Origin of the sequence: Streptomyces sp. A012304, assembly GCF_026008495.1 — a bacterium.
Taxonomy (GTDB): Bacteria; Actinomycetota; Actinomycetes; order Streptomycetales; family Streptomycetaceae; genus Streptomyces.
The window spans coordinates 1-57,671 of record NZ_BQUN01000057.1; the positions used below are offsets into that span (position 1 = coordinate 1).

The 57,671-nt window shown below is 72.2% G+C and carries 45 protein-coding genes and 1 pseudogene (1 of these 46 running past the window's edge); 19 read left to right on the forward strand and 27 right to left on the reverse strand.

Annotation, left to right across the window (positions count from 1 at the left end; translation table 11 throughout):
• From ALMP_RS12355 to pssA, 10 genes and pseudogenes are all read left to right on the forward strand, one after another.
• Window positions 1-351, forward strand: a pseudogene (locus ALMP_RS12355) (hypothetical protein); the annotation flags it as partial.
• Between the two features lie 365 nt (window positions 352-716).
• Window positions 717-2,531 carry a 3-hydroxyacyl-CoA dehydrogenase family protein gene (locus ALMP_RS12360; RefSeq protein WP_264927032.1) on the forward strand — a complete coding sequence of 605 codons (1,815 nt, stop codon included), beginning with the start codon at window positions 717-719 and terminating at the stop codon, window positions 2,529-2,531.
• A gap of 136 nt (window positions 2,532-2,667) precedes the next feature.
• Window positions 2,668-3,483, forward strand: coding sequence for a TetR family transcriptional regulator (locus ALMP_RS12365; RefSeq protein ID WP_264927034.1), 816 nt, complete (start codon window positions 2,668-2,670; stop codon window positions 3,481-3,483).
• 429 nt (window positions 3,484-3,912) lie between these two features.
• Complete coding sequence (ccrA, locus tag ALMP_RS12370; protein ID WP_264927449.1) at window positions 3,913-5,250, forward strand: crotonyl-CoA carboxylase/reductase; 1,338 nt, start codon at window positions 3,913-3,915, stop codon at window positions 5,248-5,250.
• Between the two features lie 18 nt (window positions 5,251-5,268).
• Window positions 5,269-7,296 (forward strand): protein meaA, encoded by a 2,028-nt coding sequence (locus ALMP_RS12375; RefSeq protein WP_264927036.1) that lies wholly within the window; start codon window positions 5,269-5,271, stop codon window positions 7,294-7,296.
• Entirely contained in the window at window positions 7,293-8,258 is a 966-nt protein-coding gene (locus ALMP_RS12380; protein ID WP_264927037.1) for a CoA ester lyase, read from the forward strand. Before ALMP_RS12375 ends, ALMP_RS12380 begins: the two co-directional genes overlap by 4 nt.
• 15 nt (window positions 8,259-8,273) lie before the next feature.
• On the forward strand, window positions 8,274-8,786 hold the full coding sequence (locus tag ALMP_RS12385; protein WP_264927039.1) for a MaoC family dehydratase: 513 nt from the start codon (window positions 8,274-8,276) through the stop codon (window positions 8,784-8,786).
• Between the two features lie 2 nt (window positions 8,787-8,788).
• Entirely contained in the window at window positions 8,789-9,994 is a 1,206-nt protein-coding gene (locus ALMP_RS12390) for an acyl-CoA dehydrogenase family protein (RefSeq protein ID WP_264927041.1), read from the forward strand.
• Between the two features lie 170 nt (window positions 9,995-10,164).
• Window positions 10,165-10,821 carry a phosphatidylserine decarboxylase gene (locus ALMP_RS12395; protein WP_264927043.1) on the forward strand — a complete coding sequence of 219 codons (657 nt, stop codon included), beginning with the start codon at window positions 10,165-10,167 and terminating at the stop codon, window positions 10,819-10,821.
• 22 nt (window positions 10,822-10,843) lie between these two features.
• Window positions 10,844-11,662, forward strand: a complete 819-nt coding sequence (pssA, locus tag ALMP_RS12400) for a CDP-diacylglycerol--serine O-phosphatidyltransferase (protein WP_264927450.1) — start codon at window positions 10,844-10,846, stop codon at window positions 11,660-11,662.
• Between the two features lie 825 nt (window positions 11,663-12,487).
• Here the strand turns inward: pssA and ALMP_RS12405 are convergent.
• The gene (locus tag ALMP_RS12405) at window positions 12,488-13,606 is read right to left on the reverse strand and encodes a glycerate kinase (protein ID WP_264927451.1); all 1,119 of its coding nucleotides are present in this window, start codon (window positions 13,604-13,606) and stop codon (window positions 12,488-12,490) included.
• Window positions 13,607-13,777: 171 nt separating this feature from the next.
• Here ALMP_RS12405 and ALMP_RS12410 point away from each other — a divergent pair, with 171 nt between their 5' ends.
• From ALMP_RS12410 to ALMP_RS12425, 4 genes are all read left to right on the forward strand, one after another.
• Entirely contained in the window at window positions 13,778-14,854 is a 1,077-nt protein-coding gene (locus ALMP_RS12410) for an ADP-ribosylglycohydrolase family protein (RefSeq protein ID WP_264927044.1), read from the forward strand.
• Between the two features lie 67 nt (window positions 14,855-14,921).
• Window positions 14,922-15,419 (forward strand): NUDIX hydrolase, encoded by a 498-nt coding sequence (locus ALMP_RS12415; RefSeq protein WP_264927045.1) that lies wholly within the window; start codon window positions 14,922-14,924, stop codon window positions 15,417-15,419.
• 137 nt (window positions 15,420-15,556) lie between these two features.
• On the forward strand, window positions 15,557-16,291 hold the full coding sequence (locus ALMP_RS12420) for a Sir2 family NAD-dependent protein deacetylase (RefSeq protein ID WP_264927047.1): 735 nt from the start codon (window positions 15,557-15,559) through the stop codon (window positions 16,289-16,291).
• Between the two features lie 3 nt (window positions 16,292-16,294).
• Window positions 16,295-16,606 (forward strand): hypothetical protein, encoded by a 312-nt coding sequence (locus ALMP_RS12425; protein WP_264927049.1) that lies wholly within the window; start codon window positions 16,295-16,297, stop codon window positions 16,604-16,606.
• A gap of 8 nt (window positions 16,607-16,614) precedes the next feature.
• On the opposite strand, the gene ALMP_RS12430 is transcribed toward ALMP_RS12425, so the two are convergent.
• The 3 genes from ALMP_RS12430 to ALMP_RS12440 all read right to left on the reverse strand — a co-directional run bounded on the left by ALMP_RS12430 (window position 16,615) and on the right by ALMP_RS12440 (window position 20,632).
• Window positions 16,615-17,106: a methylated-DNA--[protein]-cysteine S-methyltransferase gene (locus tag ALMP_RS12430; protein ID WP_264927051.1), complete on the reverse strand. Its 492-nt coding sequence runs from the start codon at window positions 17,104-17,106 to the stop codon at window positions 16,615-16,617.
• 9 nt (window positions 17,107-17,115) lie between these two features.
• Window positions 17,116-18,591, reverse strand: a complete 1,476-nt coding sequence (locus tag ALMP_RS12435; protein ID WP_264927452.1) for an AlkA N-terminal domain-containing protein — start codon at window positions 18,589-18,591, stop codon at window positions 17,116-17,118.
• A gap of 97 nt (window positions 18,592-18,688) precedes the next feature.
• Window positions 18,689-20,632, reverse strand: a complete 1,944-nt coding sequence (locus tag ALMP_RS12440) for a heavy metal translocating P-type ATPase (RefSeq protein ID WP_264927052.1) — start codon at window positions 20,630-20,632, stop codon at window positions 18,689-18,691.
• 35 nt (window positions 20,633-20,667) lie between these two features.
• Here ALMP_RS12440 and ALMP_RS12445 point away from each other — a divergent pair, with 35 nt between their 5' ends.
• Window positions 20,668-21,030 (forward strand): metalloregulator ArsR/SmtB family transcription factor, encoded by a 363-nt coding sequence (locus ALMP_RS12445; RefSeq protein WP_264927053.1) that lies wholly within the window; start codon window positions 20,668-20,670, stop codon window positions 21,028-21,030.
• A gap of 29 nt (window positions 21,031-21,059) precedes the next feature.
• Here ALMP_RS12445 and ALMP_RS12450 read toward each other — a convergent pair whose 3' ends face one another.
• Together ALMP_RS12450 and lpdA are read right to left on the reverse strand one after the other, a co-directional pair.
• Window positions 21,060-21,521, reverse strand: a complete 462-nt coding sequence (locus ALMP_RS12450) for a hypothetical protein (RefSeq protein WP_264927055.1) — start codon at window positions 21,519-21,521, stop codon at window positions 21,060-21,062.
• A 104-nt stretch (window positions 21,522-21,625) separates the two neighbouring features.
• Window positions 21,626-23,038, reverse strand: a complete 1,413-nt coding sequence (gene lpdA / locus ALMP_RS12455; protein WP_264927056.1) for a dihydrolipoyl dehydrogenase — start codon at window positions 23,036-23,038, stop codon at window positions 21,626-21,628.
• 127 nt (window positions 23,039-23,165) lie between these two features.
• Between lpdA and ALMP_RS12460 the strand changes: the two genes are divergently transcribed.
• Window positions 23,166-23,495 carry a DUF6980 family protein gene (locus tag ALMP_RS12460; RefSeq protein WP_264927057.1) on the forward strand — a complete coding sequence of 110 codons (330 nt, stop codon included), beginning with the start codon at window positions 23,166-23,168 and terminating at the stop codon, window positions 23,493-23,495.
• A gap of 27 nt (window positions 23,496-23,522) precedes the next feature.
• Here ALMP_RS12460 and ALMP_RS12465 read toward each other — a convergent pair whose 3' ends face one another.
• The 3 genes from ALMP_RS12465 to ALMP_RS12475 form a co-directional block, all read right to left on the reverse strand.
• Window positions 23,523-27,428, reverse strand: coding sequence for a glycoside hydrolase family 2 TIM barrel-domain containing protein (locus tag ALMP_RS12465; RefSeq protein ID WP_264927059.1), 3,906 nt, complete (start codon window positions 27,426-27,428; stop codon window positions 23,523-23,525).
• 170 nt (window positions 27,429-27,598) lie between these two features.
• Window positions 27,599-31,648, reverse strand: a complete 4,050-nt coding sequence (locus tag ALMP_RS12470; protein ID WP_375803477.1) for a molybdopterin-dependent oxidoreductase — start codon at window positions 31,646-31,648, stop codon at window positions 27,599-27,601.
• Between the two features lie 253 nt (window positions 31,649-31,901).
• Window positions 31,902-32,039: a hypothetical protein gene (locus tag ALMP_RS12475; RefSeq protein WP_264927062.1), complete on the reverse strand. Its 138-nt coding sequence runs from the start codon at window positions 32,037-32,039 to the stop codon at window positions 31,902-31,904.
• A gap of 177 nt (window positions 32,040-32,216) precedes the next feature.
• Here ALMP_RS12475 and ALMP_RS12480 point away from each other — a divergent pair, with 177 nt between their 5' ends.
• Window positions 32,217-32,843 carry an NAD(P)-dependent oxidoreductase gene (locus ALMP_RS12480; RefSeq protein ID WP_264927064.1) on the forward strand — a complete coding sequence of 209 codons (627 nt, stop codon included), beginning with the start codon at window positions 32,217-32,219 and terminating at the stop codon, window positions 32,841-32,843.
• 121 nt (window positions 32,844-32,964) lie between these two features.
• Here ALMP_RS12480 and ALMP_RS12485 read toward each other — a convergent pair whose 3' ends face one another.
• The 12 genes from ALMP_RS12485 to ALMP_RS12540 all read right to left on the reverse strand — a co-directional run bounded on the left by ALMP_RS12485 (window position 32,965) and on the right by ALMP_RS12540 (window position 46,872).
• Complete coding sequence (locus ALMP_RS12485) at window positions 32,965-33,474, reverse strand: O-acetyl-ADP-ribose deacetylase (RefSeq protein ID WP_264927066.1); 510 nt, start codon at window positions 33,472-33,474, stop codon at window positions 32,965-32,967.
• 55 nt (window positions 33,475-33,529) lie between these two features.
• A complete protein-coding gene (locus tag ALMP_RS12490; RefSeq protein ID WP_264927067.1) occupies window positions 33,530-34,927 on the reverse strand; it encodes an alkaline phosphatase family protein in 1,398 nt (465 codons plus the stop codon).
• Window positions 34,924-36,081, reverse strand: a complete 1,158-nt coding sequence (gene eboE, locus ALMP_RS12495; RefSeq protein ID WP_264927068.1) for a metabolite traffic protein EboE — start codon at window positions 36,079-36,081, stop codon at window positions 34,924-34,926. The genes ALMP_RS12490 and eboE overlap by 4 nt, the downstream gene beginning before the upstream one ends.
• Window positions 36,082-36,089: 8 nt before the next feature.
• On the reverse strand, window positions 36,090-36,944 hold the full coding sequence (locus ALMP_RS12500; protein WP_264927070.1) for a TatD family hydrolase: 855 nt from the start codon (window positions 36,942-36,944) through the stop codon (window positions 36,090-36,092).
• Between the two features lie 2 nt (window positions 36,945-36,946).
• Window positions 36,947-37,669, reverse strand: a complete 723-nt coding sequence (locus tag ALMP_RS12505) for an EboA domain-containing protein (RefSeq protein ID WP_264927072.1) — start codon at window positions 37,667-37,669, stop codon at window positions 36,947-36,949.
• Window positions 37,670-37,720: 51 nt separating this feature from the next.
• On the reverse strand, window positions 37,721-38,566 hold the full coding sequence (locus ALMP_RS12510; RefSeq protein WP_264927074.1) for a sugar phosphate isomerase/epimerase: 846 nt from the start codon (window positions 38,564-38,566) through the stop codon (window positions 37,721-37,723).
• A gap of 40 nt (window positions 38,567-38,606) precedes the next feature.
• Window positions 38,607-39,593: an SCO3242 family prenyltransferase gene (locus ALMP_RS12515; protein WP_264927076.1), complete on the reverse strand. Its 987-nt coding sequence runs from the start codon at window positions 39,591-39,593 to the stop codon at window positions 38,607-38,609.
• Between the two features lie 172 nt (window positions 39,594-39,765).
• Window positions 39,766-41,181 (reverse strand): NAD(P)/FAD-dependent oxidoreductase, encoded by a 1,416-nt coding sequence (locus ALMP_RS12520; protein ID WP_264927078.1) that lies wholly within the window; start codon window positions 41,179-41,181, stop codon window positions 39,766-39,768.
• A gap of 372 nt (window positions 41,182-41,553) precedes the next feature.
• Window positions 41,554-42,402: an inositol monophosphatase family protein gene (locus tag ALMP_RS12525; protein ID WP_264927080.1), complete on the reverse strand. Its 849-nt coding sequence runs from the start codon at window positions 42,400-42,402 to the stop codon at window positions 41,554-41,556.
• A gap of 123 nt (window positions 42,403-42,525) precedes the next feature.
• On the reverse strand, window positions 42,526-44,361 hold the full coding sequence (locus ALMP_RS12530) for a gamma-glutamyltransferase family protein (protein ID WP_264927081.1): 1,836 nt from the start codon (window positions 44,359-44,361) through the stop codon (window positions 42,526-42,528).
• Window positions 44,362-44,442: 81 nt separating this feature from the next.
• Entirely contained in the window at window positions 44,443-45,540 is a 1,098-nt protein-coding gene (locus tag ALMP_RS12535) for a CapA family protein (protein ID WP_264927083.1), read from the reverse strand.
• 12 nt (window positions 45,541-45,552) lie between these two features.
• Window positions 45,553-46,872, reverse strand: a complete 1,320-nt coding sequence (locus ALMP_RS12540; protein ID WP_264927084.1) for a phosphoribosyltransferase family protein — start codon at window positions 46,870-46,872, stop codon at window positions 45,553-45,555.
• Between the two features lie 152 nt (window positions 46,873-47,024).
• On the opposite strand from ALMP_RS12540, the gene polX reads away from it, so the two are divergent.
• Both polX and ALMP_RS12550 read left to right on the forward strand, forming a co-directional pair.
• Complete coding sequence (gene polX / locus ALMP_RS12545; RefSeq protein ID WP_264927085.1) at window positions 47,025-48,752, forward strand: DNA polymerase/3'-5' exonuclease PolX; 1,728 nt, start codon at window positions 47,025-47,027, stop codon at window positions 48,750-48,752.
• A 130-nt stretch (window positions 48,753-48,882) separates the two neighbouring features.
• The gene (locus ALMP_RS12550; RefSeq protein WP_264927086.1) at window positions 48,883-49,548 is read left to right on the forward strand and encodes a hypothetical protein; all 666 of its coding nucleotides are present in this window, start codon (window positions 48,883-48,885) and stop codon (window positions 49,546-49,548) included.
• An 82-nt stretch (window positions 49,549-49,630) separates the two neighbouring features.
• Here ALMP_RS12550 and ALMP_RS12555 read toward each other — a convergent pair whose 3' ends face one another.
• The 6 genes from ALMP_RS12555 to ALMP_RS12580 all read right to left on the reverse strand — a co-directional run.
• Window positions 49,631-51,157 (reverse strand): NCS1 family nucleobase:cation symporter-1, encoded by a 1,527-nt coding sequence (locus ALMP_RS12555; protein WP_264927087.1) that lies wholly within the window; start codon window positions 51,155-51,157, stop codon window positions 49,631-49,633.
• Window positions 51,158-51,285: 128 nt separating this feature from the next.
• Complete coding sequence (locus ALMP_RS12560) at window positions 51,286-52,305, reverse strand: TIGR03842 family LLM class F420-dependent oxidoreductase (RefSeq protein ID WP_264927088.1); 1,020 nt, start codon at window positions 52,303-52,305, stop codon at window positions 51,286-51,288.
• An 11-nt stretch (window positions 52,306-52,316) separates the two neighbouring features.
• Window positions 52,317-53,720: a dihydropyrimidinase gene (gene hydA / locus ALMP_RS12565; protein WP_264927089.1), complete on the reverse strand. Its 1,404-nt coding sequence runs from the start codon at window positions 53,718-53,720 to the stop codon at window positions 52,317-52,319.
• Between the two features lie 102 nt (window positions 53,721-53,822).
• On the reverse strand, window positions 53,823-54,665 hold the full coding sequence (locus ALMP_RS12570) for a nitrilase-related carbon-nitrogen hydrolase (protein ID WP_264927090.1): 843 nt from the start codon (window positions 54,663-54,665) through the stop codon (window positions 53,823-53,825).
• A gap of 155 nt (window positions 54,666-54,820) precedes the next feature.
• Window positions 54,821-56,437: a PucR family transcriptional regulator gene (locus ALMP_RS12575; RefSeq protein WP_264927091.1), complete on the reverse strand. Its 1,617-nt coding sequence runs from the start codon at window positions 56,435-56,437 to the stop codon at window positions 54,821-54,823.
• A 28-nt stretch (window positions 56,438-56,465) separates the two neighbouring features.
• Window positions 56,466-57,671 carry the 3' portion of an aspartate aminotransferase family protein gene (locus ALMP_RS12580; RefSeq protein WP_264927092.1) on the reverse strand. The gene runs 81 nt beyond the window's last position, so 1,206 of the gene's 1,287 nt are visible here — the last part of the coding sequence; its start codon lies beyond the right edge, outside the window; it ends in the stop codon at window positions 56,466-56,468.

Below are 57,671 nucleotides of genomic sequence, written 5' to 3' on the forward strand. Positions count from 1 at the left end.
CCCCGGCGCCCCGCCCCCGCCCCGCCCCGCCCGAGAAGAGAGCGCACGACGATGGCGATCCACGGCACCCCACCGAAGAACACCGCCGAGCGGCAACCGGCCGCCGCCGTACGGGACGCCGCGGCCGCCCGTCGGCGGCGCCGCCGTCTCCTCGTCCTCCGGGCGACCGGCTACACACTGGTCGCCGGCTGCCTCGCCGCCATCGGCCTGGCCATCTGGCAGGTGTCCGACCAGCCGGTCCTGGCCGGTGTGTACGTCGGACTGGCCTCGGTCTGCGTGGCCGGCATCAGCGTCTGTGTCACCGTCTACCTCCACGTCCGCCGCAGGGACACACCGGACGACGACTCCTGACGCCGGGGGTACGTCACAGAACCGGGGGCTGGCGCGCTCGTTACTCACCGGTTAAGCTCATACGAGCGAGCCACCCGCTCGCGAATCCGCCCCGACGGCCTGGTGACGCAGCCATCGCGGCGGGGGAAAGTCGGTTCGGTACACCAGGTGCCGCAGTACGACCCGGCCTCGGGACAGGGCCGGTCGGTCATCACCGTTCCTCGGGCGTGTGCACGTCCGCAGCGACGGTCCCGGGCGTGTGCGCTCGCAGCCCGGCAACAACACCCGCGCTCCTTCCGCACCCGGTGCGCCCAGGCCTGAGTCGTAGGCTCCCCGGCGCACCCGGGTGCGTTCCCAGTCGTCACCCTCATTTCTGGAGTCCCGCGATGGCCACTCCCCTGTCCCCCTCCTCCCAGTCCCCGCTGTCCCCGCTGCGCACGATCGCCGTCGTCGGCCTCGGCACCATGGGCACCGGCATCACCGAGGTCCTCGCCAGGGCCGGCCGCGAGGTGATCGGCATCGACATCAGCGAGGCCCAGGCCGCACGGTCCGTCGCCGCCCTGGAGGCCTCCACCGCCCGCGCCGTCGAGCGCGGCCGGCTCACCGAGTCGGAGCGCGCCGACGCCCTGGCCCGCGTCCGCACCTCCACCGACCTGCGCGCGGCGGCCGACGCCGATCTCGTCATCGAGGTGGCGCCGGAGTCGTACGAGATCAAGCAGCAGATCATCCGGGAGCTGGACGGGATCGTGCGGGCGGAGACGGTCCTGGCGACCGGGACCAACGCCCTGTCCGTCACCCGGCTCGCCGCCGACTCCGCCCGCCCGGAGCGGGTGCTCGGGCTGCACTTCTTCAATCCGGCGCCGGCGATGAAACTGGTCGAGGTCGTCTCCTCGGTGCTGACCGCGCCGACCGCCGTCTCCGCGGTCACCGATCTCGCCCTCGACCTCGGCAAGGAGCCGGTCGCGGTCGGCGACCGCCCCGGGTTCGTCGCGGACGGGCTGCTGTTCGGCTACCTCAACCAGGCCGCCGCGATGTACGAGGCGAAGTACGCCTCCCGCGAGGACATCGACGCCGCGATGCGGCTGGGCTGCGGTCTGCCGATGGGCCCGCTCGCCCTGCTCGACCTGATCGGCATCGACACCGCCCGTACCGTCCTGGACGCCATGTACGCCGAGTCCCAGGACCGGCTGCACGCCCCGGCGCCGATCCTCAGGCAGCTCAGCGAGGCGGGACTGACCGGCCGCAAGGCGGGCCGCGGCTTCTACACCTACGAGGCGCCCGGCAGCGCGACGGTCGTCGCGGACGCGTCGACGCCTGTCGCCGGCAGCGGTGGGGCACCCGGGCGTCCGGTGCGCAGCGTGGGCGTCGCCGGCTCCGGGACGATGGCCTCCGGTATCGCCGAGGTCTTCGCCAAGGCCGGCTTCGACGTCGTCCTGGCCGCCCGCAGCGAGGAGAAGGCCCAGACCGCCAAGGCCCGTATCGGCAAGTCGCTGGCGCGCTCGGTCGACAAGGGCCGGCTCACCGCGGAGGCCGCCGCGCGGACCCTGGACCTGATCACCCCGGCCGGTTCCTACGACGCCTTCGCCGACGTCGACCTGGCGGTCGAGGCGGTCGCCGAGGACCTGGACGTCAAGCGGCAGCTGTTCGCGACGCTGGACAAGGTGTGCCGGCCGGGCGCGGTGCTGGCCACGACCACCTCGTCCCTGCCGGTCGTCGCGCTGGCCCGGGCGACCTCGCGCCCGCAGGACGTCATCGGCATGCACTTCTTCAACCCGGCGCCCGCGATGAAGCTGGTCGAGGTCGTCCGCACGGTGCTGACCGGCGAGGACGTGCACGCCACCGTCCACGAGGTCTGCGGGAAGATCAAGAAGCACGCGGTGGACTGCGGCGACCGCGCGGGCTTCATCGTGAACGCGCTGCTGTTCCCGTACCTCAACAACGCGATCAAGATGGTGCAGGACCACTACGCGTCCCTCGACGAGATCGACGCGGCGATGAAGCTGGGCGGCGGCTACCCGATGGGGCCCTTCGAGCTGCTGGACGTCGTCGGGCTCGATGTCTCCCTCGCCATCGAGCAGGTCCTGCACCGCGAGTTCCGCGACCCGGGCCTGGCTCCGGCGCCGCTGCTGGAGCATCTGGTGGCCGCGGGCTGCCTCGGCCGCAAGACCGGCCGCGGCTTCCGCGAACATGCCCGCCGCTGACGGCGTCGGCGACTGGTTCCGAGCCGGTGAGGACTGGGGCGGTCTGCTCGATCCGACCGCCCCTCCCCCGCCCGTCGCGGGCGGGGGAAACCCCGGTCATGCGCACCGAGCTGCGCACATGCAGTACGTTCGGGTCATGTCCCAGCCCGCCAAGTCCTCACGTACACCAGCCACGCCCGACGCCCCGGAAAGTGCCGCGGGCAGTCGCGCGGCGGCGCAGCGGCTCAAGATGCGCCGGGAACTGGCGGCCGCGGCGATGGAGCTGTTCGCGACCAAGGGGTACGAGGCGACCACCGTCGACGAGATCGCGGCCGCGGCCGGGGTCGCCCGCCGCACCTTCTTCCGCCACTTCCGGTCCAAGGAAGAGGCGATCTTCCCCGACCACGACGACACGCTGATCCGCGCCGAGGCGGTGCTGAACGCTGCCCCCGCGCACGAGCACCCGCTCGACACGGTGTGCCGCGGCATCAAGGAAGTCATGAAGATGTACGCGGCCCGGCCGGAGATCTCGGTCGCCCGCTACAAGCTGACGCGCGAGGTGCCCACCCTGCGCGAGGCGGAGATCGCGTCGGTGGCCCGCTACGAGCGCCTCTTCACCCGCTACCTCCTCGGTCACTTCGACGAGCACGCCCACGACGACGACGCCAATGACGACCCGCTGCTGGCCGAGGTCGCCGCGTCGGCCGTGGTCACCGCCCACAACCATGTCCTGCGGCGCTGGCTGCGGGCCGGCGGCCAGGGCGATGTCGAGGCACAGCTCGACCACGCCTTCGCGATCGTGCGGAAGACGTTCGGGACCGGCATCGGGGCCGGCCGCACCGGCTCCGCCACACCGAGGCCGGCCCCCGCCGCGGTCTCCGCGCAGGGCGAGGTCCTGGTGACGGTCGCCCGCACCGACGCCCCGCTGGACGAGGTGATGCGCACCATCGAGCAGGCCCTCAAGGAGCGCTGAGCCCGCCTTCCCGCTGTGACGACGGCCACCCGCCCGGGTGGCCGTTTTGGCATGTCAGGGCACCTTTTCGCGCGGAATCCCGACCGAATGACGACCTGGTTCGATCGATCATCGCTCATTTGTCAAGTAAAGATTTCATCTGAGAGCAAGTTCTGGCACTCAGTGCCTTGCGGGGTGACACGCGGTGTCATACGTTGAAGGTGTCCGGGCGGCCGGCGTGCAGAGACCTTCCGTACGCCGGCTGTCCCCGCACCCCCTTGGAGTGCGCGCCCGGACGCCTGCGTCACAGGCAACCTCCCGCGCCACAAAGCGCTGCCGAACAGCACCACCCGCCGAACCGACGGCCCACCTCACACCCTCAGCAGCACCGACGTAACCCTCAAGCGCCCTTCCCTCAGGGCGCTCACCGCCGGAGGCAACACCGTGACCGTGAAGGACATCCTGGACGCGATCCAGTCCGCGGACTCCACGTCCGCCGACTTCGCCGCTCTGCCGCTCCCCGACTCGTACCGCGCGATCACCGTGCACAAGGACGAGACGGAGATGTTCGCGGGCCTCGCGACCCGCGACAAGGACCCCCGCAAGTCGATCCACCTGGACGAGGTGCCGCTGCCGGAACTCGGTCCGGGTGAGGCCCTGGTGGCCGTCATGGCCTCCTCGGTCAACTACAACTCCGTGTGGACCTCGATCTTCGAGCCGCTGTCCACCTTCGGGTTCCTGGAGCGCTACGGCCGCACCAACGAACTGGCCAAGCGCCACGACCTGCCGTACCACATCATCGGCTCCGACCTCGCGGGCGTCGTGCTGCGCACCGGCCCGGGCGTCAACGCCTGGAAGCCGGGCGACGAGGTCGTCGCCCACTGCCTGTCCGTCGAGCTGGAGTCCTCCGACGGCCACAACGACACGATGCTCGACCCGGAGCAGCGCATCTGGGGCTTCGAGACCAACTTCGGCGGACTCGCCGAGATCGCGCTGGTCAAGTCCAACCAGCTGATGCCGAAGCCGGACCACCTCAGCTGGGAGGAGGCCGCCGCCCCGGGCCTGGTCAACTCCACCGCCTACCGGCAGCTGGTCTCCCGCAACGGCGCCGGCATGAAGCAGGGCGACAACGTCCTCATCTGGGGCGCGAGCGGCGGACTCGGCAGCTACGCCACCCAGTTCGCCCTCGCCGGCGGCGCCAACCCGATCTGTGTCGTCTCCAGCGAGCAGAAGGCGGAGATCTGCCGGTCCATGGGCGCGGAGGCGATCATCGACCGCACCGCCGAGGACTACAAGTTCTGGAAGGACGAGCACACCCAGGAACCCAAGGAGTGGAAGCGCTTCGGCAAGCGCATCCGCGAGCTGACCGGCGGCGAGGACGTCGACATCGTCTTCGAGCACCCGGGCCGCGAGACCTTCGGCGCCTCCGTCTACGTCACCCGCAAGGGCGGCACCATCGTCACCTGCGCCTCGACGTCCGGCTACAACCACGAGTACGACAACCGCTACCTGTGGATGTCGCTGAAGCGGATCATCGGCTCGCACTTCGCAAACTACCGCGAGGCCTGGGAGGCCAATCGGCTCATCGCGAAGGGCAAGATCCACCCGACGCTGTCGAAGGTCTACTCCCTGGAGGAGACCGGCCAGGCCGCCTACGACGTGCACCGCAACCTCCACCAGGGCAAGGTCGGCGTCCTGTGCATGGCGCCCGAGGAGGGGCTCGGCGTGCGCGACCAGGAGAAGCGCGCCAAGCACATCGACGCCATCAACCGCTTCCGCAACATCTGAGGACACCCGAGGTCATAGATGACTGAGCGTCAGAAGGACCGGCCGTGGCTGATGCGCACGTACGCCGGTCACTCCACGGCCGAGGCGTCCAACGAGCTGTACCGGCGCAACCTCGCCAAGGGCCAGACGGGTCTGTCGGTGGCGTTCGACCTGCCGACACAGACCGGCTACGACTCCGACCACATCCTCGCCCGCGGTGAGGTCGGCCGGGTCGGCGTGCCGATCGCGCACGTCGGCGACATGCGCAGGCTGTTCCAGGACATCCCCCTGGAGCAGATGAACACCTCGATGACCATCAACGCCACCGCCATGTGGCTGCTGGCGCTCTACCAGGTCGTCGCGGAGGAGCAGGGCGCGGACATCACCAAGCTCCAGGGCACGACCCAGAACGACATCGTGAAGGAGTACCTGTCGCGCGGGACGCATGTCTTCCCGCCCGGGCCCTCCCTCCGTCTGACGACGGACATGATCGCGTACACGGTCTCCCACATCCCGAAGTGGAACCCGATCAACATCTGCAGCTACCACCTGCAGGAGGCGGGCGCCACGCCGGTCCAGGAGATCGCGTACGCGATGTCCACCGCGATCGCCGTGCTCGACGCGGTGCGTGACTCCGGCCAGGTGCCGCAGGAGCGCATGGGCGACGTCGTCGGCCGGATCTCCTTCTTCGTGAACGCGGGCGTACGCTTCATCGAGGAGATGTGCAAGATGCGCGCCTTCGGCCGCATCTGGGACCGCGTCACCCGTGAGCGGTACGGCATCCAGGACCCCAAGCACCGCCGCTTCCGCTACGGCGTCCAGGTCAACTCCCTCGGCCTGACCGAGGCGCAGCCGGAGAACAACGTCCAGCGGATCGTCCTGGAGATGCTGGCCGTGACCCTGTCGAAGGACGCACGCGCGCGTGCCGTCCAGCTCCCCGCCTGGAACGAGGCGCTCGGCCTGCCCCGCCCGTGGGACCAGCAGTGGTCGCTGCGCATCCAGCAGGTCCTCGCCCACGAGAGCGACCTGCTGGAGTACGACGACATCTTCGAGGGCTCGAAGGTGATCGAGGCGAAGGTGGGCGAGCTGGTCGAGGAGTCGCTCGCGGAGATCGAGCGGATCCAGGAGATGGGCGGCGCGATGGCCGCCGTCGAGTCCGGCTACCTCAAGGCCCAGCTCGTCGCCTCGCACGCGGAGCGCCGGGCCCGGATCGAGTCGGGCCAGGAGAAGATCATCGGCGTCAACATCTTCGAGACGACCGAGCCGAACCCGCTGACGGCCGATCTGGACACGGCGATCCAGACCGTGGACCCGGCCGTCGAGGCCCGCGTCATCGCCTCGCTCCAGAACTGGCGGGACACCCGCTACCAGCCGCCCTTCAACCACCCGCGCCCCTGCAAGGCGCTGGAGCGGCTGAAGGAGGCCGCCAAGGGCACCGACAACCTCATGGAGGCCACTCTGGACTGCGCCCGGGCCGGCGTGACGACCGGTGAGTGGGCGGGCGCGCTGCGGGAGGTGTTCGGCGAGTTCCGGGCGCCCACGGGGGTCTCCTCCGCCCCGGTCGCCGTGGCCGCCGAGGCGGGCTCGGCCCTGTCCGAGGTGCGCCGCAGGGTCGACCTGACGGCGGCGGACCTGGGGGTGGGCAAGCTGCGGTTCCTGGTCGGCAAGCCGGGCCTGGACGGGCACTCCAACGGCGCCGAGCAGATCGCCGTCCGCGCGCGGGACGCCGGCTTCGAGGTGGTCTACCAGGGCATCCGGCTGACGCCCGAGCAGATCGTGGACGCGGCCCTCGCCGAGGACGTGCACGCGGTCGGCCTGTCGATCCTCTCCGGCTCGCACGCGCGGCTCGTGCCGGACGTCCTCGAACGGCTGCGTGTGGCCGGTGCCACAGATATACCGGTGATCGCCGGTGGCATCATCCCCAACGGTGACGCCGAGCAACTCAGGGCAGCCGGAGTGGCGGCGGTCTTCACCCCGAAGGACTTCGACATCACCGGAATCATCGGCCGCATCGTCGACGAGATCCGGAAAGCGAACAAGCTCGACCCCCTGGAGGTCCCCGCATGACCAGCCCCGTCAACCGCCTCCGTCCGCGGCGTTCCTGCCTGGCCGTGCCGGGCTCGAACCCCCGCTTCCTGGAGAAGGCGCAGGGCCTCCCCGCGGACCAGGTCTTCCTGGACCTGGAGGACGCGTGCGCGCCGCTCGCCAAGCCCGAGGCACGGCACACCATCGTCAAGTTCCTCAACGAGGGCGACTGGACGGGCAAGACGCGGGTCGTGCGTGTCAACGACTGGACGACCGAGTGGACGTACCGCGATGTCGTCACGGTCGTCGAGGGGGCGGGCCAGAACCTGGACTGCATCATGCTGCCGAAGGTGCAGGACGCCCAGCAGGTCGTCGCCCTGGACCTGCTGCTGACGCAGATCGAGAAGACGATGGGCTTCGAGGTCGGCCGGATCGGCATCGAGGCGCAGATCGAGAACGCGCAGGGCCTGAACAACGTCAACGAGATCGCGCAGGCCTCCCCGCGCATCGAGACGATCATCTTCGGCCCGGCCGACTTCATGGCGTCGATCAACATGAAGTCGCTGGTCGTGGGCGAGCAGCCGCCCGGCTACCCGGCGGACGCCTACCACTACATCCTGATGAAGATCCTGATGGCCGCCCGCGCCAACAACCTCCAGGCGATCGACGGCCCCTACCTGCAGATCCGCAACGTCGACGGCTACCGCGAGGTCGCGCGCCGCGCCGCAGCGCTCGGCTTCGACGGCAAGTGGGTGCTGCACCCGGGCCAGGTCGAGGCGTCCAACGAGATCTTCTCGCCGTCGCAGGAGGACTACGACCACGCCGAGCTGATCCTGGACGCGTACGACTACTACACGTCCGAGGCGGGCGGCAAGAAGGGCTCGGCGATGCTCGGTGACGAAATGATCGACGAGGCCAGCCGCAAGATGGCGCTGGTCATCTCCGGCAAGGGCCGCGCGGCCGGCATGCGGCGCACCAGCAAGTTCGAGACCCCCGACAACTAAGGAGCGCTGAGCGCGATGCAGTTCGGACGCACCTACGAGGAGTTCGAGGTCGGGGCGACGTACAAGCACTGGCCGGGCAAGACGGTCACCGAGTACGACGACCACCTGTTCTGTCTCCTCACCATGAACCACCACCCGCTCCACATGGACGCCCACTACGCCGAGAACACGACGGACTTCGGCAGGAACGTGGTGGTCGGGAACTACGTCTACTCGCTGCTGCTCGGCATGTCGGTCCCCGACATCTCCGGCAAGGCGATCGCCAACCTGGAGATCGAGTCGCTCAGGCACGTGGCGCCGACCTTCCACGGCGACACGATCTACGGCGAGACGACCGTGCTCGACAAGTGGCCGTCGAGGTCGAAGAACGACCGCGGGATCGTGCACGTCGAGACCAAGGGCTACAAGCAGGACGGCACGCTCGTGTGCGTGTTCCGCCGCAAGGTGATGGTGCCGACCGAGACGTACATCAAGGAGCGCGGCGGCGAGCAGCCCGGCCGCCCCGAGCTCAAGGAGCAGGAGAAGTAGCCATGGCGCGACTCGCCCAGACCGCCGGTCTGACCGACGTCCAGCAGGAGATCCTCTCCACCGTCCGCGACTTCGTGGACAAGGAGATCATCCCGGTCGCGACCGAGCTGGAGCACCGCGACGAGTACCCGCAAGCCATCGTCGACGGCCTGAAGGAGCTGGGCCTGTTCGGCCTGATGATCCCCGAGGAGTACGGGGGTCTGGGCGAGTCGCTGCTGACGTACGCGCTGTGCGTCGAGGAGATCGCCCGGGGCTGGATGTCCGTCTCCGGCATCATCAACACCCACTTCATCGTGGCGTACATGCTCAAGCAGCACGGCACCCAGGAGCAGAAGGACCACTTCCTGCCGAGGATGGCGGCCGGCGACATCCGGGGCGCGTTCTCGATGTCGGAGCCGGGCCTGGGCTCCGATGTGTCGGCGATCACGTCGAAGGCGGTGAAGGACGGCGACGAGTACGTCCTGAACGGTCAGAAGATGTGGCTGACGAACGGCGGTACGTCGTCCCTGGTGGCCGTCCTGGTCAGAAGTGACGAAGGACACCCCGAGGGGACCGCGCCGCACAAGTCGATGACGACCTTCCTGATCGAGAAGGAGCCGGGCTTCGGCGAGGTCCGCCCGGGCCTGACCATCCCCGGCAAGATCGACAAGATGGGCTACAAGGGCGTCGACACGACCGAGCTCATCATGGACGGCCTGCGGGTTCCCGCCGATCGGGTGCTCGGCGGGGTCACCGGGCGGGGCTTTTACCAGATGATGGACGGCGTGGAGGTCGGCCGGGTCAACGTCGCGGCGCGTGGCTGCGGTGTCGCGCAGCGTGCGTTCGAACTGGGTGTCCAGTACGCGCAGCAGCGTCACACGTTCGGGAAGCCGATCGCCCAGCACCAGGCGATCCAGTTCAAGCTCGCGGAGATGGCTACCAAGGTCGAGGCGGCGCATGCCATGATGGTGAACGCGGCTCGCAAAAAGGACTCCGGGGAACGAAACGACCTTGAGGCTGGGATGGCGAAGTACCTCGCCTCCGAGTACTGCAAGGAGGTCGTGGAGGACTCCTTCAGGATCCACGGCGGCTACGGCTTCTCCAAGGAGTACGAGATCGAGCGCCTCTACCGGGAGGCCCCGATGCTGCTGATCGGTGAAGGTACCGCCGAAATCCAGAAAATGATCATCGGGCGCAGGCTACTGGAGGAGTACCGGTTCCAGGGTTAGATGTCCGGGTTCGGGGTGTTTTCTTCGAGAAGAAGATCACACCCCGTCATCTCGGTTCAGCAGCCGACTCGGCTTCCTGACTTACCCAGTTGTGGCCCCGAACCGCTACCATCGCGGAAAGCCGCCGTCCCCCCGTCGAAGCGCGGCATCATCCGCTACGAAGGTCATCCATGCCCCACAGCCAAACCTCTGCACACCGCGACAGCCTGGTAGGCGCACGCCTCGCGCGCGGAGCATCGCCGTGGCTTCTGCCGACCGTCGCCACCGCAGCCGTCAGCCTGCTCCGGGCCCGCCGCTCGGGCGCCGCCAAGGCCGTCGCCGTACCTGCCACCGCTCTGGCGGCGGGGATGCTGTGGTTCTTCCGCGACCCCGAGCGTGAGATCGCGTCGGGCCGGGTCATCTCCCCCGCCGACGGTGTGGTGCAGAGCATCATGCCGTGGAAGGACGGACGGACCCGGGTCGCGATCTTCATGAGCCCGCTCAACGTCCACGTCAACCGCGCGCCGCTGGCCGGCACGGTGACGTCCGTCGAGCACATCCCGGGCGGGTTCGTGCCGGCGTTCAACAAGGAGAGCGAGAACAACGAGCGCGTCGTCTGGCACTTCGACACCGAGCTCGGCGACATCGAGATGATCCAGATCGCCGGCGCCGTCGCCCGCCGTATCGTCCCGTACATCCCCCAGGGCACCAAGGTCGAGCAGGGCGAGCGGATCGGTCTCATCCGCTTCGGCTCGCGCGTCGACATCTACCTGCCCGAGGGTGTGGAGGTCGCGGTCGAGGTCGGGCAGAAGACCGTGGCTGGGGTGACTCGCATTGACCGTGATTGACCCTGAGACACAGACGGGCTGGGTGCCCGAGGCCGACGAGGCGGACGAAGAGGAGGAGATGCCCCTCTCCCTCCGGCTGTCGATAGCGGACACCCTCACCCTCGGCAACGCCACGTGCGGCTTCATGGCGGTGTACTTCACCACCACCGGCATCCTGATCCCGCACCTCACCGGCAGCCAGGAGTCCGGCATGGCCCGCCACAGCGCGGCCACGGCGGTCATCCTGATGCTGTGCGCGGCGGTCTTCGACCTCTTCGACGGCCTCGTGGCGAGGAAGCTGCGCTCCTCCCCGATGGGCGCGGAGCTGGACAACCTCTCGGACCTGATCAGCTTCGGCCTGGCGCCGGCGTACTTCGTCCTGGTCTACGGAATGGTCGCCGACGACGCCCACCAGCGGGTGGCGGCGGTCGGCGCGATCGTCGTCCTGCTGGCGGTGGTGCTCAGGCTCGCGAGATTCTCCTGCGTGACCATGAAGGACGGCATGTTCCAGGGCATGCCCTCCCCGTTCGGCGCGCTCACGGTGGTCTCGATCGTGCTGCTGGAGCTGCCCTTCGTGGCCACGCTCCTCGCCATCCTCGGCACCGCCTGGCTGATGGTGAGCAGGGTCGAGTACCCGAAGCCGCGGGGCCGCCTCGCCGGCGCGATGCTCGCCTGGATCGTGCTGTCGATGGGCCTGCTGGCCGGCTGGGCGTTCGACGCCCCCAGCGGCCAGCTGCTGCTCCAGACGGGCTGCGCGCTGCAGCTGGTCATGGGCGCGGTCATCCCGCTGTTCGCCACGGCCCGCCGGGTGAACAACTTCCGCGACAACCGGCGGGAGGCGCGAGCGGCCCAGCTGCCGTAGCGCTCCGCCGCGAAGGGCCCCGGACCGGGTTGGTCCGGGGCCCTTGGCATGTCAGGCCCCCTGTGCCGGGGCGGGCGCCCCTGGGGGCCACGCCCCCCAGCCCCCCGCCACGCCCGGCGGCCTGCGCCTGGGCCGGCATCCCCGGGAGCCGCGCCCCCAAACCCGGCCGTGCCCGGCGGCGCCTGGGCCTGGGCAGGCATCCCTGAGGACAGACTCCGCATTGCCGCCTGCGCCAGGGCTGGTATCCCCGGGGACCCGCACTCCTAGCCCCCCACGCCCAGCGGCCTGCACCAGAGCAGGGCACCCTGAGGACCGCACCCCAGACCCCGCATTGCCGGGCGGCCTGCGCCAGGGTGGGGCTCCCCGGGGACCGCGCCGCCCAGACCCCCGCCACGCCCGGCGGCCTGCGTCTGGGCTGGCATCCCGGGAACCGAGCCCCCAAACCCCGCCATGCCCGGCGGCGCCTGGGCAGGGGCAGGCATCCCTGAGGGCCGCACCCCAGACCCCGGCGCGCCCGGCGGCCTGCGCCAGGGCGGGGGGGGATCCCCGGGGACCGCGCCCCCAGACCCCGCATTGCCGACGGCCTACGCCAGGGCGGGCCTCCATGAGGACCGCGCCCCAGACCCGCCATGCCCGGCGGCCTGCGCCAGGGCGGGGATCCCCGGGGACCGCGCCCCCAGGCCCCGCCACGCCCGGTGGCCTGCGCCTGGGTCGGGGTCACCGGGAGCCGCGCTCCCGGAGGCCCGCTTCGGTGCTGAGTGGGGCTGGTTCTCGGGCGCCGGCGGGGTGTGACGCGCCGATCGGTGTCGCGAGGCGGGTCCGGGATCAGGTCAGGAAGTCCCGGCCGATGCGTTCGGCCACCCGCTCCAGGATGGGGCCGGCCTCCGCGATGCACCGCGTGACGTCCGGCTCGACGTCCGTCAGCGGGTACGCCCGCCGGATGCCGGCCCGGCCGAGCGCCTCCGGCGGCAGGGCGAGCCGGCCGCACACCGCGACGACCTCCTTGCCGGCCGCCCGCGCGGCCGCCGCGACGCCCGCGGGCGCCTTGCCGTGCAGGGTCTGCTCGTCGAGCGAACCTTCACCGGTGATGACCAGGGAGGCCCGCTCCAGGGCCGGCGCGAAGCCCAGCACGTCGAGCATGACCGCGATGCCGGCGCGGAACCGGGCGCCGAGGAGCAGGGCGCCGTAGCCGATGCCGCCCGCCGCGCCCGCGCCCGGCGAGGCGGCGTACTCCGCGGCCTTCGGGCCGACCGCCGCCTCCAGGACCTTGGCGTAGTGCGCGAGGGCCGCGTCCAGCGTCTCGACGTCGTCCGGGGAGGCGCCCTTCTGCGGCCCGTACACCGCCGGGGCGCCCTTCGGGCCGGTCAGCGGGTTGTCGACGTCACTCGCGAGGACCAGCTCGACGTCGGCCAGCCGGGGGTCGAGGCCGGAGAGGTCCGCGCGGGCCAGCGCGGCGAGACCGCCGCCGCCCGGGGCGACCGGCTCGCCGTCCTCGTCCAGGAGACGCGCGCCCAGCGCGGACAGCATGCCCGCGCCGCCGTCCGTGGTGGCGCTGCCGCCGACCCCGAACACGATCGTGCGCACCCCCGCGTCCAGCGCGGCGCGCAGCAGCTCTCCGGAGCCGTACGTGGAGGCCGTGAGGGGCGCGAAGACACCGCCCGGGAGCCGTTGCAGTCCGCTCGCCTCGGCCATCTCCACGACCGCGGTGTCGCCGCGCAGCGCGAACGCCGCGGTGACCTCCTGGCCGAGGGGCCCGGCGACCCGTACCTCACGGCGTTCGAAACCGGCCGCGACCGCCGCGTCGACCGTGCCGTCGCCGCCGTCGGCGACCGGGAGCGCCTCGATCTCGACGTCCGGTACGACCCGGCGCAGTCCCGCCGTCACCCGCTGGGCGACCTGCACGGCCGTCAGCGACCCCTTGAACTTGTCCGCGGCCACGAGCACCCTGCGGGTGTCCTGCGCTGCAGCGTCCGCCACCTTGCCATCCCCTTGCTCTCCGGGCCCGCGCACATCGGGGCCAGTCGCGCCGCAGCGACCTTAACCGCAGGACGCCCCCGCCGTCATGCGCCGTCCGCACCCCGGGCGTGGGCCGCCGGAATCGGGTACACCGGAACCATGACCCCTGTGGGCAGCGAGCAGGAACTCGCCGACCGCGTCCTCGGGGGCTGGCTGGGCCGGATCTCCGGAAACATGCTGGGCAAGCCGGTCGAGCAGGGCGACCTGTGGACGCGCGAGCACATCGACCGCTATCTGCGGCGGGCCGCCGCCCTGCCGCTCACCGACTATCTGCCCGAACCGGCCGCCGGGGGCGACTGCCCGCCGCTGCGTCCGGAGTGGCGCCAGTGCGTGCGCGGCCGCGTCCACGGCAGCTGCCGCGACGACGACATCGACTACGCCATCCTCGGCCTGGACCTGCTGGAGACGCACGGCTTCGGCTTCAGCACCGAGCAGGTCGGTGAGCTGTGGCTGCTGCGCCTGCCCTATCTCCAGACCTTCACGGCGGAACGGGTGGCCTACCGCAATCTCGCCGACGGCCTCAAGCCGCCGCTGACGGCGACGTACGACAACCCCTACCAGGAGTGGATCGGCGCCCTGATCCGCGCCGACATCTACGGCTGGACCTGCCCCGGCGCCCCGCGCCGTGCCGCCTCCCTGGCCCGCCGGGACGCGGTGCTGTCCCACACCGGCAACGGCGTGTACGGCGCCATGTGGGCGGCGGCGCTGATCTCGGCGGCGTTCACCGCGCCGACGGTGCGGCAGGCGCTCGACGAGGCGCTGGCCGTCGTCCCGGCGAGCAGCCGCCTCGCCCGCACCGTGCGCCGCGTCGCGTCCCTGCACGACACCGGCATGAGCTGGGAGGACACCGTCGCCACGGTCGCGGAGGAGACGGCGGGCATGGGCTGGATCCACACCGTCCCCAACGCCGCCGTCCTCACCGCGGGGCTGCTGTACGGCGACGGCGACTTCACCCGGACCATCGCCCTCACCGTCCGCGGCGGCCTGGACACCGACTCCAACGGCGCTACGGCCGGCTCGGTCACCGGTGTCCTGACCGGTGCGCGGGCCCTGCCCGCACAGTGGACGGACCCGCTGGAGGACACGGTGCGCAGCGCGGTGTTCGGCTTCGACGGGGTGCGGATCAGCGAGCTGGCGGAGCGGACGGTGCGGCTGGTGGGGGCGGGCGTGGCGTGACCGGGCCCGGCGCCGCGCTTCCGTGCGCGTCCGGCGGTGCGGGGTGTCGGCTGGTTACCCTTCCCGCGTGACCACTGCTGAGACTGACTACGCCGGCTACATCGCCTCCCTGCCCCGTGTCCTGGCCGGCGCCGCCGCGCTGTTCCGGGACGCGGACGGGCGGGTGCTGCTCGTCGAGCCCAACTACCGCGAGGGGTGGGCGCTCCCGGGCGGCACCATCGAGTCCGACGACGGCGAGACCCCGCGCCAGGGCGCGCGGCGGGAGACACTGGAGGAGATCGGCCTCGACCGCGAGCCGGGCCGGCTGCTCGTGGTCGACTGGGTGCACGGCACGAACCGGCCGCCGCTGGTGGCGTACGTGTACGACGGCGGGGTCCTCGGCGAGGAGGACCTGAAGGCGATCCGGCTCCAGGAGGAGGAGCTGCTGTCCTGGCGGCTGGTGCCGCGCGAGGAGCTCACCGAGTATCTCCTCGGCGAGCTGGGCCTGCGGATCCTGGCCGCGTTGGACGCGCTGGCGGAGGGTTCGGGAACGGTGGAGCTGGAGAACGGCGTCCGGGTGTCCTGACCGGGCTTCCGGGGCCTCGGCCCTGGGCGTCGCGCGGCTCGGCGTCCACGGCGCGCAGCCGGCGCGACGGTAGCACCGGGCGGTCCCGTTCGATATGTGTTCGCGCGGGCCGGATCCGCCGTCCTACCCTCGGTGACATGACCAAGCCCCTCGTCGCCGTCCTGAGCGGGGCCGGTGTCTCCACGGACTCCGGCATCCCCGACTACCGCGGGCCGAACGGGCTGTGGCGGCGCGATCCGGAGGCCGAGAAGCTCGTCACGTACGAGTACTACATGGGCGATCCGGAGATCCGGCGGCGGTCCTGGCAGATGCGGCGGGCAGGCGGCACGCTCCAGGCCGAGCCGAACGCCGCACACCGGGCGCTCGTCGCGCTGGAGCGGTCCGGGGTGCCGGTGCGGGTGATCACGCAGAACGTGGACGGGCTGCACCAGCTCGCCGGGATGCCCGCCCGCAAGGTGCTCGAACTGCACGGCACGGCGCGCCGCGTCGTCTGCACGAAGTGCCATGCGCGCGGTCCTATGGAGGACGTCCTCGCCCGGGTCGAGGCCGGCGAGGACGACCCGCCGTGCCTGGAGTGCGGCGGGATCCTGAAGTCGGCGACGGTGATGTTCGGCGAGCGGCTCGACCCGGTGGTGCTGGGCGAGGCCGTCGCCATCACCAAGGCCTGCCAGGTCTTCGTCGCGGTCGGGACGAGCCTTCAGGTGCAGCCGGCGGCGGGACTGGCGGGTGTCGCCGCCGAGCACGGCGCCCGGCTGGTCGTCGTCAACGCCGAGCCGACGCCGTACGACGAGATCGCCGACGAGGTCGTGCGGGAGCCGATCGGCACCGCGCTGCCCGCGCTGCTGCGCCGGCTGGGCGACGAGGGCGACTAGCGCATGCTTCTTGATCCTGTGCCGGACGAGGACCTCGGCTGTCTGCGCCGAGTCCTCGCCGTGCCGCTGGCCCTGCTCACGCTGGTCGCCGCGTTCTTCTGCTGGACCGCCGTGACGATCCGCCCGGGCGGGTCGTGGGACGACGGCGCGTACGCCGCCATCGTCCTGGCGTGTCTCCTCACCGTCACGGCGTCCGGTACGGCGACGGGGTTGTGGCTGCTGCCGTCGGTGCGCCGGGTGATGGGGTGGACATGGATCGCTCCCGCCTGGCTGCTGGGGGCGGTCGCGGGCGTCCGGTGGGCGTGGGTCGGCTAGGTCCTGGGTCAGAACAGGGCTGCCTCGCTCTTTCCGCTCTCGAAGTCCAGCAGGCGCTGCTTGCGGGCCAGGCCGCCGCCGTAGCCGGTGAGGCTGCCGCTCGCGCCGATCACCCGGTGGCAGGGGACGATGATGCCGATCGGGTTCTTGCCGTTGGCGAGGCCCACGGCTCGGGAGGCGGTGGGGTTGCCGAGGGCGGCGGCGAGTTCGCCATAGGTGCGGGTCTCGCCGTAGGGGATCTGCTGGAGTCCGGCCCAGACGGTGCGCTGGAACGGCGTTCCGTGCAGGCGCAGTTCGAGGCTGAACTCCTTCAACTCGCCCGCGAAGTAGGCCTCGAGTTGTTCCTCCACGTCCGCGAAGAGGGTGTCGTCGCGGGGGCCGAAGCTCTCCTCGGGTGGGCGGTGGCGCTGCTCGGTCATGTAGAGGCCGCACAGGACGCCGTCGTCGGCGACGAGGGTGAGGGGGCCGTAGGGGCTGTCGATGACGGTGTGTTGCTTCACGGTTTTTCCTTACACGGGCAGGAAGTTGATCGGGTGGCTGTCGGTCGCCCACAGGTACTGGACCGCGTACGCGCGCCAGGGGCGCCAGGCCGCCGCCCGGGCGGTGAGCGCCGCCGGGGTGGAGGGCAGGCCCAGCTCCTGGGCGGCGCGCCGGATTCCGAGGTCGGTGGGGAGGAAGGCGTCGGGGTCGCCGAGGGCGCGCATCGCGATGACGTCGACCGTCCAGGGGCCGAAGCCGGGCAGGGCGAGCAGCCGGGCGCGGGCCTCGGCCCAGTCGCTCTCCACGCCCAGGTGCAGCGTGCCGTCCGCGAGCTGGGCGACGAGGGTGGTGAAGGTGGTGCGGCGGGTGCGGGGCATGGCCAGGGACTCGGGGTCGAGCGCGGCGAGTCGGCCCGGTGTCGGGAAGAGGTGGGTGAGGCCGCCCTCCGGGTCCTCCACCGGGTCGCCGTGCGCGGTGACCAGACGGGCGGCGTGGGTGCGGGCGGCCGCCGTGGAGACCTGCTGGCCGAGGACCGCGCGGACGGCGAACTCGGCCTCGTCCACGGTGCGCGGTACGCGGCGGCCCGGGGCCTTGTCGACCAGCGGCGCGAGCAGCGGATCGGTGCGCAGCTGGTCGTCGATGGCGACGGGGTCGGCGTCCAGGTCGAGCATGCGCCGGCAGCGGCTGATGGCGACGGTGAGATCGCGCAGGTCACTGAGGGTGAGGCGGCAGCCGATGTGGTCCGGGTTCGGGGTGAGTGCCACGATGCCGTGCCCGTACGGCAGCCGCAGGGTGCGCCGGAAGGCGCCGTCGCGCCACTCCTCCACCCCCGGCACGCCGGTCGCCGCGAGGTGCCCGAACAGGTTGTCGGGGTTGAGGGGGGCGCGGAACGGCAGGCGCAGCTGGAGCGTGCCCGGTGTCGCGGGCCGGTCGGCGTTCTTCTTGGGGGCGCGGGCGCGCAGTTCGCTCGGTGCGAGGGCGAAGACCTCGCGCACGGTGTCGTTGAAGGTGCGGATCGAGGCGAAGCCGGCGGCGAACGCCACGTCCGCCATGGGCAGTTCGGTGGTCTCGATCAGCAGCCGCGCGGTCTGTGCGCGCTGGGCGCGGGCCAGGGCGAGCGGGCCCGCGCCCAGTTCGGCGAGGAGTTGGCGTTCGACCTGGCGGGTGCTGTAGCCGAGGCGTGTGGCCAGGCCCGGCACGCCGTCCCGGTCGACGACCCCGTCGGCGATCAGCCGCATGGCGCGGGCGACCAGGTCGGCGCGCTGGTTCCACTCGGGGGAGCCGGGGCTGGTGTCCGGCCGGCAGCGCTTGCAGGCGCGGAAGCCGGCCTGCTGGCAGGCGGCGGCGCTCGGCTGGAACGTCATGTTCTCCGGCTTGGGCGCCACGACCGGACAGCTGGGCCGGCAGTAGATGCCGGTGGTCAGGACCGCCGTGAAGAACCATCCGTCGAATCGCGCGTCCTTGGACTGCACGGCGCGCACACAGCGCTCCCGGTCGGTGTACATCCCGTTCTGCATGCGTCCAGCATCGACCACCCGAGGGGGCGGCGCTGGCGAGAATCCGACATCAACCTCGCCTGTACAGCACCGCCCGCGCGTCGGGTCATGCCTGCCAGGCGCGTTCGCGCAGCAGGCGCAGACCGTTCAGCCCGACCAGCACCGTCGATCCCTCGTGTCCGGCCACGCCGAGCGGCAGGGGGAGGTGGCCGATCAGGTCCCACAGGACGAGGACGGTGATGAACGTACCGGCGATCACCAGGTTCTGCACCACCAGCCGCCGGGCCCTGCGGGAGAGCCGTACGACCGCCGGGACGGTGGTGAGGTCGTCGCGGACGACGACGGCGTCCGCCGTCTCCAGGGCCAGGTCCGAACCCGCCCGGCCCATCGCCAGTCCGGAGTGGGCCGCCGCGAGCGCGGGCGCGTCGTTCACCCCGTCGCCGACGAACAGCACCTTGCGGCCGGTGAGGTGCAGCTCGCGGACGGCGTTCACCTTGTCCTCCGGCAGCAGCTCCGCGCGTACGTCGGTGATGCCGGTCGCCTCGGCGACCCGGGCGGCGGCCCGCGCGTTGTCACCGGTCAGGAGGACGGGGGTGGTGCCGGTGAGGCCGGCCAGTGCGGCGGTGGCGGCCGGGGCGGCCGGGCGGAGGCGGTCGGTGAGGGTGAGGGTGCCCAGGGCTGTGCCGTCGGCCCGGACCTCGATCACCGTTCCCGCTTCCGAGGGGGCCGGGGCGCTGTCGGGGTCCGCGCGGCCGACGCTCACCGTACGGCCCTCGACGACGGCCGTGACGCCCTGTCCGGGGACGGCCGTGAAGTCCTCGGCGGGCGGGATCCGCAGGCCCCGCGCCCGCGCCGCCGCGACGACCGCCCGGGCCAGTGGATGCTCGCTGGGGTGTTCGGCGGCCGCGGCCAGGGTGAGGAGGGCGTCCTCGTCGAGGCCGGAGCCGGGCCGCGGGGTCACCTCCGTGACCTCGGGGGCGCCCTCGGTGAGGGTGCCGGTCTTGTCGAGGGCGGCGGTGTCGATCTCGCCGAGGCGTTCCATGGCCACGGCCGACTTGACCAGGACGCCGTGGCGGCCGGCGGTGGCGATGGCGGACAGCAGGGGCGGCATGGTGGCGAGGACCACCGCGCACGGCGAGGCGACGATCATGAAGGTCATGGCGCGCAGCAGGGCGTCGGTGAGGTTCGCGCCGAAGGCGAGCGGGAGCGAGAAGACGGCGAGGGTGGCGACCACCACGGCGACGGCGTAGCGCTGTTCGATCTTCTCGATGAACAGCTGGGTCGGCGCCTTGGTGCGGGAGGCCTCCTCGACGAGGGTGACGATACGGGCGATGACCGAGTCGGCGGGGTCGCGTGCGACGCGGACGCGGAGGGCGCCGGTGCCGTTGAGGGTGCCGGCGAAGACCTCGTCGCCGGGGCGCTTGACGACGGGCAGGGGTTCGCCCGTGATGGTCGCCTGGTCGGCCTCGCTGACGCCGTCCTCGACCCGGCCGTCGGCGCCGATGCGCTCGCCGGGGCGGACCAGCAGCAGGTCCCCGACAGCGAGTTCGGCGGCGGGGACGGTCTCCTCGCCGTCGGCGGTGAGGCGGGTCGCGGTGTCGGGGGCGAGGTCGAGCAGGCCGCGCACGGAGTCGGCGGTGCGGGCGGTGGCCAGGGCCTCCAGGGCGCCGGAGGTGGCGAAGATGACGATGAGGAGGGCGCCGTCGAGGACCTGGCCGATCGCGGCGGCGCCGAGCGCCGCGACGATCATCAGCAGGTCGACGTCGAGGGTCTTCTCCCGCAGCGCCCGCAGGCCTTCCAGCGCGGGTTCCCAGCCGCCGGTGACATAGGCGACCGCGTACAGGGGTCCGTAGACCCACGACGGTCCACCGCCGAGGTCCACGCCCAGGCCGAGCAGGAAGGCGAGGGTGGCGGCGAGGGCCCAGCGGGCCTCGGGGAGGGCGAGGACGCGCGTGCGGCGGCGGGGTGCCGTCGAGGCGGGGGCGACGGCCGACGGGGAGGCGAGAGTCGTGGACACCCGACCACCATACAGGAACACATGAAGACTCATTCATCTGTTCATATGCGGTGGGTAAGATACCCCGCATGGGTCATGGAGCCGTCACCACCACAGCCGCCGAGCGCGTGCGCCTGGACGCGGACAACGTCGCCAAGGTGGCCACCACCCTCCAGGCCCTGTCCACCCCCTCCCGGCTGCTGATCCTCGCGCGGCTGCGCGAAGGCCCCCTGCCGGCCACGGAGTTGGCCGCCGAGGTGGGCATGGAGCAGTCGGCGTGCTCGCACCAGCTGCGGCTGCTGCGCAACCTGGGACTGGTGGTCGGCGAGCGGCGCGGCCGGTCGGTGGTCTACGCGCTGCACGACCACCACGTCGCCGAACTCCTCGACCAGGCCGTGTACCACGTGGAGCACCTGCGGCTGGGCATCAGCGACGCGGCCGACGCGGAGTAGCACCTCCGGCGAGCGGGTGGCCGGCGGGCTCAGGCCGGTCGTCGCGGCTCCCGTGTCAGGGCCCGGATCGCGCAGACGTCGAGTGCCGCCACCACGGCCGAGCGCGGCGGTGCGTAGGGCAGGAACAGGAACTGGGCGAGCAGGCCGAGCGAGGCGAGGAGGAGGCCGGCGGGGCGGGCCCGGGCCGCGCCCCGGAGCAGGGCCGCTCCGGTCGCGGCGGTGAGGACGCCCAGGACGAGGTGGAGCAGGCCCCAACCGGTGAGGGTCAGCCCGTAGACGTAGGAGCCGACGCGGGCGTGGACGCCGTCCCCGGCGAGCGCCGCGACGCCCTGGAGGACGGCGAGCAGGCCGCCGCAGATCAGCAGCACGCCCCCGAGGACGTCGCGGGTGCCGGGCCGGGTGGTGCGGCGCGGGCCGCCGGGCGGCACGGACCAGGCGGTGCCGATCTCGCCGGGCGGTGGGCCGGAGGAGGGGCCGGAGCGGGAGGTCATGCGCGGGTGTCCTTTCCGGTTGTCAGGACATCCCGGCCCCGCGGCGACGGCGAGCGCGGCGGGCCGTTCGGGTGAACGGCCCGCCGCAGGTCCGCCCGCGCGTCTCACATGTTGATCATGTGGCCGGCCAGGCCGTGCACGGCCTCCTTGACGGCCTCGCCCAGCGTCGGGTGGGCGTGGACGTTGCGGGCGACCTCGTGGACGGTGAGGTCCCACTGCTGGGCCAGGGTCAGTTCGGGCAGCAGTTCGGTGACGTCCGGGCCGATCAGGTGGCCGCCGATCAGCTCGCCGTACTTCGCGTCGCTGATGAGCTTCACGAAGCCGGTGGTGTCGCCCAGGCCGTGCGACTTGCCGTTGGCGGTGAAGGGGAACTTCGCGACCTTCACGTCGTGGCCGAGGTCGCGGGCCTGGGCCTCGGTGTAGCCGAAGCTGGCGATCTGGGGCTGGCAGTAGGTGGCGCGCGGGATCATCGCGTAGTCCAGCTCCATGGTCTCCGCGTCCGCGATCGTCTCGGCGGCGATCACGCCCATCGCCTCGGCGGCGTGCGCGAGCATCAGCTTCGCCGTCACGTCGCCGATGGCGTAGATGTGCGGGACGGAGGTGCGGCAGCGGCCGTCGACGTCGATGGCGCCGCGCTCGGTGACCCGCACGCCCGTGTTCTCCAGGCCGTAGCCGGTGACGTTCGGGGCGAAGCCGATGGCCTGGAGGACCTTGTCGGCCTCCAGCACCCGCTGCGCGCCGTCCTTGCCGGTGACGGTGACGCGGACCTGCGGGCCCGACTCGTCGATCGCGTCGACGCGGGTGGAGGTGAGCACGTCGATGCCCAGCTTGCGGTACTGGCGGGCGAGCTCGGCGGAGACCTCGGCGTCCTCCAGCGGGGCGACCCGGTCGAGGAACTCGACGATGGTGACCTTCACGCCGTAGTTGTGCAGCACGTAGGCGAACTCGATGCCGATGGCGCCGGCGCCCGCGATGATCATCGACTGCGGAAGGTCCTCGGCGAGGATCTGCTCCTCGTACGTCACCACGCGGGAGGTGCGCTTGGTGCCGGGCAGCAGCTTGGGGGTGGCGCCGGTGGCGATGACGCAGTGGTCGAAGCCGATGGTGCGGGTGTTGCCGTCGTAGTCGGCGACCTGAAGGGTGTGGGCGTCGAGGAAGGTGCCGCGGCCGTCGAACTCGGTGATCTTGTTCTTCTTCATCAGGTAGTGGACGCCCTTGACCCGGCCGTCGGCGACCTTGCGGCTGCGGCGGTAGGCCTCGCCGTAGTCGAAGGAGACCTGTCCGTCGACCTTGATGCCGAAGGTCTTCGCCTCGTGGGTGAAGATGTGGGCGAGCTCCGCGTTGCGCAGCAGCGCCTTGGTCGGGATGCAGCCCACGTTGAGGCAGACGCCGCCCCAGTACTTCTCCTCGACGACGGCGACGCGTTTGCCCAGCTGGGCGGCGCGTACCGCGGCGACATAGCCGCCGGGGCCGGCGCCGAGGACCACGACGTCGAAGCGTTCGTCCTGCTCGACCATGGGGTTTTCCTTTTCCGTGGAGTGCCTGAACGTGCGTGAACGCGGATGCTGCGGAGTACGGGTCGTGCTGGAGGTACCAGCAAATAATGCGCCTCCGATTCTTCCGTGCGCCGGGCAGAATGAGCGAATGATCGAACACTGTTGCGCGGAGATGACCCGCCAACTGGAGCTGCGGTGCCCCGCGCACACCGATGCCTTCGCCTGCCCGGACGCGGTCGTCGGTTTCGACGCCCGGTTCCAGGAGTACGGCCTGATCGTCCACGACGGCGGCATGTCGTCCGTCGGCATCGTCTTCTGTCCCTGGTGCGGCACGCGGCTGCCCGAGTCGCGGCGGGACGGGTGGTTCGACGCGCTGGAGGCGCGGGGCGTCGACCCGTGGGAGGACGAGATCCCGGCGGAGTTCCAGGACGGCGGCTGGCTGCGGCACGAGCCGGGGGACACGGTCGGCCCTCGCTGACCGTGTCCCCCGGAGTGACAGGGTCCGTCACTCCCCTGCCGTCGGCCGGCGCGAGGCGGCCATCGCCCGCCTCACATCGGTCAGCGGGCGCAGCCGGTAGGTGTAGGCGTAGTCCCGGTCGGCGAACAGCTTGTACTCGTCGTGGGTGTGCGCGCCCCAGCTGTTGTCGCCGCCCACCCCCATCTGACGGTGGTTCAGCCGCAGGACGACCTCCTTGCGCGGGGTGAGCTGGTAGTCGTGGCGGACGCCGGCCGAGAGGTCCTCGGGCGTGAAGTGGGAGGCGTTGACCTCCAGCAGCGGTTCACCGGTGGCGAGCAGGCCGACGCCGTCGCGGTCGGTGAGGGCGACCCAGCGCACGTCGGTCTTGTTGCCGTTCTCCTGCGGGCGCAGATAGGGGGTCCACTGCCCGGTGACAGTGCCGGAGTACAGGCCCACGTCGGTGGCGTTGTTGCGGTCCCAGTGGTTCTCCTCGGGGCCGCGGCCGTAGTAGTGGATGTGTTCCAGACGGGCGGGCAGGAACAGGATGCTCCCGACCTCCGGGATGTACGGCAGGCTCGCGGAGCCCGGGTGCAGGGTGTGGTCGACCTTGATCTCGGCGTTCCCGAACACCGTGTAGGTGGTGGTGTACGTCGACCGCGCGGTCGTCGGGAGGGTGCCGGTGACCTTGATCTCGACGGCCCGGTCGCGCAGGGCGCGCACACCGACGCCGGTGACGGTGCGGTGGGCGCCGGCGTCGCGCCAGGTCTGGTTGCGGGTGTGGTGGCCGTTTCCCCGGTCGTTGTCGGTGGGCGCGCGCCAGAAGTTCGGGGCCGGCCCGGAGGAGATCAGCTGGACGCCGCCGGCCCGGTAGGAGGTGATGACGCCGGTCCGCTTGTCGACGGTGACCGAGAAGCCCCTGCCGGTGACGGTGACCGCCGTGTCGCCGTCCTCGTGGCGGAGCGCGGGGACGGCGGCCAGCGGTGTCGGCGTGACGGCGGGGCCGCCCGCGTCGACGGCGAGTTGCTGCTTGGCCACCTCGAAGCCGGCCTTCGCCCACTTCGTGGACTCCCGCGTGGTGAAGGACAGCCGCAGGAAGTACTCCGCGCCCGGCGCCGGGTCGTCAGGCAGTTCGAAGGGCACGGTGACGTCCTTGCTCGACAGCGGCGCCACGTCCAGCTGGGCGCGGCTCAGCTTCCCGCGCCGCACCACCTTCCCGTCGCCGACGAGCTCCCACCGGCCGTCGAACTCACGGAGGTTGGTGAAGAGGTACTCGTTGGTGAGGGTGACCGCCGCTCCGGGCGTCAGTGCGTCACCCGAGGCCGGTGCCACGCCCACGGCCTGGTAGATCTGCTTGACCTCGGCGGACTTGCCGGTGGGGCCGCGGTCGGCGGTCACGATGCCGTCCCCGCAGAAGGCCCCGTCGTTGGGGTTGTCGCCCCAGTCGCCGCCGTAGGCGTGGAACGTCTTCGCGCGGGGCCGCTTCTCGGTGACGTCGACGGTCGCGGCGTCGAACCAGAACCGTACGCCGTCGTCGCCGGGGCCCCGGCTGTCGGAGGCCAGCTCTGCGGCGCTCAGCGCGCGGGCGTACACGCGGGCCCGGCGGATGGTGCCGCTGAACTCCCGGGTGGGGTTGTCGACGTCGGTGGCCAGGGCCAGGGACGCGGTGTTGTCGGTGGGGCGCCGGGTGGTGGTGCGGGTGGCCCGCACCGAGCCGTCGACGTGGAGGGTCAGGGTGCCCGTGCCGGCGTCGAAGACGCCCGCGACGTGGTGCTCACGGCCGGTCCAGTCGTCGGGGAGGGCCCAGCTCGCGGTGATCCACTGGCCGCCGCCGTGGATGAAGAACTCCAGCGTCCGGTCCGTCTGCTTCAGGGCGTACTGCGTGTCGCCCTTGGCGAGGATCGGCTGGTGGTATCCGGTGACGTGCGGGGTGATCCAGGCTTCCAGAGTGAGGGACCCGGTGAGGTCCAGGCGCGGGTCGCGGGCGAAGACGGTGCCGCCGCGGACGCCCTTCTCCCGGGAGAAGGAGCCGGCGGGTGCCATGATCTCGCCGCGCAGTGCCGCGGGCCCGGCCTCGGTGAACAGGGTGCGCGCCGGAGTGGGCCAGGCGAGGGCCTGGTCGGCGAAGTCCCAGATCCAGCCGCCCTGGAGCACGGGATAGCGGCGGACGATGTCCCAGTACTTCTTGAAGTTGCCGTTGGAGTTCCCCATGCCGTGGGAGTACTCGATCATCACGTAGGGCCGGGTGTCGGCCGTGTCCTTCGCCCGTGCCTCGACGCGGGAGGGGCTGTCGTACATCTCGGAGCGGATGTCGCTGATGCCCGGGCGGTCGTCGCCCTCGTACTGGATGACGCGGGTGGCGTCGTAGGAGCGGATCCAGTCGTACATGGCGTTGAAGGTGCTGCCGCCGCCCGCCTCGTTGCCGAGCGACCAGATGACGACGGAGGCGTGGTTCTTGTCGCGGTGGACCATGTTCTGGGCGCGGGCCACGGACGCCGTGGTCCACTCGGCGTGGTTGCCGGGGTACTCGCCGCGGATGCCGTGGGTCTCGAGGTTGGTCTCGTCCACGATGTACAGGCCGTACTCGTCGGCGAGTTCCAGCCACGTGGGGTTGTTGGGGTAGTGCGAGGTGCGGACGGTGTTGATGTTCAGCCGCTTGATGACGCGGATGTCCTCGACCATGTCCGCGCGGGTGAGGGCCGACCCGTGGACCGGGTGCATCTCGTGCCGGTTGGTGCCCCGGAAGGAGACCGGCTTGCCGTTGATGCGCATCAGGCCGTCCTTGAGCGCGAACTCGCGCAGCCCCACGCGGTGCGAGAGGGTCTCGACGATCCTGCCGGCGGGGTCGCGCAGCCGGAGCACGGCGGTGTAGAGGTCGGGGTGCTCGGCCGACCACAGGCGCGGCGCGGGCACGGCTCTCGCCGCCCGGACGGTCCTCTCCTCGCCGGAGCCGAGCTCGACGGCCTGCTGGAGCGGCCTGGACCACACCGGGTGTCCGCTGGGGTCGTACAGCTGGGTCTCGACGGAGTAGCGGCCGGCGCCCTTGCCGCCGTAGTCGCGGACGCTGGCGGTGACGGAGAGTCCGGCCGCCTTGTAGTCGTCGCCGAGCGGGGTGTCCAGCCGGAAGTCGCGCAGGTGCACGGCCGGGGTGGAGTACAGGTAGACCGAGCGGAAGATGCCGCTCAGCCGGATCATGTCCTGGTCCTCCAGCCAGTCGCCGTCGGAGTAGCGGTAGACCTCCACCGCGATCTGGTTGGTGCCCGGCTTGAGGTACGGGGTGATGTCGTACTCGGCAGGGTCGTAGGAGTCCTCGTGGTAGCCGACCAGCTCCCCGTTGATCCACACGTAGTGGGCCGACTTGACCCCTTCGAAGTGGAGGAAGGTCCGCCGTCCGGCCCACGCACGCGGGACGGTGAAGGTACGGCGGTACTGGCCGACGGGGTTGTAGCGGGTGGGGGCGGCCGGCGGCTGCGTCTCCTCGCCCAGGCCGTTGGGGCCCCACCACGGGTAGGTGATGTTGACGTAGATCGGGCGGTCGTAGCCGTGCAGCTGCCAGGCGGAGGGGACGGGGATGGTGTCCCAGTCGCTGTCGTCGAGGTCGGTGCGGTGGAAGTCGACGTCCCGGTCGTCGGGGCGGTCGGCGTGGGCGAACTTCCACCTGCCGTCGAGGCTGAGCCGGTACGGCGAGCGGGTGCGGTCGGCGGCCAGGGCCTGGGCGAGGTCGGCGTACGGCATGAGGGTGGTGTGGGGCGGCTCGGTGCCGAGCCGGAAGACACCGATGTGGCCGTTCCACTCCGGGGTGCCGTCCGCCGCGGCCGCCCGGTGGGCGGTGAGGGGGCCGGAGAGGGCGAGGGCGCCGAGGACGGCGGCCGACCCTTCGAGGAGACGACGGCGGCTGACGACCATCCGCGGGGGATGGTCCGGCCGGTCCATGGACGACACGTGCGGCTGCGACATGACCATGACCTTCCTCGGGGCGAACCGTGCGGCTGCACGGACGGAGGGTGCGTCAGATCTTGTCCGTTACTGTTGGGAAATCGAACATAGGTGGACCGAGGATGGCCGAATTCCGTCCGACTTCGGCGCAAGGTGACTTGACGGTGACCGCCGCGGCAGGTGACGGCCCGTCAGTAGACGTCCCGCACATACCGCTTGTCGGCGGCGAGCTGCTTGACGTACGCCGCCTCCTCCTCGCCCAGACCGCCGTGGACGACGGCGATGTCGCGCAGTGCCCGGTCGACGTCCTTGGCCATGCGGGAGGCGTCGCCGCAGACGTAGAAGTGGGCGCCGTCCCGGAGCCAGGACCACAGGTGGGAGCCGTGCTCGCGCATCCGGTCCTGGACGTAGACCTTGGCCCGCTGGTCGCGGGAGAAAGCGGTGTCCAGGCGGTCGAGGGTGCCGTCGGCCAGGAGGGCGGTCAGCTCCTGCTCGTAGTAGAAGTCGGTCGCCCGGCGCTGCTCGCCGAAGAACAGCCAGTTGCGCCCCCGGTGGCCGCGGGCCCGCCGCTCCTCCAGGAATCCGACGAACGGCGCCACGCCGGTGCCGGGGCCGACCATCACCATCGGGGTCGCCGGGTCGGCGGGCGGCCGGAAGTGCGGGGAGCGCTGCACATGGACGGGTACCTCGGTGCCCGGCCCGGCGTCCGCGAGGAACGGCGAGCACACGCCCTGCCGCGGCCGGCCGGCGAGGTTCTCGTACCGCACGACGGAGACGGTGAGCGACACCAGGTGGGGGTCGGTCAGCGGGCTGGAGGAGATGGAGTACAGGCGCGGCTGGAGCCGTCCCAGCGTGTCGGCCCACTCCTGGGCGTCGGCCCGGACGCCGAACTCGGCGGCCACGTCGACGGCCTGCCGGCCCCAGGACCACCTCGCCAGCTCGCCCTTGTTGTCGGGGCGCAGCAGCTTGCGCAGTTCGCGCGGGTCGCGGGTGCGGTCGGCGGTGAAGCGCAGCAGGGCCGGGCTGACCCGGGTGATGTCGAGATGGCGCAGCAGGGCCTCCTCGAAGGGGACCTCGCCGACGCCGTTCACCCGGACGGCGGCCTGGGCGTCGAGTCCGGTGACCGCCAGCCACTCGGTCACCAGGTCCGGGGCGTTGAGGGGGCGCACGCCCAGGGCGTCGCCGGCCTCGTAGAGCAGGGGCGTCTCGCTGTCACGGGTGTCGAAGGTGAAGCGGCGCACCTCCTTGCCCGAGCCCGGCAGGCTGAGCAGGCGGTTGCCGACGAGGCGGGCGGTGACGGGGGCGGGGCGCCGGGAGCGGGGCGCGGCGGCGGGCGGGGCGGCGGGTGCGGCCGGTGCGACGGTCGCCGCCATGGGCGGCCCACCGTGCTCGGGCGCGCCGTTCGGCTCCGCCCCCCGCGCCTCCTTGAGCGCGATGAGCACCTGGTCGAGCCAGGCCTCCGCCTGCGGTGCGTAGTCGGGTTCGCAGTCCGTGCGGGGCGCGAGCCGTACGGCGCCCAGCTCGTCCATCCGGTCGTCGAGCCGCCGTCCGTGACCGCAGAAGTCGTCGTACGAGGAGTCACCGAAGGCCAGGACGGCGTAGCGACGGCCTTCCAGGCGGCCGGCGTCGGGGGCGGTGAGGCTGTCCCAGAAGCCGGAGCCGTTGTCGGGTGCGTCGCCGTCGCCGAAGGTGCTGGTGATCAGCAGCAGGTCGGCGTCGGAGGGCAGGGCGGCGGGGTCGGCCTCGTCCATGGCGACCAGGGATGCGGTGTGGCCGCCGGCGGTGAGCCGCTCGGCGGTGGTGGCGGCGAACTCCTCGGCGTTGCCGGTCTGCGAGGCCCACAGGATCACCACCCGCCGGCCCCGTTCCCGCTGGACGGCGGTGGCGGCGCGGGAGTACATGCCGGCGAGGGTGCCGTTGACCCAGAGGGCGTGTTCGGGGCTGAAGGGGGCGTCCGGCGGCAGCACGGGGACGCCGGGGGCGCCGGCCGGGATGCCCGCGAGGAACCCGACCAGGTACTGGCGTTCGCGTTCGGTCAGGACGGGCGGCGGGGCGGGTTCCAGGCCGAAGACGGAGGCGGCGGAGGGGTGGACGGCGGTGGGGACGATCGGCTGGTTCCGTGGCAGCGGGGGGTCCACGGCCGGTGTGTGCACGCTGACCGGCGTGGTCACCTTCGTCAGTGACACCGCGCACACCTTCAGTTCGGGCTGGAAGGACAGCGGGTCGACGGCGTCGCTGGTGACGGCGTTGACGCTGAGGTACTCGCCGAAGAGGTCGTTCCAGTGGAACGGCGCGAAGCAGGAGCCGGGCAGCACCCGGTCGGTGACCACGGCCGGCAGCACGGCGCGCCCGCGCCGGGAGGCGACCTCCACCGAGTCGCCGTCGGCGATGCCGAGCCCGGCCGCGTCCTCGGGGTGCAGCTCGACGAAGGGGCGCGGGTCGAGCTTGTTGAGCTTGGCCACCTTGGCGGTCTTGGTCAGGGTGTGCCACTGGTGCTGGAGACGGCCGGTGTTCAGGACGTACGGATAGTCGTCGTCCGGCATCTCGGCGGGCGGGACGTGCGGGCGGGGGTGGAAGACGGCACGGCCGGAGGGGGTGGCGAAGGTGAGCGAGCCGTCGTCGCCGACGTACCGGATCGGGTTGCGGGCGGGGCCGTCGGGCGTGGCGGCGGGCCACTGGACGGGGGTGGCGCGCAGCCGCTCGTACGTCACTCCGCGCAGGTCGTAGCCGGTCTGCGGGTTGTGGGCGCGGGTGATCTCCGCGAAGATCTCCTCCGCGCTGTCGTAGGAGAAGCCCTCCTCGTAGCCCATCGCGCGGGCGACGGCGGCGATCAGGCGCCAGTCGGCCGTCGCCTCGCCGGGCGGGTCGGCGGCGGGCCGGGCGAGGGTCAGGTTGCGTTCGCTGTTGATGAGGACGCCCTCGCTCTCCGTCCACAGCGCGGCGGGCAGGACGACGTCGGCGTAGGCGTTGGTCTCGGTGTCGGCGAAGACGTCCTGGGTGACGACGAACTCGGCGGCCTCCAGGCCCTCGATGACGGTCCTGCGGTTGGCGACGGAGGCGACCGGGTTGGTGCAGATGATCCAGCAGGCCTTGATCTCGCCGTCGGCCATCTTGCGGAACATCTCCACGGTGCCCTTGCCGACGCCGTCGGCGCGGATCGTGCCGGGCTCAAGACCCCACAGGTCCTCGACGAAGGCGCGGTCGGCGTCGACGAGCACGGACCGCTGGCCGGGCAGTCCCGGCCCCATGTAGCCCATCTCACGGCCGCCCATGGCGTTGGGCTGGCCGGTGAGGGAGAAGGGGCCGCTGCCGGGGCGGCAGATCTTGCCGGTGGCGAGGTGCAGGTTGATCAGCGCGTTGGTGTTCCAGGTGCCGTGGGTGGACTGGTTGAGGCCCATGGTCCAGCAGCTGGTCCACTCCCCCGCCTCGCCGATCAGCCGGGCGGCCTCGCGCAGGTCGTCCTCCGGTATGCCGGTGATCCCGGCGACGGTGGCCGGCGGGTAGTCGGCGAGGAAGGCGGGCATCGCCTCCCAGCCCTCGGTGTACGCGGCGACGAAGTCGGGGTCGGTGTGCCCGTTCTCGTGCAGCAGGTGCAGCAGACCGTTGAGGAGGGCGAGGTCGGTGCCCGGCCTGACCTGGAGGAACAGGTCGGCCTTCGCGGCCGTGGCGGTGCGGCGGGGGTCGACGACGATCAGCTTGGCGCCCGCCTTCACCCGGTCCATCATCCGCAGGAAGAGGATGGGGTGGCAGTCGGCCATGTTGGAGCCGATGACGAGGAAGACGTCCGCCTTGTCGAGGTCGTCGTAGGAGCCGGGCGGCCCGTCGGCGCCGAGGGAGAGCTTGTAGCCGGTGCCGGCGCTGGCCATGCACAGCCGGGAGTTCGACTCGATCTGGTTGGTGCGCAGATAGCCCTTGGTGAGCTTGTTGGCCAGGTACTGGGCCTCCAGGCTCATCTGGCCGGAGACGTACAGGGCGACCGCGTCGGGCCCGTGCTCGTCGACGATCGCCCGCAGCCGTCGGGCGGTCTCGGCGACCGCCGCGTCCACGGGGGTGGGCCGCGGCTCCTCCCCGCGGTTCGGGCGGACCAGGGCGGTGGTCAGCCGGCCGGGCGCGGCGAGCATGTCGGCGGTGGTGGCGCCCTTGGTGCAGAGCCGGCCGAGGTTCGCGGGGTGTTCCTTGTCCCCGGACGCCTTCAGGACCGTACGGCGTCCGTCTGGGCCGCGGCCGATGTCGAGGACCATGCCGCAGCCGACACCGCAGTACGAGCAGACCGTCCGCACCTTGGTGGTGTCGACGGTCCGCGAGTCCGGTGCGGCCACAGGCGCCCCCTATCCGATCATCGGCCCGGTTTCGACCTTCCGTGACCATACGGAACGTTGATTACACGGAGGTCTCCTCGGCCGATCATGGGCGGTTAAGCGCGGCGCACAGGTGGGGGGGTGGGCGGTGTGAGCGCCGCCCCGGGAAGCGGGCCGGCCCGGTGTGCGACGCACGTCAGCGGGTGTCCGTCCCGCCGCCGGTCACGGCGATGACCTCGCCGGTGGTGACTGTCTCGGAGCTGGGCCGGCGCGGCTGCCCGGCGGTGGCCGGGGAGGCGACGAGCCGGCAGCGGCGTGAGCGTCGCTCCCGCACCCTTCCACAACCCGCTCGTGCCTGATCCGCGTGACCATCGCTTGTTAAGCGGACAGCAGTCCGGTACATTCCTCAAGGCGGACAACTGTCCGCTTATAGCCCGCGCCCCGCCCTGGACGCTCGGCGGCAACCGGGGCGTTCCCCACACCCCTCCCTCACGCAGAAGGTGCCCTCGCCATGAATCTGCTCATCCTCGGTGCGACCGGCCCCACCGGTCGCCACGTCGTCGACCTGGCCCTTCGGTCCGGCGACAGGGTCACAGCGCTGGCGCGCAGGCCGGAGGCGCTGGAGGACCTGGCGAACCAGGTCACCGTGGTCGCCGGAGACGCCACCTCGCACCACGATGTCGCCAAGGCCATGACCGGGCAGGACGTCGTCATCTCCGCCCTGGGCAGGAGCACATCCGTGCGCGCCGACGACCTGTTCACCCGCGCCGCCACGGCCGTGATCGGCGCGGCCGAGGAAGTGGGAGTGTCCCGCCTGGTCTGGCTGTCGTCGTTCGGCGTGGGTGACACCTTCCGTTCGGCGAGCGCCGTGCAGAAGGTCATGTACAGCACGTTCCTGCGGAACATCTACGCGAACAAGGCGGTCTCCGAGAAAGCGATCCGCTCCAGCGGCCTGGACTGGACGCTGGTCTACCCGACCATGCTGACCAAGGGCCCCGCCAAGGGCGGCTACCGCGTCGGCGAGCGTCTCCCGATGAAGGGCAACCCGACGATCAGCCGCGCGGACGTCGCCGACTTCATGTACAAGGCGGCCCACAGCCCCGAGTGGATCCACCGCGACGCCGTCATCACGGACTGACACACCCCCCCCGTTTCACCACCGGCGACGCCGACCATGGCCGCGCTCTCGCGCCACAACCGGTCCGCGCAGACGCCCGCACGCGGGCGCGCGACAACGGCGGACCCGAACCGTGACCTTGTCAGCGGAGCTGCGCGGCGAACGCGTCGTACGCCCGCTCGTCGAAGAGGACGAACCTGACCTCCTCGACCTTCGTCTCCGTGGCTCGCACCGTCTGCACCGCGACGCGGGCGGCGTCGTCCATCGGCCAGCCGTAGACGCCGGCGGAGACGGCGGGGAACGCGACCGTGCGGGCGCCCAACTCGTCGGCGAGGCGCAGGGACTCGCGGTAGCAGGAGGCGAGGAGGGCGGAGCGGTCCTCGGTCGTGCTGTGCACGGGGCCGACGGTGTGGATCACCCAGCGGGCGTCGAGATCGCCCGCGGTCGTGGCGACCGCCTGGCCGGTGGCCAGGCCCTTGCCGTAGTGGGAGGCGCGGAGCCTGCGGCAGTCCTCGAGGATCGCGGGGCCGCCCCGGCGGTGGATGGCGCCGTCGACGCCTCCGCCGCCGAGGAGGGAGGAGTTCGCCGCGTTGACGATGGCGTCGACGGTCTGCCGGGTGATGTCGCCCTGGACGAGGGTGATGGTGGTCATGCGGCTCTCTATACCAGTGGACACACGCTCGGCGGGCGGTGAGCGCGAGCCGCGGTCAGGCCGGCTGCTCCCCCAGGCCGGCCAGGTCGAGCAGCAGGGACTTGACCTCGGTCGCCGCGTACGCGTCCCGGGTCCCCTCCGGTGCGGAGCACAGCAGTACGGGGGTGTGGTCGGGGTCGTCCGGGAGCCGGCCGTGGCTGCCGCGGACGCCGGCCGGGTCCAGCGGGACGGTGCGGATGCGGTAGCGGAAGCCGAGCTTCTTGCGCAGGACCGAGCCGGCGGCGCGCAGTTTCACGGCCGGGACGGTCGCGTCCCAGAGGAGTTCGGCGGGGTCGTAGCCGGGCTTGCGGTGGATCTCCACCTGGCGGGCGAAGTCGGGGGCGCGGTCGTCGTCGAGCCAGTAGTAGTACGTGAACCAGGCGTCGGGGTCGGCGAGCGCGACGAGTTCGCCGGAGCGCTCGTGGTCCAGGCCGTGGGCCTTCTTGCCGGCGTCGTCCAGCACCTGGTCCACGCCGTCGAGCTCGCGCAGGATCCGGGTGACGGTCTCGGTGTCGGCGGGGTCGCGGACGTAGACGTGGGCGATCTGGTGGTCGGCGACGGCGAAGGCGCGGGAGGTCCAGGGATCGAGGTACTCCATGCCGTCCTGGGTGTGGACGTGGAGGAGTCCGGCGCGGCGCAGCGCGCGGTTGATGTCGACGGGGCGGGAGGCGGGGGCGATGCCGTACTCGCTGAGGGCGACGACGGTGGCTCCGGCCCGCAGGAAGTGGTCGATCAGCGGGCCGAGAGCGGCGTCCAGTTGGCGGGCCGCGCGGATCGTCTCGGGCGAGTCGGGGCCGGTGCGCTGGGGTTCGTAGTCGAGGTGCGGGACGTAGACCAGGGTCAGGTCCGGCTGGTGGTCGTCGAAGATCTGGCGGGCGGCAGCCAGGATCCAGCGGGTGGAGGGCAGGCCGGCGCTCGGGCCCCAGTAGGTGAACAGGGGGAACGGGCCGAGCCGGTCGGTGAGTTCGGTGTGCAGGCTGGGCGGCCAGGTGTAGCAGTCGGGTTCCTTGCGGCCGTCGGAGTAGTAGACGGGGCGCGGGGTGACGGTCCAGTCGACGTCGGCGCCCATCGCGTACCACCAGCAGACGTTGGCGACCGTGTAGCCGGGGTCGGACCGGCGGGCCGTCTCCCAGATCTTCTCGCCGCCGACGAGGGCGTTGTGCTGCCGCCACAGCAGGACGTCGCCGAGGTCGCGGAAGTACCAGCCGTTGCCCACCGCCCCGTGCACGGACGGGAGTTCACCGGTCAGCAGGGTGGACTGGACGGTGCACGTGACGGCGGGCAGCACCGTGTCCAGACGGGCCCGGAAGCCCCGCTCGCCCAGGGCGGCGACGGCGGGCATGTGGCGCAGCAGGTGCGGGGTGAGCCCGACGATGTCGAGGACGACGACCGGGCGACGGGAGCCTGTGGTCATGCGGCTTCCTCCTCCTTCAGGCCATGGGCCGTCAACCGGCCGCGTATCCAGGCTAGTTCGGCGGCGATGCCGCCGGGGAGGCCCGTGGGGGGTTCGGGCAGGACGGACCAGGTGTAGGTCTCGACCTCGATGTGGTCGCAGACGGCGGTGGGCCCGCCGTGGAGCCCGGCGAGCACGGCGTCGAGCTGGTCGGAGGTCGTGCGCAGGGGGTGCTCGGGTGCGGCGTGCAGCGGGGCGTGGAAGTGCACGCGCCAGGGGCCGGTGTCGGGCAGCGCTCCCTCCAGGGCGTCGGGCAGGTCGTCGACGCCGAGCACCTCGCCGTCGCGCCGGGTGCGGGTCTGGTGCAGGAACCGGGGTTCGGCGAGCCTGCGCAGGGCCGCCCGGGCGGCCGGGTCAGTGGGGTCGGCGGCCTCGACGGCGCAGGACGCCTGGAGTTTGACGACTGGCAGTCCGGCGTCGGCCAGCCGCTCGAGGGCGGCCGCCGGTTCCTCGAACTGCACGGCGAGATGGCAGGCGTCCAGGCAGACACCGAGCCGTTCGGGGTCCAGGCCGCCGAGTTCCCGGGCCGCCTGCGCGGTCGTCTCCACCACGCAGCCGGGTTCCGGTTCGAAGCCGACGCGGACCCGGCGCCCGGTGCCGGCCTCGATGGCGGCGAGCCCGGCGGCCAGCCGGTCCAAGGCACGGCGGGCGGTGTCGGCGCGCTCGGCGGACCAGGGCGCGCGCCAGGCCAGCGGCAGGGTGGAGACGCTGCCGCGCTCGGCGTCGTCCGGGATGAGCGCGGCGAGGACACGTGCGCAGTCGAGGGTGTGCTCCAGCCGGGCCTCGTCGGCCCAGTCGGGCAGGTAGACGTCCTTCTTGACGACCTCGCGGTGGAAACCGGCGTACGGGAAGGCGTTGAGGGTGACGGTCTCCAGGCCGCGAGCGTCCAGTTCGGCACGCAGTCGCGTCAACTGTCCGGTGTCCGCGATGAGTTCCGTGACGACGTCACGGGCGAGCCAGAGCCCGATGCCGAGCCGGCCCACGCCGAGGCGCTCGCGCACGGGCTGGGCGTGGGAGGCGAGCTGGCCGACGACTCCGTCGAGGTCCTCCGCCTGGTGGACGTTGCTGCAGTAGCCGAGGTGGACGGTGGTGCCGTCGGGATGTTTGAAGCGCATGGGGTCGCTCACTCCCCGCCGCGCCGGATGGAGTTGCCCTGGAAGGTGGACGTCTCGTCCGGCTCGGGTTCGTCGAGTTCGAGCCGGCCGCTCTGTCCGTAGAAGGCGACGGGGTTGCGCCACATCACCTTGTCGACGGTGTCGTCGTCGAAGCCCGCGGCGAGCATCGCGTCGGCGGTCCTGCGGGTCTTGAGCGGGTCCGAACGGCCCCAGTCGGCAGCGGAGTTGACCAGTAACCGGTCGGTGCCGTGCGTCCGGAGGATCTCCACCATCCGCTCCTCGCTCATCTTCGTCCTCGGGTAGATCGAGAAGCCCGCCCAGCAGCCGCTGTCGAGGGCCATGCCGACGGTGAGTTCGTTGAGGTGGTCCAGGACGACGCGTTCGGGGGCGATGCCCGACTCACGGATGACGTCGAGGGTGCGGCGGGTGCCGGCGGCCTTGTCGCGGTGCGGGGTGTGCACGAGTGCGGGCAGGTCGTGGTCCACGGCGAGTCCGAGCTGACGGGCGAGTGCCTCGTCCTCCTCGGGGGTCATCGAGTCGTAGCCGATCTCACCGACGGCGACGACCCGGTCCTTGGCGAGGTAGCGGTCGAGTTCGTCCAGCACGGGGGTGCAGCGGGGGTCGTTGGCCTCCTTGGGGTTGAGGGCGATGGTGCAGAAGTGCTGGATGCCGAACTGGGCGGCGCGGTAGGGCTCCCAGCCGAGCAGCCCGTCGAAGTAGTCGTAGAAGCTCTCCGGGGAGGTGCGCGGCTGCCCGAGCCAGAAGGCGGGTTCGACGACGGCGCGGACTCCGGCGGCGTACATGGCCTCGTAGTCGTCGGTGGTGCGGGACGTCATGTGGATGTGCGGGTCGAAAATGCGCACAGTCAGGCCTCTTCCGTGAGAGGTGCGGGGAGCTCGGGGGCGGCACCGACGGCGGCGAGGGCGCGGGCGGCCGCCTCGGGGCGGGTGGGGGCGAGCAGCCGCGCCCGGGTGGCGACGGTGTCCGCGACCTCGGGGAAGGCACGCACCAGGGGCCAGACGTCGGACGGCACGTCCCGTCCGGCCGCGGTGCGTTCGTGGGCGAAGTCGGCCAGCATGCGGGCCAGTTCACGGTCCGCGCGGGCGGGCAGGCCGCTGACCCGGTCGAGGGGTATCTCGCAGAAGACGCACTTGAGGACGGCCTGACGGTACTCGGCGTCGGGGAGCCGGGCTGCGGCGTAGGGGCCGAGGGCGGCCTCGACGACGGTGGTGTCGTTGCTGCGCAGGGCCTCGCGGACCAGGGGCAGGGCGAGGTCGGCCAGCGGCTCGTCGAGGAGGGGTAACGCCTTGAGGACGGCGCGCTGTTCGGCCGGGTCGCCGTGCCGTTGGAGGGCGGCCAGTTCGTCGCGGAGCGGTTGTCCGCGCAGGGGCAGCGCGGTGAGCAGGGCGGCCCGGGCGGCTTCGTCCGTGGTCCAGTGGGCGTCGAGGCGGGCCTGCCCGCAGTGTCTTCGGGCGGCGGGGAACAGGGCGCGGATCGCCGGGGGCCGGGCGGTGACGCTCGCGACGGCCTGGTCGAGCCAGCGGCGGGCGGGCGGCGACAACGTCGCGGTGAGGAGGGCGGTGGGCATGACGGGCGACCTCCGGTGGGGCGGGAGGGGGCTGGGGTGAGGGAGGGGCGGTCAGGCCGCCGCGGCGCGCAGGAACTCGATCGAGCGGCGGGCCACGTCGGGGGCGTCCAGGGAGCCGCCCTGGATCTCGACGGAGACCAGGCCGCGGTGGCCGAGGGCGCGCAGGGCGGCCAGCACGGGCGGGAAGTCGATCTCTCCGGCGCCGAATTCGAGGTGCTGGTGGACTCCGCGCCGCATGTCCTCGATCTGCACGTTCAGCAGCCGGGGAGCGGCCAGCCGGACGCACTCCAGCAGGGACGGCTCCTCCACGCAGTGCGCGTGTCCGATGTCCAGGGTGATGCCGAACAGCTCGTGTCCGCCGAGCAGTTCGGCGAGCCGCAGACAGCGCTCTACGGTGTCGACGCACATGTACGGCTCGGGTTCGAAGGCGAGCGACACGCCGTACTTCTCCGCCGTCTCCAGCACGGTCCCGACCCCGGCCGCGAGCCGCTTGAACGCGTCCGCCTCCGGCAGCCCCCGCGGGGTGGGGCCGCTGCACAGGTGGACGGTGGGCGAGCCGAGGTCGGCGGCGATACGGACGGCGCGCCGCAGCAGGTCGATCCTCGTCTCGGCGCCGTCGGACATCAGCGTCGGGAGGTGCTTGCCGTACGGGTCGAGCAGATAGGGGGCGCCCGTCTCGACCGTGACGTCGAGGCCGTGGCGCGCGAGTCTTCGGGCCAGCGCGGCCACCTGCCGGGGCAGGTCCTCGGCGTACGGGTCGAGGTGGACGTGGTCGAGGGTGAGGGCGACGCCGTCGTAGCCGAGGTCGGCGAGGACGGCGAGGACATCGGGGAGCCTGTGGTGGGTGAAGCCGTTGGTGCCGTAGCCGAACGTCAGATCGGTGGGGGGTGCTTCCATGCCGGCGTTCCTCACGCTGAGGTGGGGTGGGGCTGGGCGGTCAGGTGGGTGAGACGCGTCGGGCGAGCCGGCGCGCGAGGGGGTGGGCGAGGCCGAGGGCCGCGGCGGCGGCCGGGGCTCCGGCCCGTGCGGTCAGCGCCGCCTGCAACGGCATCAGCGCGAGGATCCCGGCGCCGACGGCCCGCCGCACGTTCTCCCCGGAGGGCTTGCGGACGGCCCTGAGCTGGGCCGTTCCGTAGGTGCCGAGGTAGGTGAGGGCCGCGCCGGCGGTGACGAGGGCGGCGGCGGGCGCGGTCGCCCCTCGGTCGCCCGGGGTACGGCGGTCCGCGAGGTGGCGGCGGACCGTGCGGGCGGCCGGGCCCGCCGTGGCGAGCGCGGTGGCCGTGGAGACGGCGAGGGTGGTGGCGGGCAGACGGGCGGGGGCGCCGGCGATCTCGTGACGGCTGAGGACGGTCAGGGTGTAGGTGTGGGCGCCGACCAGCGCGGCGGGAGCGGCGGCCCGGCGCAGGGCGGTGCGTGCGGGCAGCCCTGTCCTCGGCGCGGCCAGGGCGCCGGCCAGGACGTCGAGGGAGCGGGCGCCCGCCATGGCCGCCGGGCCGGCCGCGGTGTCCTTCAGCCCGAGGTCGTAGGCCCAGACCACGCCCGCGAGGGGGAGCGCGCCGAGGAGGCTGCGGCGGCCGCCGGAGAGGGCGGCGAGCCCGAGCCCCGCGGCGGTGAGGGCACTCGCGACGGCGAGGGCGGTGCGGCGCGGCACCCGGCCCGAGGGCACCGGGCGGTCGGGGCGCTCCACCGCGTCGACCGTGGCGTCGGCGTAGTCGTTGAGGGCCATGCCCGCCCAGTAGAGGCAGACGGACGAGCCCATCACGCCGAGAGTGCGGGGGGAGAAGGGAGCCGCGGCGGCGCAGGCTCCCGCGAGTACGTCGCCCGGGACGCTCAGCGCTGCCGGTGCGCGCACCAGGTGGGCCAGGTCCCGCAGGCGCGCGGAGGAGGCGGAGTCGGAGCGGAGGGCCGCTTTCCGATCTTTCATGTCCGCACCCTACTCACCCTGCTTGAACTTTCACACTCCTCTGGTGATCCGGATCGACGTGGCGAAGGCAACACCAAAATCACCGTCGGAACCGCCCAACGACGGTGTAATAGCGGGCCGTTGGGGGAACCGGCGGGGAACTCTCCGGTCCGGCGCTGCTGTTGCCTCCGCATCAGCGGTCCTGTTGGCGCAGTCTGCGCCAGACGGCCTTGGCCGCGTTGTGCCCGGACATGCCGTGCACGCCGGGGCCCGGCGGGGTGGCCTGCGAGCAGATGAACACGGCCGGGTGCGGGGTGCCGTAGGGGAACAGGGACAGCTTGGGGCGCAGCATGATCTGGAGGCCGGAGACCGCGCCGGTGCCGATGTCGCCGCCGACGTAGTTGGCGTTGCGGGCGGCGAGTTCGGGCGGGCCGGCGGTGGCGCGGGCCAGGACGCGGTCGCGGAAGCCCGGGGCGAAACGCTCCAGTTGGCGTTCGAGGGCGTCGGTGAGGTCGCCGGTCCAGCCGTTGGGGACATGGCCGTAGGCCCAGAAGACGTGCTTGCCGTCCGGGGCGCGGGTGGGGTCGACGACGCTGGGCTGCACGGTGATCATGAACGGCCGCTCGGGGGCGCGGCCCTGCCGGGACGCCGCGCGCAGGGCGGTGTCGATCTCCGTGCTGCTGGCGCCGATCTGCACGGTGGTCGTGGAGTGCGCCTCCTTCGCGGTCCACGGGACCGGGCCGTCCAGCGCGTAGTCGACCTTGAAGACGCCGGGGCCGTAGCGGTAGCCCTCGTAGTAGCGGCCGAGGCCGGCGATCCGGGCCAGGGCGGCGGGCGAGGTGTCGAAGACGTACGCGCGGGCGGGCGGCAGGTCGTCGAGGCGCTTGACCTCGTAGTCGGTGTGGATGGTGCCGCCGAGGTCCTTCAGGTACGCGGCGAGCGCGTCGGAGACGGACTGGGATCCGCCGCGGGCCACGGGCCAGCCGCGGGCGTGCGCGGCGAGGGCGAAGACCAGGCCGATCGCGCCGGTGGCGAAGCCGCTGAGCGGGGCCATGACATGCCCGACCAGGCCGGCGAAGAGGGTCCTGGCCCGTTCGTCACGGAAGCGGCGGATCAGCCAGCTCGACGGGGGCAGGCCGACCATGCCGAAGCGGGCCAGGGTGACCGGGTCGCGCGGGAGCGCGGTGAGCGGCAGGGACATGAAGTCCCGGGCGAGCGTGTCCCACTTGGGCAGGAACGGCTCGACCAGTCGGCGGTAGGCGCCCGCGTCGCGCGGCCCGAACGAGGCGGCCGTCTCGGCGACCGACCGGGACAGCACGGCGGCGGTGCCGTCCGGGAAGGGGTGCGCCATGGGCAGGTCGGCGTGCAGCCACTCCAGGCCGTAGCGTTCCAGCGGCATCGCGCGGAACGCCGGGGAGTTGATGCCGAGCGGATGCGCGGCCGAGCACGGGTCGTGGCGGAAGCCCGGCAGGGTGAGTTCCTCCGTGCGGGCACCGCCGCCCACGGTGTCACGCGCCTCGAACAGCGCCACGGAGAAACCGCGGCGGGCCAGCTCCACGGCAGCGGTCAGCCCGTTCGGCCCCGCTCCCACCACGACCGCATCGAGCATCGACGGCACTTCGGACCCCTTCGTCAGCCGGTGGCCTGGGGGATCAGGATATGCCGGGGCTCGAACGAGCAGGACGGCGCGGGGGCCGGGACGCCGGCGGGGCATCGACCGGGGCGAGGGAGACCTGGAGACACCAGGAGGCCGGGGGCCGGGGTGGCCGGGAGGCCGGGACGCCAGGAGGCCCTCCAGGCCGAGGGACCGGGGTGGCCAGAAGGCCAGGACGCCTGGCAGGCCCGCCAGGCCAAGGGACCCGGGTAGCCAGAAGGCCAGGACGCCCGGCAGGCCCGCCAGGCCAAGGGACCCGGGTAGCCAGAAGGCCAGTCGCCGAGGTGGCGTGGTCGTCGTGGTCAGGACGCCGACCTGGTCGGGGTGTCAGGGTCGCCCGTTCGACAGGAGGGTCACCACTCGGCGGGCAGTCGTCGCGTCCCGGGCCGTCGTGAAGGGCAGGGCGTTGCCGCCCGCGAGGCGGAACGGCTCGCCGGTGAGGGTGAGATGGGCGCCGCCCGCCTCCTCGACGAGCAGCAGCCCGGCCGCGTGGTCCCAGGCGAGTTCCCAGGAGAAGGCCGTGGCGTCCAACGTGCCGCGGGCGACGGCGAGGTACTCCAGGCCGGCCGATCCGCACGCGCGCGGTGCGACGCCGTCCGCCCACAGTCCGAGCAGGGCGTGCTTCTGCTCATCGGTGGTGTAGTCGGGGTGGGAGGTGGCGACCGTCAGGTCGCGGCCGGGCTCGGGCCGGCCGGCGAACAGCCGCTCGCCGTCCAGGAAGGCGCCGCCGCCCCGCACCGCCGTGGCCAGCTGGTCGCGGGCCGGGGCGTAGGTCCAGGAGGCGAGCACGACGCCGTGCCGGGCGAGGGCGACCAGCGTGCAGAAGCCGTCGTCGCCGTGCACGAACTGCCGGGTGCCGTCGATCGGGTCGACGATCCACACGGGGGCGTCGCCCCGTATCGCGTCGTACGCGGCCGGATCGGCGTCGACCGCCTCCTCGCCGACGACGACCGAGCCGGGCAGCAGGGAGCCGAGAACGTCGGTGAGGTACAGCTCGGCGTTGCGGTCGGCGTCCGTGACCAGGTCGTGGGGGCCGCTCTTCTGGGCGACCTCGTCGTCGGCGAGCTGCCGGAAGCGGGGCATGATCTCGGCCGCCGCGGCCTTGCGGACCGCTTCCTCGACGTCGGTCGAGTGGTGGGCGAGAAACTCGTCGATGGTTTCCGTCTCTTCGATCATGCCCCCCATGAGACCACGTGCCACTGACAACCCCCGCCCCTGTGGTGCACTCCGGATGGAATCGGCATGAACAGCGCGCTCGGCCGGAACACGGACGCGGGCGGCGCCCGCCCGTGGCGCCCGTCACCGCCCCACCGCATACCCCTGCATCCCTCGCGGGTTCGCCGCCGCCGACACCACGCCCGTCCGCGGATCGCGGGCGACCGCGCACAGGCGGCCCTCGGACCAGGCGGGGCCGACGGTGACGTCATGGCCGCGGCGGCGCAGTGCGGTGACGACGTCCGCCGGCATGCGGGACTCGACGGTCACGCTGCCGGGGCGCATGCCGCGCGGGTAGAAGGAGCCGGGGAATCCGTCGTTGTGCCAGTTGGGGGCGTCGATCGCGCCCTGGAGGTCGAGTCCGCCGCGCACGCGCGCGTGGTGGGCGACGGCGAGGAAGAAGTGCAGTTGCCACTGGTCCTGCTGGTCGCCGCCGGGCGTGCCGAAGGCCAGCACGGGGACCCCGTCGCGCAGCGCGATCGACGGGGTGAGGGTGGTGCGTGGGCGGCGGCCGGGCGTGAGGGTGTTGGGCAGGCCCTCGTCCAGCCAGGTCATCTGCAACCGGGTGCCGAGCGGGAAGCCCAGCTCGGGCACGACCGGGTTGGACTGCAACCAGCCGCCGCTGGGGGTGGCGGCGACCATGTTGCCCCAGCGGTCGACGACGTCGATGTGGCAGGTGTCGCCGCGGGTGGCGCCCTCGGCGGTGGTCTCCGGCTCCCCCGGCACCGGGGAGAGCGGGCTCTTCGCGACGGTCGGCTCCCCCGCGCCGAGAGGGCTGAAGCCGGGCTCGTCCGTGACCACCACGCGCGCGTGGGCGCTCAGCCGCGGGGTGCGCCCGCCCGGGGCGCCGGGCCGCAGCTCGTAGGAGGCCTTGTCGCCGATCAGCAGCCGCCGGGCGGCGTTGTACTCGGGCGACAGCAGTTCCCCCAGCGGGACCGGCGGGGCCCCGGCCGCGTCCCCGTACCAGGCCTCCCGGTCGGCCATGGCGAGCTTGCAGCCCTCGATCAGCAGATGGACGTAGTCGGCGGAGCCGTACGCGGGCGTTTCGGGCGGGAGCAGGGCGAGCTGCTGGAGGAACGCCGGGCCCTGGCTCCACGGTCCGGCCTTGCACACGGTCCAGCCGTTCCAGTCGTACGCCGCCGGTGTCTCGTAGGTCGCGGACCAGCCGGCGAGGTCGGCGGCGGTGAGGGTGCCGGTGTGGCGCTCGCCGCTGGTGTCCGTCGTGGGCCGTGCCGCCTGCCGGACCAGGGCCTCCGCGATGAACCCGGTGCGCCACACCAGCCGCGCGGCGTCGATCCGCGCCTCCCGGTCCCCCGCGCCCGCCGTCTCGGCGAGCAGCCGCCTCCAGGTGGCGGCGAGGGCGGGATTGCGCAGCGGCACGCCGGGCCGGGGCGGCTTCCCGCCCGGCAGGTAGATCTCCGCCGACGAGGTCCACTCCGTCTCGAACAGCTGCCGTACCGTCTCCACGGTCGCGCCCACGTTCTCCACGGGCGGGTGCCCGTGCTCGGCGTATCCGACGGCGTACTTCAGGACGTCGTCGAGGGACTTGGTGCCGTGGTCGCGCAGCAGCAGCATCCAGGCGTCGAACGCGCCGGGGACGGCGGCGGCCAGCGGGCCCGTGCCGGGCACCAGGTCCAGGCCGAGCCCCCGGTAGTGCGCGACGGTCGCGCCGGCCGGGGCGACACCCTGCCCGCACAGCACGCGTACCTCGCCGCCGGCCGGGGCGAGCAGGACGGGGACCTCACCGGCCGGGCCGTTGAGGTGCGGTTCGACGACGTGCAGCACGAAGGCGCCGGCCACGACGGCGTCGTAGGCGTTGCCGCCGTCCTCCAGGACGGCCATCGCGGACTGGGAGGCCAGCCAGTGCGTGGAGGACACCATGCCGAACGTGCCTTGAAGAGTGGGACGGGTGGTGAACACCTCTCACCTCGCTGCTCGCGCCTGCCGGTCGGTTCGCCCTCCTCTCCCTACCGCAGGCGCGGGCCGGGCATGCGCGGGTGTCTACGAGCGGAGGGTCAGCGTGCCGCCGGGCCCACGGTCGATCCGGCCGCCGTGGGCCCGGCTGACCCGGTCCAGGGTGGCCCGCAGCCACTCGGTGTCCTCGGGCGAGGCGTGCTCCAGCCGCATCCGTCGCGCCCGGAAGGGCACCATCCGCACCTCGGCGGGGGTGCCTGCCGCGCCGAGGGTGACGAGGTACAGCAGCCGCAGGTCGTCCCGGTACCGCTCGTATCCGCGGATTCCCTCGTAGTCGTCGACGAAGTCGCCGCACCCGTACAGGATGGGCCGTCCCCGGTACACCTCCATCGGGCGCGGATGGTGCGAGGAGTGTCCGTGCACCACGTCCGCTCCGCCGTCGACGAGGGCGCGGGCGAAGCGGACCTCGTCGCGGGAGACGGCGAAGCCCCAGTTGGCGCCCCAGTGGACGGAGACGACCACGGTGTCGCCCGGTCGTCTCGACCGCCGTACGCGGTCGGTGAGTTCCGCCGCGGCGGTGGCGGACGGCCCGGCCACGAGATCCACTCCCCCGCGCCGGCCGGTCGCGGCCCACTCCGGTGGGACGCCGCTGGACGGCATCGCGCAGGAGAAGACCAGCACACGGCCGCCGCCGCGCACGGGGACGATCGCCGGCCGCCTCGCCTCCCGGGCGTCACGGCCCGCTCCCGCCGTCCTGAGCCCGGCGCCCGCCAGGGCGGTGAGTGTCTCGTCGAGTCCGGGGTGCCCGAAGTCGAGGACGTGGTTGTTGGCCAGCGCGCAGACGTCGGGGCGGGCGGCGGCCAGGCACGGCAGGTTGGCGGGATGCATCCGGTAGTGGACCTCCTTGCCGGGCGCGAAGGAGCCGTCCCGCGCGACGCTGGTCTCCAGGTTGAGAACGCGGACGTCGGGCGCGGCCCGGTCGAGGACGTCGAGCGCCTCGCCCCAGGGCCAGTCGAAGCCGACCGGCCGGGGGATCGGCCCGTTCTCCGCCTCCGCCAGTTCGACATAGGCGCGGGCGTCGCGGACGTACGTCTCCCGCAGCGCCGGATCTCCCGGGTGCGGGAGGATCTGGTCGACGCCCCGGCCCAGCATCACGTCACCGCAGAGGGACAGGGTGACGCTCATGGTCGCGGGCGGTCAGGCCGTCGCGTGCGACAGCGGGGCCATGTGGTCGGTGAACCAGTCCCGGGCCAGCTCGGTCACCTGCTCCAGCGCGCCGGGTTCGGCGAAGAGGTGGGTGGCGCCGGGGACGACCGCGAGCCGGTTCTCGCAGCGCAGCTCGGCCTGTGCCGTCCGGTTGAGGCCGAGCACCACGTCGTCGTCACCTCCGACGATCAGCAGCGTGGGCGCCCGCACCGCCGACAGCCGTGGCCCCGCCAGGTCCGGCCGGCCGCCCCGGGAGACCACCGCGGCGATCCGCGCGCCCGGTTCGGCGGCCGCCCACAGCGCGGCGGCGGCGCCGGTGCTGGCGCCGAAGTACCCGACGGGGAGCCCTTCGGTCCCGGGCCGTCCGCGCAGCCAGTCGGTGGCGTCCGCCAGACGGCCGGCCAGCAGCCCGGTGTCGAAGACGTTGGCCCGGTCGCTCTCCTCCTCCTCGGTGAGCAGGTCGAACAGCAGGGTGCCGAGCCCGGCCCGGTGCAGCGCGTCGGCGACGAACCGGTTGCGGGGGCTGTGCCGGCCGCTGCCGCTGCCGTGCGCGAACACCACGACGCCGGTGGCGCCGTCGGGCAGGGTCAACCGCCCGCCCAGCACCGTGGCGCCGGCCCGCACGTCCACCTCCCGGTCCTCGGACCGGGCGGGATCCGGCGCGGTCCGGCGGGCGAGAGCGGCATCGAGGCAGGCGACGACCTCCTCGTCGCCGGTCTGGGAGAAGTCGTCGTAGAACTGGCCGATCGCGTAGAAGTCCCACGGGGTGTGCACGCAGACGACGTCGTCGGCGTCGTCGGCCAGCCGCCTGGTCGAGTCCTTCGGGGCCACGGGGACCGCCAGCACGATCCGTGCCGCGCCCCGGGCGCGGGCGATCCGGCAGGCCGCGCGCGCCGTCGACCCCGTGGCCACCCCGTCGTCGACCACCAGTACCGTCCGGCCCTCGACGGGGACCGGTTCGCGTCCGCCCCGGTAGCGCCGGGCGCGGGCGGCCAGCACCTCCCGTTCGTGTTCCTCGACCCGGGCCAGATCATCGGGGGTGGCCCGCGCCGAGCGCACCACCTGGTCGTTGATCACACGTACCCCGCCCTCGCCGATCGCGCCCATGCCCAGCTCCGGCTGGTACGGCACGCCCAGCTTGCGCACCAGACAGACGTCCAGCGGCGCGCCCAGCGCCTCGGCGACCTCCGCGGCCACCGGGACGCCGCCCCTGGGCAGCCCCAGCACCACCACGTCGGCGCCCCTCAGACGCAGCTGCTCCAGCCGGGCAGCGAGCTGCCGGCCGGCATCCCGACGATCCATGAACAACACGACCCGACCTCCTCACCCGGGAGGGATGGGGTGCGGGCGACGCGGTGCCCGCACCGCACCTCCATCCTCGCTCCTGCGCGGGCCGGATGCGCACCGCTGCGGGCCGGCGGCGGGCAGGACACGGGCCGCGGCCGGTTCCTAGACTGTGAGACATGGCCCGGCCCAACGAGGAGGTCGAGGCGCTCCTCCAGGAGTACGCGGACCTCATCGCCATCACCGGGGGCGACGCGTTCAAGGCCCGTGCGTACGAGAAGGCCGCCCGCGCGATCGGCGGCTACCCCGCGGACGTCTCCCGCCTCGATCCCGCCGCTCTGCGGGAGATCCCGAACGTCGGCCGGTCGATCGCCGAGAAGGTCGTCGAGTACCTGCGCACCGGCACCGTCACGGCGGTCGAGGAGCGGCGGGCCACGATTCCCGCGGGGGTGCGGCAGCTGATCACCATCCCCACCCTCGGCCCGAAGAAGGCCATGACGCTCTACGAGGATCTGCACATCTCCTCGGTGGAGGAGCTGACCGACGCGATCAAGGCGGAGAAGCTGCGGGATCTGAAGGGCTTCGGGGAGAAGACCGAGGAGAACATCCTGCGCGGCATCGCACTGATGCAGCGCGCGGGCGAGCGGATCCTGCTGAGCGCCGCCATGGACCAGGCCGAGGACATCGTCGGTGAGCTCTCCGGGATCGCCGGCTGTGACCGCTGTGCCCACGCCGGGTCGCTGCGCCGTATGCGGGAGACCATCGGCGACATCGACATCCTGGTCGCCGCCGCCCGGTCGGCTCCCTTCATGGCGGCGCTCACCGGGCTGCCGTCCACCGCGGAGGTCCTCGCGCACGGCGAGAAGAAGACCTCCGTGCGGACCGTCAAGGGCCTCCAGGTCGATCTGCGGGTGGTGCGGCCGGACGCGTGGGGCGCGGCCCTGCAATATTTCACCGGCTCCAAGGCGCACAACATCCGCACCCGCACGATCGCCGTCCACGCGGGGCTGAAGCTCTCCGAGTACGGCCTGTTCGAGACCGAGGGCGGACGGCGGGTCGCCTCCCGCTCCGAGGAGGAGGTGTACGCCCGGCTCGGCCTGCCGTGGATCGCGCCCACCCTGCGCGAGGACCGCGGGGAGATCGAGGCCGCCCTGCGCGGCGAGCTGCCGGAGGTGGTGACGGAGGACGACATCAAGGGCGATCTGCACACCCACACCGATCTCACCGACGGTCTGGCGCCGCTGGAGGAGATGGTGGCGGCGGCCGCCGAGCGGGGCTACGCGTACTACGCGGTCACCGACCACGCGCCCAACATGTACATGCAGCGCATGACGGACGAGAAGATCCTCGCCCAGCGCGAGCGGGTGCGGTCGCTGGACGGCGTCCACCACGGGATGCGGCTGCTGCACGGCACCGAACTCAACATCGACCCGGACGGCGAGGTGGACTGGCCCGACGAGTTCCTGCGGGGTTTCGACCTCTGCGTGGCCTCGGTCCACTCCCACTTCGGTATCGGCCGGGCGGCGATGACCCGGCGGCTGGTGCGTGCCTGCGAGAACCCGCGCGTCCATCTCATCGGCCATCCCACCACCCGTCTGCTCGGCAAGCGGCCGGGCATCGACGCCGACCTCGACGAGGTGTTCGCCGCCTGCGCCCGCACGGGCACCGCGCTGGAGATCAACTCCCAGCCCGACCGCCTCGACCTGGGTGACGAGGACATCCTCCGCGCCAAGGGCCACGGGGCGAAGTTCGCCGTCGACACCGACGCCCACTCCGTCGTCCATCTCGCTCACCTGCGCTACGGCGTCGGCATGGCCCAGCGCGGATGGCTCACCCCGGACGATGTGATCAACACCTGGCCGCTGCGGCGGCTGCGCCGGTTCCTGCGCGGGGACGGGGCGGCCTGAGGGGACGCTTCCCGTCACCGCGCCGCCACGGAGCGAGTTCGCACTTCCGCCCCACAAGGACTCGTGTGACACTGGCGTCCCCCGTCCGCATCGCGGACCTCGTCCGCACCGTCCCCCACGAAAGTGCGCCGTGCGCTCTCTCCCTCTGCCGCTCGCCCTCACCGCGCGTCTGACCCCGGTGGCCGTGCTGGCCTGTGCCGGCTGGGCGATGTCGTCCGGGCCGCTGACCCCGACGCAGGACACCGCGGCCAAGGACACGCCGAAGACCCAGTCCCAGTCGGCGTCCGCGCCCTCCTCCACGGCGGTGACCAAGACGTACGCCGCCGCTCCCGCGCCGTGCACGAGCGTGGCGGCGAAGACGGTCTCCTCGCTGGTGCCGGGCGCCAAGACGGCCGGCAAGGAGATCCCGTCGACGGACAGCACGGTGCGCCGCACCTGCTCCTGGAACGCCCTCAAGGGCTACGACTACCGCTGGCTGGACGTCTCCTTCGAGCTCATGGACTCGGACGAGGCGGCACAGACCTCGTACAAGGAGCGCACCGGGGAGAAGAGCGGCGGTGGTGCCGTGCCGGGTCTCGGGGACGAGGGCTATTCGGTGGTGAACCTCACCACCGAGGACAAGCAGCAGACCCGTGAGGGCACGGTGATCGCCCGGGTGGCCAACGCGCTGGTGGTCGTCACCTACAACGGCAGCGACTTCGAGACGAAGAAGGCGCCCGGCACCGACGAGATCAACAAGGGCGCCATCGAGGCGGCGAAGGAGGCGGTGGCCGCGCTGAAGGCCACCGCGGGCTGAGACCGCACGGCATCGCGAACGGCCGGGGCGGCCGGACGGGGTCTCCCCCGCCGGCCGCCCCGGTGCGGTGCCGCCGTAGGCGTCACACCGTGTCGTTCCGCCGGCCTCCGAGCAGCATCAGCGCCAGGTACAGCACCATCGACGTGCCCAGGCCCACGGCCCAGCCGTAGTCGGCCAGCGGCTCCAGTGCCGGGACGGGCCGGCCGTCGATCAGCGGTTTGAAGCTGGCGCCGCCGACGGCGAGCACCCCGCCGACGGCGAACGCGACGACGGCCCGCCAGTTCCAGCCGCCGTCGTACCAGTAGCGGCCGCCCGTGCGGTACAGGTCGGCCAGGTCGAGGCGGGCGCGGCGCAGGATCCAGTAGTCGGCGATGAGGATGCCGGCGACCGTGCCGAGCAGACCGCCGACCAGACCGAGCCAGGTGAAGATGTAGCCCTGCGGGTCGGAGTACAGCTTCCACGGGAAGATCAGCACGCCGAGGACGCAGGTGGCGAGCGCGCCGGCGCGGAAGCTGATCCTGCGGGGCGCGATGTTGGAGAAGTCGAACGCCGGTGAGACCAGGTTGGCGGCGATGTTCACCGACAGGGTCGCCACCAGCACCGTCACCAGCGCGAACAGCAGACCCACCACGTTGTCCGTCTTGGCGGCCAGCTGGACCGGGTCCCAGATCGTCTCGCCGTACACGGCCTGCGAGCCGGAGGTGACCATGACCGACAGCAGCGCGAACAACGTCATCGTGGTGGGAAGGCCGAGCGCCTGTCCCCAGGTCTGCGCCTTCTGGCTTCTGCCGTACCGGGTGAAGTCGGGGATGTTCAGCGACAGGGTGGACCAGAAGCCGATCATGCCCATGAGGGACGGCCAGAACAGCTTCCAGAAGTCGCCGCCCCAGCCGAGCTTGGACGGCTGGTCCAGCAGCGGGCCGAAGCCGCCCGCCTTGTCGCTCATCCAGACCAGCATCACGAGCGCGCCGACGAGCACGAAGGGCGCCGCCCAGTTCTCGAAGCGGCGGAGGGTCTCCATGCCCCGGTAGATGATCGCCACCTGGATCGCCCAGAAGATCGCGAACGACAGCCACATGGTCCAGGCGTAGCCGCCGATCTTCCCGGCGTCGGTCCAGCCGTCGCCGATCAGCTTCCCGGCGAGGAAGTAGATCGCCTCGCCGCCGATCCAGGTCTGGATGCCGAACCAGCCGCACGCCACCAACGCCCGTACGACGGCGGGGAGGTTGGCGCCGCGGACACCGAAGGAGGCGCGCGCGAACACCGGGAAGGGGATGCCGTACTTCGGTCCCGCGTGGCCGGTGAGCAGCATCGGCACCAGCACGATCACATTGGCCAGCGCGATGGTGAACACCGCCTGCTTCCAGTCCATGCCGACGGCGATGAGACCGGAAGCGAGCGTCCACGAGGCCGTGTTGTGGGCCATGCCGACCCAGAGCGCCGAGAAGTTGTAGGTGGTCCAGGTGCGCTTCTCGACGGGGACCGGGAGCAGGTCCTCGTTGGCGTAGGGGCCGCTGGGCTGCGGCGAACCAGGAGCGATCTCCACCCGGCCGTCGGCGAGGGTGACTTGGGAGGTCGGCGGTATGGCCGTGGGAGCGGTGTCGGTCATGGGCAGGCCAATCAAACGAGGGGTGGATCCGGAAAGGCCGTGCGGGCTCCGGCCCCCTCCCCCGGGACGGCGGAGGAGGGGAGAACAGGAGTGGGGGGAGGGGAGGTGAGCGGGACTGCGGGGGCGGGTCAGCCGTTGAGGGCCGGGATCACCTGCGCGCCGTACGCGTCGATGACCTTCTCCTGCGCGTCGTGCATGTCGTACACGGCGAACTGGTCGACGCCCAGCTCGCGCAGCGCGTTCAGCTTCTCGATGTGCTTCTCGACCGGTCCGATGACGCAGAACCGGTCGACGATCTCGTCGGGCACGAACGCCGTGTCGGGGTTGTCGGCGCGCCCGTGGTGGGAGTAGTCGTAGCCCTCGCGGGCCTTGATGTAGTCGGTGAGTTCCTCGGGTACGGCCGCGGAGTGCTCGCCGTACTTGGCGACCAGGTCGGCCACGTGGTTGCCGACCATCCCGCCGAACCAGCGGCACTGCTCGCGGGCATGGGCGAGCGCCTCGGGCGAGTCGTCCTCGGTGACGTAGGCGGGGGCGGCGACGCAGATCGTGACCTCGGCGGGGTCGCGGCCGGCGGCGACCGCCGCGTCCTTCACCGCCTTGACCATGTACTCGGTGAGGTAGAGGTCCGCCAGCTGGAGGATGAACCCGTCGGCCTCCTCGCCGGTCATCTTCAGCGCCTTCGGGCCGTACGCGGCCATCCAGACGGGGAGTTCGGCGTCCGGTCCGATCCACGGGAACCTGATCGCCGTACCGCCGAGGTCGGCCTCCTCGCCGCGGCCGAGGGCACGGATGACCTTCATGGCCTCGCTGATGCGGGCCAGGGTGTTGGGCTTGCGGCCGGCGACGCGCATCGCGGAGTCGCCGCGGCCGATGCCGCACACGGTGCGGTTGCCGAACATGTCGTTGAGGGTGGCGAAGGTGGAGGCGGTGACCTCCCAGGTACGGGTGCCCGGGTTGGTCACCATCGGGCCGACCTTCAGCCTGCTGGTGTTCGCCAGGATCTGGCTGTAGATCACGAACGGTTCCTGCCAGAGCACGGCGGAGTCGAAGGTCCAGCCGTGCGTGAAGCCGTTGCGTTCGGCGCGCTTCATGAGGCTGACGACCCGCGAGGCCGGCGGGTCGGTCTGCAGGACGAGTCCGAAGTCCATGGCACCACTCCCTAGATGAGGTACTGACAGGTGGAGCGCGGGGTGTAGACGCCGTGACCGGCGTGTCCGGTGTACTCCCGCTCGGTGATGACGGGCTCGCCGCGCGACAGGACCGTCTCGACGCGGCCGGTGATCCGCTTGCCCTCGTACGCCGAGTAGTCGACGTTCATGTGGTGCGTCTCGGCGGACAGGACCTGCTCGGCGTGCGGGTCGTAGATCACGACATCGGCGTCGGCGCCCGGGGCGATCGTGCCCTTCTTCGGGTACATGCCGAACATCCGGGCGGGGGTGGCGCAGGCGATCTCGATCCAGCGGCGGCGCGAGATGTGCCCGTCGACGACTGCCTGGTGGAGCAGGTCCATACGGTTCTCCACGCCCGGCAGACCGTTGGGGATCTTGGAGAAGTCGCCCCGGCCCAGCTCCTTCTGGCCCACGAAGCAGAAGGGGCAGTGGTCGGTGGAGACCACCTGGAGGTCGTTCGTCCTGAGCCCCCGCCACAGCTTCGCCTGGTGCTCCTTCGGCCGCAGCGGGGTGCTGCACACGTACTTCGCGCCTTCGAAGTCGGGCTCGGCGAGGTTGTCGGTGGACAGGAACAGGTACTGCGGGCAGGTCTCGCCGAAGACGTTCAGCCCCTCGTCGCGCGCCTTGGCCAGCTCGGCGACCGCCTCCATCGCCGAGACGTGCACGACGTACAGGGGTGCCCCGGCCACCTGGGCGAGCCTGATGGCACGGTGGGTGGCCTCGGCCTCCAGCAGGGCCTTGCGGACCTCGCCGTGGTACCTCGGATCGGTCTCCCCCCGGGCCAGCGCCTGCTCCACGAGGACGTCGATCGCGATGCCGTTCTCGGCGTGCATCATGATCAGGCCGCCGTTCTCGGCGGAGCGCTGCATGGCGCGCAGGATCTGCCCGTCGTCGCTGTAGAAGACCCCGGGGTAGGCCATGAACTGCTTGAAGGAGGTCACGCCCTCCTCGACCAGCAGGTCCATCTCCTTGAGCGTGTCCTGGTTCACGTCGGAGACGATCATGTGGAACGCGTAGTCGATCGCGCAGTTGCCCTCGGCCTTGGCGTGCCAGGCGTCCAGGCCCTCGCGCAGGGTGCGGCCGACGCTCTGCACGGCGAAGTCGACGATGGTGGTCGTGCCGCCCCAGGCGGCGGCCCGGGTGCCGGTCTCGAAGGTGTCGGAGGCGAAGGTGCCGCCGAACGGCAGCTCCATGTGGGTGTGGGCGTCGACGCCGCCCGGGATGACGTACTTCCCGGTCGCGTCGATGACCTGCTCGGCGGTCCAGGCCTCGGCGGCCGGGGTGCCGGGGGCGGCGAGGGCGGCGATACGGCCGTCCTCGATCAGGACGTCGGCGTGGATCTCGTCGGACGCGGTGATGACGAGGCCGCCGCGGATGATTTTACGGCTGCTCATGTTCCGTCTCCGGAGCGGTAGTTGATCGCCTGCGGGTTGTCTGTGGTGGATCGCGCGGTTCCCCGCGCGCCTGAAGGACGGGCGCGCGGGGAGCCACGTGGGTCACGGTGCCGTCAGCGGGCCGTACGCGTCCGGGCGGCGGTCGCGGTAGAACTGCCAGCGGTCGCGGACCTCGCGCAGCTTGGCCAGGTCCAGGTCGCGCACGACGAGTTCGGTCTCCTTGTCGCTCGCCACCTCGCCCACGAACTGGGCCTCCGGGTCGACGAAGTACGAGGTGCCGTAGAAGTCGTTGTCGCCCAGTTCCTCGACACCGACCCGGTTGATCGCGCCGACGAAGTACTCGTTGGCGACGGCGGCGGCCGGCTGCTCCAGCTGCCACAGGTAGGCCGACAGGCCGCGTGAGGTGGCCGACGGGTTGAAGACGATCTCCGCGCCCTCCAGCCCGAGGGCGCGCCAGCCCTCGGGGAAGTGGCGGTCGTAGCAGATGTAGACGCCGATCCGGCCGGCCTTGGTGTCGAAGACCGGCCAGCCCGCGTTGCCGGGCCGGAAGTAGAACTTCTCCCAGAATCCCGGCACTTGGGGAATGTGGTGCTTGCGGTACTTGCCGAGGTAGGAGCCGTCCGCGTCGATCACGGCGGCCGTGTTGTAGAGGACGCCGGGCTGCTCCTCCTCGTACATCGGCAGGACGAGGACGATGCCCAGCTCCTTGGCGAGCGCCTGGAACCGCTTGACGATCGGGCCGTCGGGGATCTGCTCGGCGTACTCGTAGAACGCCTTGTCCTGGACCTGGCAGAAGTACGGTCCGTAGAACAGCTCCTGGAAGCACAGGACCTGAGCACCCTGCGCGGCCGCGTCCCGGGCCGCCTGCTCGTGCACCTGGATCATCGATTCCTTGTCGCCCGTCCACGCGGTCTGGAAGACGGCGGCGCGGATCACTCTGCTCATCGGGACCTCCGGTCGCTCGGTGTGCGAGAAGGCTAGGAAGTCCGAAAGTCGTCTTTGAGTTGCACCGTGTCACGTCTGCGGGCGTGTGGCGTGCCACGGTGTCACCCTGTCGTGAGCCCATGTTTCACCACCGTTTTCCCAGGTCGTGGCGTGTTTCAGCTCTGTTGCGCGTCATGCGCGAGGAGTGCGATGTGCACCGAGGCGGCCTGTTCGAAGTCGTCGAGGTCCACTCCGAGGCGCGTCTGTATGGCCTCCAGCCGGCGGTACAGCGCGGGCCGGGAGACGTGGTGGAGCTGGGCGGTGCGGGACTTGTTGCGGCCGGTGGCCAGGTAGGTGCGCAGGACGGCGAGCAGGTCCTCGCCGGAGGCGCGCAGCAGCCCGTCCAGTTCCCGCTCGGCGAAGGACTGCACGTGCGGGTCGTCCCGCAGCAGCCGGATCAGGCCGCGCAGATGGACGTCCCGCAGACGGACGACGGCCGGCAGGTCGAGGGCGGTGGAGGAGTCGGCGACGGCGTCGGCGACGTGCTGGGCCTCGCGCAGCCCGGCGGGCACCTCGTCCCAGACGGTGCGGGCGTCGGCCGCGGCGACGACGGTGCGGGCCTCCCCCGACTCGGTGCGCAGCCGGGCCGCGAAGTGCGCGGCGAGCGCCTCGGCGTCCTGGTCGCGGGCGAGGCTGAGCAGCACGGCGGTGGCCCCGTCGGCGAGCTCGGCGACCAGACCGGGCAGTCCCAACAGGCGCAGCATACGGTCGAGTTGGGCGGGGTCGCCGTCGCGGACGACGAGCGGCACGAAGGTGCGCCGGTTGACCGGGAGTCCCGCCGCCCGGGCGCGCGGCAGCAACTGCCGGGCCGGTACGACGCCGGAGACCAGGTCGGTGAGCAGGCCCTGCGCGGACTGCTCCTCCCAGGTGTGGGCGGAGGTGCCGCCGAGCATGCGGTGCAGGACGAGGGCCTCGGCGGCCCGGTCGGCGAGCAGCCGCCCGCCGGCGGTGTCGCCGCGGTACCCGCACAGCATGATCTGCCCCCATCGCTCGCCGCGCCCGCCCAGCTCGGCGCGGATCCAGCCGTCGCCCTCGCTGCCTCCCCCAGTGCCTGAAAGGCCTGGGTGGTGCCCCCATGCCTGGCGGGCGATGCGCTCCCAGTCGCGCAGCACGTCGTCGACGGCCGGCCGTTCCCCCGCGGTGGCCAGCACCCGGTGGGCGAGGTTGGTGACGACGACGGGACAGCCGCTGTGCTGGGCGATCTCGTCGAGGAGGCGTTGCAGCGGCGCGCCGGCGGTGATGAGCCCGGTGAGGGCGGTACGGACGGTCTCCGAGAGGCTGACGGCGGCGTACTTGCGCCGCACGAGCCGGGACTGGACCTCCTCGGTGAGTTCGGCGAAGGGGAAGGGCCGGTGCAGGACGACCATCGGCAGCCCGCACCGCTCGGCCGCGCGCCGCATCACGTCCGGCGGGGCGGGGAAGGCGCGGCCGAGGCCCAGGACGACGGCGGCGGCCTCGGCGCGGTGCAGGGACTGGATGTACTCGGCCTGCTTGCCCTCGTCACCGGCGAGCAGCACGCCGGTGGTGAGGACCATCTCGCCGCCGCTGAGCATCACCCCGACGTCGGCGGCCTCGGCGACGTGCACCCAGCGCACCGGGCGGTCGAGCTGGGCGGCGCCGGCCACCACCTCGGGCTCCCCGGCCAGCACGCGTTCCAGGGAGAGGACCTGCCGGACCGACAGGGCGGGTTCCAGGGGCTCCACGGGTCCCCAGTGCTCCAAGGTGGTGGACATGGGTGCTCTTTCCCTCGCTCGGGTGGGGCTACTGGGTGCTCCTCAGCACGTGCTCCAGGATCGCGGCGCCCTCCTCGGCCTCCGCGACGGTCAGGGACAGCGGCGGGGCGATGCGCAGGGCGCTGGTGCTGTGCCCGCCGCCCTTGCCGATCAGCAGGCCGCCGGAGCGGGCCGCCTCCAGCACGGCGGCCGCCCGGTCCGGGTCGGCCCGGTCGGTGCCGGGCCGCACCAGCTCGATGCCGATCATCAGCCCGCGTCCGCGTACCTCCCGCACTCCGGGGTCCTGGGCGGTGGCGGACCTCAGCCGTTCGATGAGCAGTCCGCCGACGCGCCGGGCGTTGCCCTGGAGATCGTGTTCCAGCAGGTGGGTGAGGTTGGCGAGGCCGGCGGCCATGGTGATCTGGGTGCCGCCGAAGGTGGAGATGCTGTTGGCGTCCAGGCAGTTCATGATCTCGGCGCGGGCGACGACCCCGCCGATGGACATGCCGTTGCCGATGCCCTTGGCGAAGGTGACGATGTCCGGCGGGCCGTTCTGGGCGTGCGCCTGCCAGCCCCAGAAGTGCTCGCCGGTGCGGCCCCAGCCGGTCTGCACCTCGTCGGCGATCCACAGGATCCCGTGCGCGTTCAGCACCTCACGGAACGCCGCGTACAGTCCGTCCGGTGGTGAGGTGAAGCCGCCCACGCCCTGGATCGGCTCGGCGATCAGCGCGGCGGGCGGGCGGGTGTGGCCGAGGAGGTCCCTCAGGTCCTCGACGCACGCCGCGATGAACGCGTCGTCGCTCAGCGCGGCGTACGGGCCGCGGGTGCGGACGCCGCCGTGCACGTACAGCGTCTGGAGCGGGGAGAGGGAGGTCGGGGACCAGCCGCGGTTGCCGGTGACGCCGACCGCGCTGAACGAGCGGCCGTGGTAGCTGTTGCGCATCGCCAGGACGGTGTTGCTGCGTCGGTACGTCGTCGCCAGCAGCAGGGCCGTGTCGTTGGCCTCGGTGCCGGAGGTGGTGAAGAAGACGCGGGCGTCGGGGATGCCGCTCAACCGGGCGACGCGTTCGGCGAGTTCGACCATCGGACGGTTGAGGTAGAGCGTGGAGGAGTGGATGATCCGCCCGGCCTGCTCGCTCACCGCCTTGGTCACCTCGGGCAGGGCGTGCGCGGTCATCGTGGTGAGGATGCCGCCGAAGAAGTCGAGGTACTTGTTGCCCCGCGCGTCCCAGACGTGGCGGCCCTCGCCGTGGGT

Excerpts from the sequence above, each read along its gene's own strand:
- ALMP_RS12360 (WP_264927032.1), top strand. The coding sequence starts at position 717 with ATGGCCACTCCCCTGTCCCCCTCCTCCCAGTCCCCGCTGTCCCCGCTG.
- ALMP_RS12365 (WP_264927034.1), top strand. The coding sequence starts at position 2,668 with ATGTCCCAGCCCGCCAAGTCCTCACGTACACCAGCCACGCCCGACGCC.
- ALMP_RS12375 (WP_264927036.1), top strand. The coding sequence starts at position 5,269 with ATGACTGAGCGTCAGAAGGACCGGCCGTGGCTGATGCGCACGTACGCC.
- ALMP_RS12380 (WP_264927037.1), top strand. The coding sequence starts at position 7,293 with ATGACCAGCCCCGTCAACCGCCTCCGTCCGCGGCGTTCCTGCCTGGCC.
- ALMP_RS12385 (WP_264927039.1), top strand. The coding sequence starts at position 8,274 with ATGCAGTTCGGACGCACCTACGAGGAGTTCGAGGTCGGGGCGACGTAC.
- ALMP_RS12390 (WP_264927041.1), top strand. The coding sequence starts at position 8,789 with ATGGCGCGACTCGCCCAGACCGCCGGTCTGACCGACGTCCAGCAGGAG.
- ALMP_RS12395 (WP_264927043.1), top strand. The coding sequence starts at position 10,165 with ATGCCCCACAGCCAAACCTCTGCACACCGCGACAGCCTGGTAGGCGCA.
- ALMP_RS12410 (WP_264927044.1), top strand. The coding sequence starts at position 13,778 with ATGACCCCTGTGGGCAGCGAGCAGGAACTCGCCGACCGCGTCCTCGGG.
- ALMP_RS12420 (WP_264927047.1), top strand. The coding sequence starts at position 15,557 with ATGACCAAGCCCCTCGTCGCCGTCCTGAGCGGGGCCGGTGTCTCCACG.
- ALMP_RS12425 (WP_264927049.1), top strand. The coding sequence starts at position 16,295 with ATGCTTCTTGATCCTGTGCCGGACGAGGACCTCGGCTGTCTGCGCCGA.
- ALMP_RS12435 (WP_264927452.1), bottom strand. The coding sequence starts at position 18,591 with ATGTACACCGACCGGGAGCGCTGTGTGCGCGCCGTGCAGTCCAAGGAC.
- ALMP_RS12440 (WP_264927052.1), bottom strand. The coding sequence starts at position 20,632 with ATGAGTCTTCATGTGTTCCTGTATGGTGGTCGGGTGTCCACGACTCTC.
- ALMP_RS12445 (WP_264927053.1), top strand. The coding sequence starts at position 20,668 with ATGGGTCATGGAGCCGTCACCACCACAGCCGCCGAGCGCGTGCGCCTG.
- ALMP_RS12450 (WP_264927055.1), bottom strand. The coding sequence starts at position 21,521 with ATGACCTCCCGCTCCGGCCCCTCCTCCGGCCCACCGCCCGGCGAGATC.
- lpdA (WP_264927056.1), bottom strand. The coding sequence starts at position 23,038 with ATGGTCGAGCAGGACGAACGCTTCGACGTCGTGGTCCTCGGCGCCGGC.
- ALMP_RS12460 (WP_264927057.1), top strand. The coding sequence starts at position 23,166 with ATGATCGAACACTGTTGCGCGGAGATGACCCGCCAACTGGAGCTGCGG.
- ALMP_RS12465 (WP_264927059.1), bottom strand. The coding sequence starts at position 27,428 with ATGTCGCAGCCGCACGTGTCGTCCATGGACCGGCCGGACCATCCCCCG.
- ALMP_RS12470 (WP_375803477.1), bottom strand. The coding sequence starts at position 31,648 with ATGGTCCTCGACATCGGCCGCGGCCCAGACGGACGCCGTACGGTCCTG.
- ALMP_RS12480 (WP_264927064.1), top strand. The coding sequence starts at position 32,217 with ATGAATCTGCTCATCCTCGGTGCGACCGGCCCCACCGGTCGCCACGTC.
- ALMP_RS12485 (WP_264927066.1), bottom strand. The coding sequence starts at position 33,474 with ATGACCACCATCACCCTCGTCCAGGGCGACATCACCCGGCAGACCGTC.
- ALMP_RS12490 (WP_264927067.1), bottom strand. The coding sequence starts at position 34,927 with ATGACCACAGGCTCCCGTCGCCCGGTCGTCGTCCTCGACATCGTCGGG.
- eboE (WP_264927068.1), bottom strand. The coding sequence starts at position 36,081 with ATGCGCTTCAAACATCCCGACGGCACCACCGTCCACCTCGGCTACTGC.
- ALMP_RS12505 (WP_264927072.1), bottom strand. The coding sequence starts at position 37,669 with ATGCCCACCGCCCTCCTCACCGCGACGTTGTCGCCGCCCGCCCGCCGC.
- ALMP_RS12510 (WP_264927074.1), bottom strand. The coding sequence starts at position 38,566 with ATGGAAGCACCCCCCACCGATCTGACGTTCGGCTACGGCACCAACGGC.
- ALMP_RS12515 (WP_264927076.1), bottom strand. The coding sequence starts at position 39,593 with ATGAAAGATCGGAAAGCGGCCCTCCGCTCCGACTCCGCCTCCTCCGCG.
- ALMP_RS12520 (WP_264927078.1), bottom strand. The coding sequence starts at position 41,181 with ATGCTCGATGCGGTCGTGGTGGGAGCGGGGCCGAACGGGCTGACCGCT.
- ALMP_RS12525 (WP_264927080.1), bottom strand. The coding sequence starts at position 42,402 with ATGATCGAAGAGACGGAAACCATCGACGAGTTTCTCGCCCACCACTCG.
- ALMP_RS12535 (WP_264927083.1), bottom strand. The coding sequence starts at position 45,540 with ATGAGCGTCACCCTGTCCCTCTGCGGTGACGTGATGCTGGGCCGGGGC.
- polX (WP_264927085.1), top strand. The coding sequence starts at position 47,025 with ATGGCCCGGCCCAACGAGGAGGTCGAGGCGCTCCTCCAGGAGTACGCG.
- ALMP_RS12555 (WP_264927087.1), bottom strand. The coding sequence starts at position 51,157 with ATGACCGACACCGCTCCCACGGCCATACCGCCGACCTCCCAAGTCACC.
- ALMP_RS12560 (WP_264927088.1), bottom strand. The coding sequence starts at position 52,305 with ATGGACTTCGGACTCGTCCTGCAGACCGACCCGCCGGCCTCGCGGGTC.
- hydA (WP_264927089.1), bottom strand. The coding sequence starts at position 53,720 with ATGAGCAGCCGTAAAATCATCCGCGGCGGCCTCGTCATCACCGCGTCC.
- ALMP_RS12570 (WP_264927090.1), bottom strand. The coding sequence starts at position 54,665 with ATGAGCAGAGTGATCCGCGCCGCCGTCTTCCAGACCGCGTGGACGGGC.
- ALMP_RS12575 (WP_264927091.1), bottom strand. The coding sequence starts at position 56,437 with ATGTCCACCACCTTGGAGCACTGGGGACCCGTGGAGCCCCTGGAACCC.